Below are 42,565 nucleotides of genomic sequence, written 5' to 3' on the forward strand. Positions count from 1 at the left end.
GCCGCTCGTCAGTAAAAAACATTGCCCGGCGGCGCGTTGCTTGCCGGGCCTACAGGTAAGAGTAGGCCGGGTAAGCGTAGCGCCACCCGGCATTTTCAAAGGAAACACAGAATGCAGACCATCACGACTTCCTGGTTCGTCCAGGGCATGATCAAAGCCACCACTGATGCCTGGCTGAAAGGCTGGGACGAGCGCAACGGCGGCAACCTGACGCTGCGCCTGGACGACGCGGATATCGAACCGTTCGCCGCCGACTTCCACCCGAAGCCGCGCTATATCGCCCTGAGCCAGCCGATGCCGCTGCTCGCCAACACGCCGTTTATCGTCACCGGCTCCGGCAAGTTCTTCCGCAACGTGCAGCTCGACCCGCAGGCCAACCTCGGCGTGGTGAAGGTCGACAGCGACGGCGCGGGCTACCACATTCTTTGGGGGCTGACGGACGACGCGGTGCCAACCTCTGAACTGCCCGCGCACTTCCTCTCCCACTGCGAGCGCATCAAGGCGACCCAGGGTAAAGACCGCGTGATCATGCACTGCCACGCCACCAACCTGATCGCCCTGACCTACGTGCTGGAAAACAGCTCCGATTTCATCACCCGCAAGCTGTGGGAAGGCAGCACCGAGTGTCTGGTGGTGTTCCCGGACGGCGTGGGCATTCTGCCGTGGATGGTGCCGGGCACCGACGAGATCGGCCAGGCCACCGCTAAAGATATGCAAAAACATTCACTGGTGCTGTGGCCGTTCCACGGCGTGTTCGGCAGCGGCCCAACGCTGGATGAAGCCTTTGGCCTGATCGACACCGCAGAGAAATCAGCGGAGGTGCTGGTGAAGGTCTACTCCATGGGCGGCATGAAGCAGACCATCACCCGGGAAGAGCTGATTGCCCTCGGCCAGCGCTTTGGCGTGACCCCGATGCAGTCGGCGTTAGATCTGTACCCATAAAAACATCGCGCCCCGCAAAACGACGGGGCGAAAACCACCTGCAATCCCTACAACTAACTCAAGTCAGTGGAGTAAAAGCAATGAAAATAAAAGCAAGCTTGATCCTCACCGTTGCCGCTCTGGCGTTGTCCGGTTCCGCTTTAGCAGAAGTCAAAATCGCCCTGGTGGCGAAGTCCCTCGGAAATGGATTCTTCGAAGCAGCGAACGTCGGCGCGCAGGAGGCGGCCAAAGAGTTAGGCGATGTGAAAGTGATTTATACCGGCCCGACCACCACCACGGCGGAAGCGCAGATCGAAGTGCTGAACGGGCTGATCGCCCAGGGCGTGGATGCGATCGCCATCTCGGCGAACGATCCGGACGCCTTAGTCCCGGTGCTGAAAAAAGCGATGCAGCGCGGCATTAAGGTGGTCTCCTGGGATTCCGGCGTGGCGAAAGCCGGGCGTCAGATCCACCTGAACCCGTCCAACAACGCCCTGATCGGCGAAACCAACGTTAAGCTCGCCGCCGACGCGCTGAAGTCCCTGAACGTGGAGAAGGGTGACGTGGCGGTGCTGAGCGCCACGCCAACCTCCACCAACCAGAACACCTGGATTGCGGAGATGAAAAAGGTGCTGCCGAAGTACCCGTCGGTCAATCTGGTGACCGTGGCCTACGGGGACGATCTCTCTGACAAGAGCTACCGCGAAGCGGTGGGCCTGCTGAAAACCTACCCGGATTTAAAAGTGATTGTCTCGCCGTCGTCCGTGGGCATTGTCGCCGCCGCGCAGGCGGTGAAAGACCAGGGCAAGATCGGCAAAGTGTACGTCACCGGTTTAGGCCTGCCGTCTGAGATGGCGGGGGCGGTGAAGTCCGGCGCGAGTAAGAGCTTTGCCATCTGGAACCCGATCGACCTGGGCTACGCAGCGACCTACTTAGCGGATGACCTGGTGAAAGGCACCGCCACAAAAGACGAAGCGAGTATGGGCAAGCTGGGCAAAGTGAAGCTGGACGCCGACGGTAGCGGGGCGATGGCCGAACCGTTCGTCTACGATGCCAGCAATATTGATAAGTTCTCGAAAATTTTCTGATCCCTTTCTCCCTCTCCCTGTGGGAGAGGGTCGGGGTGAGGGCATCAGGCCGCATCTCCCCTCACCCTAACCCTCTCCCGAGGGGAGAGGGGATCAAACGGAGAACTATCATGACCCCATTGCTACAGCTTTCGGGCATCACCAAGGTCTTCCCCGGCGTGCGCGCCCTTGAGAACGTGCAGCTGGCGCTGTGGCCCGGCAAAGTCACGGCGCTCATCGGCGAAAACGGCGCGGGCAAGTCGACGCTGGTCAAAGTGATGACCGGCATTTACCAGCCTGACGAGGGCCAAATCCTCTATAAAGCCATTCCGGTTCAGCTTCCGACCCCGGAGTCGGCGCACAAAATCGGCATCACCGCCATTCATCAGGAAACCGTGCTCTTTGACGAGCTCTCGGTCACCGAAAATATTTTTGTTGGCCAGTACCTCTACAAAGGCTTTTTCAAAAAGCTCGACTGGCCGGAGATGCACCGCCGGGCGCAGGCGATCCTCACCCGTCTGGAGGTGCAAATCGACCCGCGCGCCACCCTCAAAACCCTGAGCATCGCCCAGCGCCATATGGTCGCCATCGCCCGCGCGCTGTCGTTTGAGGCGCAGGTGGTGATCCTCGATGAACCCACGGCGGCGCTGTCCCAGCACGAAATCCTCGAGTTTTATCAGATCGTCGAGCGCTTGAAGCAGGAGGGCAAAGCCATCCTGTTTATCTCCCACAAGTTCGACGAGATTTTCGAGCTGGCGGATCATTACACCATCCTGCGCGACGGCGCGTTCGTGGGCGCTGGCGCGATGAGTGACATCACCGAAGAGCGGATGGTGTCGATGATGGTCGGGCGCGCCATCACCCAGACCTTCCCGAAAGTGGCGTGCGAGAAGGGCGATACGGTGCTGGAGGTGAAAAACCTCTGCCATCCGACCGAGTTCGCGAACATCTCCTTCACCCTTCGCAAAGGGGAGATCCTCGGCTTCTATGGCCTGGTGGGCGCCGGGCGCACTGAGCTGATGCAGGCGCTGTCCGGCGTCACGCGCCCCTCCTCCGGGGAGATCATCCTCAACGGCCAGCCGCAGCGCTTTCGCCAGCCGGCGGACGCCATCAAAGCGGGCATCGTCTGCGTGCCGGAAGAGCGGCAGAAGCAGGGGGCGATTATCGAGCTCTCCATTGCCCAGAACATCAGCCTGCCCCAGCTTGGCAGGCTCAACCCGAACGGCGTGCTGCACGACGACCGCGAATGGCGGCTCGCCGACGAGTACGCCAGACGCCTCCAGGTCAAAGCCTTTAGCTGGAAGCAGGCGGTGGAAACCCTCTCCGGCGGCAACCAGCAAAAGGTGGTGATCGGCAAATGGCTGGCGACCCATCCTGACGTGATCATCCTCGATGAGCCGACAAAAGGCATCGATATCGGCTCCAAGGCCGCCGTTCATCAATTTATGTCTGAACTGGTCGGCCAGGGGCTGGCGGTGATCATGGTGTCGTCTGAGCTGCCGGAAGTGATGGGCATGGCTGACCGCATCATCGTCATGCACGAAGGGCTAATGGCGGCGGAATATCAGGCGGGCGACGCCACGGCGGAGACCATCGTCAGCGCCGCCAGCGGTGCAAAACAGGAGGCGGCGTGATGCTAAAGGCTCTGTTAAAACACCGCGAAGCCCTGCTGGGTGCGGTGATTGTGCTGATGGTGCTGGGGATCGGCAGCCGCGTGCCGTCGTTTATTGCCCCGGGCAACCTGGTGGAGATGTTTAACGACACCTCGATTCTCATCATTCTCGCCCTCGGGCAGATGATGGTGTTGCTCACCAAAGGCATCGACCTGTCGATGGCGGCAAACCTCGCCCTGACCGGGATGATTGTCGCGCTGATCAACTTTCATTACCCGCACGTCCCGGTCTGGGCGCTGCTTGTTCTTGCCACCGCGCTCGGCCTGGTGATGGGCGTCATCAACGGCCTGCTGGTGTGGAAGCTGGGCATCCCGGCGATTGTGGTGACGCTCGGCACCATGAGCATCTACCGCGGGATTATCTTTTTGCTCTCCGGCGGCGGCTGGGTGAACTCCAACCAGATGGGCGCCGATTTTCTCGGCCTGCCGCGCGCCTCGCTGCTGGGCCTGCCGGTGCTGAGCTGGTGCGCTATCGCCGCGCTGCTGCTGGTGGGCTATTTCCTGCGCTACAGCCGCACCGGACGGGCGCTGTACACCGCGGGCGGCAACGCCACGGCGGCGTATTACACCGGGATCAACGCGGGCAAGATGCAGTTCGTTAGCTTCTGCCTTTCCGGAACGCTGGCCGGGTTCTGCGGCTACCTGTGGATATCGCGCTTTGCGGTGGCCTACGTGGACGTCGCCAACGGCTTTGAGCTGCAGGTGGTAGCCGCCTGCGTGATAGGCGGGATCGGCACCATGGGCGGCACCGGGCGCGTGCTCGGCTGCCTGTTCGGCGCGCTGTTCCTCGGCGTAATCAACAATGCCCTGCCGGTGATTGGCGTGTCCCCGTTCTGGCAGATGGCGATCTCCGGCACGGTGATTGTGACGGCGGTGCTGCTGAACGAGCGCGGCAACACGCGCAAAGGGCGGCTGATCCTGCGCGACGCGGCCCTGGCGCGTCAGAAACTGGCGGTGAAATCATGAGCAAAATGATGGCTTCAGAAGAGATCAAACCGACCCCTGCTCGCTCGGGCATGTTCCAACGCCTGCTGTGCTGGGAAAGCTTTTTGCTGGCGGTGACGCTGCTGGTGTTCGTGGGCAACGCCCTCGCCTCGCCCTACTTCCTCAACGTCTGGAATCTGTCGGATGCGACGTTCAACTTCACCGAAAAGGCGATCGTCGTGCTGCCGATGGCGATGCTGATTATCGCCCGTGAAATTGACCTGTCCGTGGCCTCTACCATTGCGCTGAGTTCAACGGTGATGGGCTTTTGCGCGGCGGCGGGCGTGGATACGCCGTTGCTGCTCTGCGCGGGGCTGGGCGTGGGCCTGCTGTGCGGGCTGTTCAACGGCATTCTGGTGACGCGCTTTAACCTGTCGTCGATTGTGATCACCATCGGCACCATGAGCCTGTATCGCGGGATCACCTACATCCTGCTCGGGGATAAGGCGCTGAACAGCTATCCGGAGAGCTTCGCCTGGTTCGGGCAGGGCTACGTGTGGGGCGCGCTGTCGTTTGAGTTCGCGCTGTTTATCGTTCTCGCCGCCGCGTTTGCCTTTGTGCTGCACCGCACCAACTTTGGCCGCCGCACCTACGCCATCGGCAATAACCCGACCGGGGCGTGGTATTCCGGCATTAACGTCAAGCGCCACAACCTGCTGCTGTTCGCGCTGGTGGGGCTGATGTCCGGCCTGGCGTCGGTGCTGCTCACCTCGCGCCTGGGCAGCACCCGTCCGACGATTGCGATGGGCTGGGAGCTGGCGGTGGTGACGATGGCGGTGCTCGGCGGGGTCAACATTCTGGGCGGGTCCGGCAGCATGGTGGGCGTGATTATCGCCGCCTTCCTGATGGGGCTGGTGACCTTTGGCCTGAGCCTGCTCAACGTGCCCGGCATTGTGATGTCGGTGATTATCGGCGCGATGCTGATCGTGGTGATTTCACTGCCGATTATTACGCGCCGGGTGATGCAGCGAAGACGGATTTAAATTAGCCCCTAACCCTCTCCCCAGAGGGGAGAGGGAACGGTTCTGTGCGGACTTTCCCCCTCTCCCCTTTGGGGAGAGGGCCGGGGTGAGGGGACAAAACGGATTACCCAAATCATCATTAAGGAGAATTATCATGAGCTTTATGTTGGCACTGCCAAAAATCAGCCTGCACGGCGCGGGCGCTATCGGCGATATGGTCAACCTGGTGGCAAACAAGCAGTGGGGAAAAGCGCTGATTGTCACCGACGGTCAGCTGGTCAAACTGGGCCTGCTCGACGGCCTGTTTGCCGCGCTCGACGCACATAAGATGTCGTATCAGCTGTTTGACGAGGTGTTCCCGAACCCAACGGAAGCGCTGGTGCAGAACGGCTTTGCGGCGTACCAGGATGCGCAGTGCGACTACCTGATTGCCTTCGGCGGCGGCAGCCCGATTGATACCGCGAAAGCGATTAAAATTCTCACCGCCAACCCCGGCCCGTCCACCGCCTATTCCGGCGTCGGTAAGGTGAAAAAACCGGGCGTACCGCTGGTTGCCATTAACACCACCGCAGGCACGGCGGCGGAGATGACCAGCAACGCGGTGATTATCGACTCGGAACGTCAGGTGAAAGAGGTGATCATCGACCCGAACATCATCCCGGATATCGCCGTGGACGATGCCAGCGTAATGCTCGACATTCCCGCGTCCGTGACCGCCGCCACCGGCATGGACGCCCTCACCCACGCCATTGAGGCCTATGTCTCCGTCGGCGCCCATCCGCTGACCGACGCCAACGCGCTGGAAGCGATTCGCCTGATCAACCTCTGGCTGCCCGCGGCGGTCGACAACGGTCAGAACCTTGAGGCGCGCGAGCAGATGGCGTTTGGTCAGTATCTGGCGGGTATGGCGTTCAACAGCGCCGGTCTGGGGCTGGTTCACGCGCTGGCGCACCAGCCGGGGGCGACGCACAACCTGCCGCACGGGGTGTGCAACGCCATCCTGCTGCCGATCATCGAAAACTTTAACCGCCCGAACGCGGTGGCGCGTTTCGCCCGCGTCGCGCAGGCGATGGGCGTCGACACGCGCGGCATGAGCGACGAAGCCGCCAGCATGTCCGCGATTCAGGCCATCCGCGACCTGAGCGCCCGGGTCGGCATTCCGTCCGGCTTTAGCCAGCTCGGCGTGACCAAAGCCGATATCGAAGGCTGGCTGGATAAAGCCCTCGCCGACCCGTGCGCGCCGTGCAACCCGCGCACCGCCAGCCGGGATGAAGTCCGCGAGCTGTATCTGGAGGCATTATGATCCGCAAAGCGTTTGTCATGCAGGTAAACCCGGACGCCCACGACGAGTACGCGCGCCGCCACAATCCGATCTGGCCCGAGCTGGAAGCGGTGCTGAAAGCTCACGGGGCGCACCGCTACGCCATTTATCTCGATCGGGAGCGCAGCCTGCTGTTTGCGACGGTGGAGATTGAGTCGGAGGAGCGCTGGAACGCGGTGGCGAACACCGACGTGTGCCAGCGCTGGTGGAAGCACATGGGGGACGTGATGCCGTCTAACCCGGACAACAGCCCGGTCAGCGCCGGGCTGAAAGAGGTGTTTTACCTGGACTGATGCGTGAGCGCCGCTGCCCCCGAGGCAGCGGCAATCTCCTGCCTGCTGCTCAGCGTAAACGCCGACACCACCGTAATCGCCAGCACAAAACAGCCCAGCATCAGGTAGGTCTCCTGGAAGCCGATCCGGTCATACATATTCCCGGCAAACGCGGAGAGGAAAATCGCCGCCGACTGTTTGGCAAACTGGAAGCCGATCAGGTAGATAGTCGCCGACAGTCGCGTATCAAACACCCCGGTGATGTACTTGAACGCCCCCACCAGCAGGAACGGCACCTCCAGCGCGTGCAGCATTTTCAGGGCAATCACCTCCACGGCGGTCGTGGCAAACGACGAGCCGATAATGCGCGTTGCCATGATCACCCCGGCAATCAGCAGCGTGTTTTTCGCGCCGATGCGGTTAATGATCCACGGCGAGCAGAACATGATGATGGCGTTACAGATTTCCCCTGCGGTGGTGGCAAAACCAAAGGCACGCGTCCCTTCCTGCGGCGTCGCGAAGAAGGTTTTGAAGAAGGTGGCAAACTGCTGATCGAAGACGTCGTACACGCAGGCCACGCCAATCACGTAGAGAATAAACATCCACATTCTGCGCTGGCGGAACAGGTTGAACACGGTTTTGGTAGTGATCTGCGGCTGGTTTGCACCCAGGGCGTTCATTACCTGCGCCGTCTGGTTGGGCTTCGGCTTCGCAACGACCAGCAGCAGCATCAGCAGCAGCGCCGCCCCCGAGCCCATCCAGAAGACGTACGACGGATCGATGCCGAACAGGATGCCGCCCGTTGAGGCGCACAGCCCCCAGCCGAGACAGCCAAACATGCGCGCCTTGCCGTATTCGAAGAGGCTGTTACGGCTTACGCGTTCGATGTAGGCCTCAATCGCCCCCGACCCTGCCGAGAAAACAAAGCCGATATAAATCCCGCCGCTTAGCGCGCCCAGCCAGATATTGGCTTTCAGCAGCGGCGCGAAGACGTACAGGAAGAACGGCGCAAACAGAAACAGCAGCACCGCGATGATCCACAGCAGGTGCTTTTTGAGCCCCAGCTTGTCGGAAATGACCCCCAGCACCGGCTGGAAGGCGATCGCCGAAAGCGAAATGCAGGAGAACACGATCCCGGTATGGGTTTTGTTCAGGCCAATGATGTCCGACAGCCAGATCGGCAGGAACGGAAAGCAGGTGGCCATAATGAAGAAGTAGAGAAAGAAGAACAGCCCGAAGATCCAGAAATTAGGGTTGTCTTTGTGGGTACAGGTTGTTGTGTTCATTATTTTTATCCTCAACGGAGGGCCGGCTGCCCGGCCCGTCACCCTTACACGCGTTCAACGCCAATCAGAATGGCGGTTTCCGGATCCAGAATCGGCAGCGCAATGCCCGCCTGCATCAGCCACTCGCCGCTGGCCGCGAGCGGCGCGTCCATCCATGCGGGCAACTTACGCATGGTGTGCCCGCCCTCCCCCGTCAGGCGAATGTTCGGGTGATCGAGCAGCGTGATGCGATACCGCGCGCCGGGCTCCAGCCCCGCCATGCGCAGCGGCATCATCAGGCTGTAGTCGGGCATCCGGAGCTGGCTGACGATAAACAGCCCCTGCGTCTTGTCTTCGCTCACTATACCCTGCGCCAGCGTGCCGGCATCCGGCATATCCACGCGCCACTGGGTGCCGTGGTGAATCACCTCGCGCCACCGCTTGTGCAGCGCGGCGTAGTGGCGATAGCCCTCGCGCTCCTGCTCGTCGACGGTCAGCGGATCCAGCTCCAGCCCCATGTGGCCAAACAGCGCCGTCAGGCCGCGGAAGGCAATGTCGTGCTGGCGGAAGGTGGCGTGGCATTTATGATGACCGATATGCGCGCCCATCACTTCCGGCGGGAAGAAGTAGCTCATCCCGCGCTGGATGGTGTTGCGCTCCAGCGCGTCGTTATTGTCGGACGCCCAGAAGCGGTGGCTGCGGGTCAGCACTTCGTAATCAATACGTCCGCCGCCGGAGGAGCAGGATTCAAATTCAATGTGCGGGAAGCGCTCGCCCAGCACGTCCAGCAGGCGATAGAACTGGCGGGTCTGCGCATCGGCGGCGGCCTTACCGTTGTGGCCCGGCTGCACCAGCTCGCGGTTCATGTCCCACTTCACGTAGTCGACCGCGTGCTCGCCCAGCAGCCAGCTCATGCGCTCCACCAGGTAATCAAAGGCTTCCGGGACGTTGAGGTTGAGCACCAGCTGATGGCGTCCGGTCGCCTGCGCGTAGCCCGGCAGCGCCAGCACCCAGTCAGGGTGCGCGCGATACAAATCAGAATTCGGGTTAATCATCTCCGGCTCAACCCAGATGCCAAACTCCATGCCCAGCCGTTTGACGTGGTCGATCACCGGCGTCAGCCCGTTCGGGTACTTTTTCTCGTCCAGATACCAGTCGCCCAGCGCGGCGCGGTCGTCGTTGCGGCCTTTGAACCAGCCGTCGTCGATGATAAAGCGCTCCACGCCCAGCGCCGCCGCCTCGTCGGCCATGCGCATGATGTAGTCCGGATCGTGGTTGAAGTAGATCCCCTCCCAGGTATTGAGGTGCACCGGACGCGGTTTGTTTTCCGGGAAGCGGATCAGGTTATCGCGCAGGTAGCGGTGGAACTGCTGGCTCATGCCGTTCAGCCCCTGCGCGGAGTAGCTCGCATACAGGCGCGGCGTCCAGAGCGTTTCGCCCTCCTCAATCGGCATTTCGCCCGGGAGGTAGAGCGCTTCAGCCTGCACGTAGCGGCGGCCGTCGGTTTTGGCCTCCGCGCGCAGCCGGTGGTTGCCGCTCCAGCCAAGATGTACGCCCCACACGTCGCCGTGCATTTCGTTGAAAGACGGCGTGCCGGCGATCAGCGCCGGGAAGTGTTCATGGGAGGTTTTCCCCCGGCGGTTTTCAATCACAAAGCTATTGTGCTCCAGCTTTACGCGGTGCGGCTGGAACTCGTGGATCCAGCGTCCGTGAAAGGCCATCACCTCCTGGGCGCGCTCGGCTACCGGCAGCGTCACGGCAAAACGGTCAACCTGCCACGGCGAGGCTTTCAGGTTGGTTAGCCCGTGGCGCACCGCCAGCACGCCGCTGGCGTCCAGCGCCAGCTCGCTGGTTAAGCGCAGCCCGGCACGTTCATCTTCCGCCGTCAGCGTCAGGACGTTGCCCGTCTGCTGCACCTGCGCGGTGGTGAAGACCGGCGATCCGTCCAGCCCCTGACGATGGCCCTCAACGCCCGGCGAGCCAAAGAGACCGTGCCCCAGCTCCGCCATCAGCGTGACCGGAGAATCCACGTCCAGCCTGCCGTTGGCAACCGGGCGCGAAATGCTGAGGACGTCCTGCGGCGAAAAGTGCTGAAGGTGCGGCCCCCAGTAGAGAATTTCGGTGAACGGGTGCGTTTTGATCACCACGTCTACCGTTCGGCTTTCGAGTCGTAAAATGGAATCTTGCATCGGACATCTCCTGTCATCGGAATGCCCTGAGTGTTGATCCGAAACGTTTCGGATTAGAACCAAAACGTTTCGGATTTGTGATCGGGTTTGGAAATTTGGCGTTTTAGGCCGTCTGGCCCGGGGAGAATTCCGGCTGCCAGAGCACCTGAAGCTGCGCGATGTCGTCGCCGTTAATCAGCTGGCGCACCATATCGGCAATCTGCTTGCCCACGCCCTGACGGGTGGACTGGATCACCGACGCCACCTCAACATCGACAATGCTGTCCTGGGGTAAACCGTCGTAGACCACCAGCGAAACGGCATTTTCACCGGACAGGCGTCCCATCTGCGCCAGCGCCATTGCCGCGCCGTCGCCGTGGGTGTTGCAGTCGGTAATGATGGCGGTCGGCGGCTGCGGAAGGGACAGCAGCTCTTTCGTGGTCGCGTAACCCACGCGGCGCGAAGGCGGCATGGCGCGCAGCCATTCGCTGGACAGCCCCGCTTCCCGCAGCGCGTCCAGATACCCCTGACGCCGCTGGGTGATAAAGGCCTGGTTGTTGCTCTCCCCCAGCAGCGCGATGCGCTGATGCCCTTTTTCAATCAGCCAGCGGGTGGCCTGCCAGGTTCCCGCATAGTTATCAAAATCAAACCAGGCGTAGGGCTGCGGCAGATGGCTGCGCCCCAGCGCCAGGAAAGGAAAACCGGCGGCCTGAAGCTGCTCAAGGCGCGGGTCGCGATCGAGAGTGTGCGCCACAATCAGCGCGTCCACGCGGCGGCTTTGCACCATGCGCATGTAGCTGTGTTTATCCGCTAAATCGTCATCGGCAATCAGCAGCAGGTCGATCTCATGTCGCGCCAGTTCGTGGCTAATTTCGCCGACCATGTCCATAAATACGCTGTTGTTGAGCGGAACGGGATGCACCGGGAACACCAGCCCGACGGCGTCGATTTTGCCCATCTTGAGGCGACGGGCAAAGGTGTTAGGCCGATAGCCGCGGCGCTGGGCTTCGGCTTCCACGCGGGCGCGCGTTTCGGCGGACACGTCGTCATATCCGTTGAGGGCGCGGCTGACGGTGGTAACAGACAGCCCCAGTTCTTTGGCAATGGCTTTAAGCGACATGATTTTCCGTAGTGTTGTTAGTTTTGTTCCGCCACCAGCAGCGCGTGCGTGTCCGGCTCCAGCGCCTTAAAGATGTGCGGCAGATCGGCGGGATAGCAAATGTAATCCCCCGGCCCTAGCTCTTCGGGCGCGTCCGTCAGGCCCACCAGCGCCCGCCCCTGGGTCACAATAATATGCTCAACCGAACCCGGCGGATGCGGCTGGGAAATGCGGTCGGCGCCCGGCTGGGTGAGGAGGAGGTAAACATCGCGCCGCGCGCCCGGCGGGCACGCCGCCAGCAAAATGGCCTCGTAGTTGGCCTGTCCGGCCACCACCTTCGTTCCCTCTCCACGGCGGATCACCTGCGTGGTTGGCAGCTGCGGCTCCAGCAGGCGCGCAAAAGGAATATCCAGCGCCACGCACAGCGACCAGAGCGTTTCCAGGCTCGGGTTACCGTTGCCGGATTCCAGCTGCGAAAGCGTGGACTTGGCGATCCCCGCCCGGCGCGCAATTTCCGCCAGGGAAAGCCCGGTTCGCAGGCGTTCCCGCACCAGGCTTTTGGCAATCACGCTGATTGGCTGCGTCATATAACGGCCTCTTGTTCTATAAATCGAACGAATCGTTCATCTTGAAAAACGACATTGATGCGTTCATTATAATGGAAACTCGTTCGATATGGCTAAAATTGTATGAAGCATTATCTCTCCTGTCTTAAGGGCGACACCGTAAAAGCGATCGTCCTGGTCTGCCTGGCGGTGGGCGTTGTCGGGATGTCCTACGGCTCCCTGGCGATGGCCTACGGCTTCCCGATCTGGGTGCCGTTTGTGCTGTCCATTACCGTGCTGGCGGGCGCCTCGGAATTTATGTTTATCGGCATCGTCGCCAGCGGCGGAAACCCGCTGGCCGCGGCGGCGGCCGGGCTGTTGGTCAACGCCCGCCACGTGCCGTTTGGCGTGACGGTGCGCGAACTGGTGGGCAAGCGCGGCCTGAGCCTGCTGGGCTGCCACATCATGAACGACGAAAGCGTGGTGTTCGGCCTGTCGCAAAAAACGCCCGAGCAGCGGAAAGCCGCCTACTGGCTGTGCGGTTTGGGGGTGGCGCTCATCTGGCCGCTGGGCACGCTGCTGGGGGCGATGGTCGGGAAGCTGCTGCCCGACCCGGAAACCATCGGGCTGGACGCCGTGTTCCCGGCGATCCTGCTGGCGCTGGTGGTGCCCGCCTTTAAAAATCGCACCACGCTGATCCGCGCCTGCAGCGGTGCCGCGCTGTCGCTGGCCGCCGTGCCGTTTGCGCCGGTGGGGCTGCCGGTGCTGCTCTCTTTACTCGGTCTGGCCGCGAGGAAAAAATAATGGAAAACATGACGGTTGTTATTCTGGGGATCGCGATTTTGTCGGCGGGAACCTATCTGATGCGTCTGGGCGGAGCGAAGCTCGGCAGCCGGCTGGCGCTGTCCGAGCGCTCGCAGGCGCTGCTCTCCGACGCGGCAACGGTGCTGCTGTTTTCCGTGGCGCTGGCGACCACCTTTTATGAAGGGGAACATTTCGCGGGAATGGCGCGGGTGCTGGGCGTGGCGTTCGCGGTGTTTCTCGCCTGGCGCAAGATGCCGTTAATCGTGGTGATTGTGGCGGCGGCAGTGGTCACCGCCCTGCTGCGTCTGGCGGGCGTGCAATAAAAAAAGCGCCCCGGGGGCGCTCTTTCGACGATGGTGCGTGATTATTTGTTCAGTTCAGCGGTCATGTGTACGCGGTTACCGGCGAAGGCCTGGGTAATTTTGTAAGATGACGCGCCCGCTTCCTGAGCCTGTGCGGCGATTTTCGCTTCTGCACCGTCAAGAGTAGAAGAGGTTGCGGTCACGGTCTGGGCTGCGAAAGAACCAAATGAAGTAGCCAGAGCGATTACTGCGACAAAAGTTTTGATGCTTTTCATGATATAAACCCTTTCGTTAAGTTGTTTAGGTAATGCGCCGTGCCTTGATGAGATAAATACTAGACCTCATCCTGAACAACTAAAAGCGGAAGGATTTGCCCATATCATTCAAAATTACTGATCAACAATTAAGCGCTGCGGATGGGTGTAAATCGTCGCCCGTCCCGGCTTGCAGAACCCCACCAGCGTCAGGTTGCAGCGCTCTGCCACTTCCACCGCCAGCGTGGTGGCCGCCGATACCGCAAACAGAATTTCAATGCCGCACATCGCCGACTTTTGCACCATCTCGTAGCTGGCCCGGCTGGAGACCAGCGCCGCGCCCTGCTGCCAGATTTCGCTTTCCCGCGCACGACGCCCGAGCAGCTTGTCCAGCGCCACGTGCCGCCCGACATCCTCATGCCCCCCGGCAATCTCACCCGACCGCAGCACCCACGCCGCGGCGTGCGTACAGCCGCTCAGCTGGCCAATGGGTTGCACATCGTTGAGGTGCTCAAGCGCGGTATCAAGATTGGCGAGGTTGAAGGTCTGGGTAAACGGCAGCGGCGCAATCGGCTTGCCGATATCGTTGAGCTGCTCAACGCCGCACACGCCGCAGCCGGTGCGCCCGGCCAGCGCGCGGCGGCGCTCTTTCAGCCCCATAAAGCGGCGGCTGGAAAGTTCAATCTGGACTTCCAGGCCATTGCAGGCCTGAACCACGTCCATCCCGTAGATATCCTGCGGGTGCGCAATAATGCCTTCCGAGAGGGAGAAGCCAATGGCGAACAGCTCAAGATCTTTCGGCGACGCCATCATCACCACGTGCGAAATACCGTTGTAGACCAGGGCAACGGGCACTTCCTGCGCCAGAAAATCGGGCGTAGCGTGGGAGATATGGGGTGGTCTGTGTACCGACAGTTCCACAATGCCGGCTGGCAGTGGCAACGCGTGGGCGGCACGATTTTGTTTAGACACAACGGTATTCCTGAACAACCTCGGAGTCAGACCCGCTATTGCAGCATAAACCGCAGGCCCTGCGCATAGTATGGATCAACTTTTCAGCACCCAACCCCATCAAGTTTACCTACTCATTTGGGAGAGGTGCAACCGAGGCGATGATACACCCCTTTAACATGTGTGGTTATTAACGTGATCGATATCACACTTTATAATCAATGGCGTGATAATACGTTCACTTTGTATTAACGCCGTTGGAACAGGCATACCGACATTGTGGTATTCTGACCATATCCCTCGTGGGATTGAGGGTTTAACACAAATTTTCAGCTTTGTGGTGAAAAAACAACCGCAGAACTAAAACTACATATGTAAGCAATGTCGAAACAAGGAGTGACCCATGCAGGTCAGCAGAAGGCAGTTCTTTAAGATCTGCGCTGGCGGTATGGCAGGCACCACGGCGGCGGCGCTGGGCTTTGCACCCGGCGTAGCGCTGGCGGAAACGCGGCAGTACAAACTGTTGCGCACCCGCGAAACCCGTAATACCTGTACGTACTGCTCCGTCGGCTGTGGGCTGTTGATGTATAGCCTCGGCGACGGTGCGAAAAACGCCAAAGCGTCTATTTTCCACATCGAAGGCGACCCGGATCACCCGGTCAACCGCGGTGCATTGTGTCCGAAAGGGGCAGGCCTGGTGGACTTTATCCACTCGGAAAGCCGCCTGAAGTTCCCGGAATATCGCGCGCCCGGCTCCGACAAATGGCAGCAAATCAGCTGGGAAGAAGCGTTTGACCGCATCGCAAAACTGATTAAAGAAGATCGCGATGCCAACTTCATCGACAAGAATGCCGATGGCGTAACGGTTAACCGCTGGCTCTCCACCGGGATGTTGTGTGCCTCTGCATCCAGTAACGAAACCGGCTATTTAACCCAGAAATTTACGCGCGCACTCGGTATGCTCGCGGTCGACAACCAGGCGCGCGTCTGACACGGACCAACGGTAGCAAGTCTTGCTCCAACATTTGGTCGCGGTGCGATGACCAACCACTGGGTCGACATCAAAAACGCCAACCTCATCGTGGTGATGGGCGGTAACGCCGCTGAAGCGCACCCTGTCGGGTTCCTCTGGGCGATGGAAGCCAAAATCCACAACGGCGCGAAATTGATTGTTATCGATCCCCGCTTTACGCGTACTGCGTCAGTGGCGGATTTCTACACCCCTATTCGTTCAGGTACTGACATCACTTTCCTGTCAGGCGTCTTGCTGTACCTGATGACCAACGAAAAATATAACCGCGAGTACACCGAAGCCTATACCAACGCCAGCCTGATCGTGCGTGAGGATTACCACTTCGAAGATGGCCTGTTCAGCGGTTATGACGCCGAAAAACGCAAATACGACAAAACCAGCTGGAACTACGAGCTGGATGAGAAAGGCTTTGCGAAGCGCGATACCACTCTGCAACATCCGCGCTGCGTGTGGAACCTGCTGAAAGAGCACGTTTCCCGCTACACGCCGGAGGTTGTCGAAAACATCTGCGGCACGCCGAAGGCGGACTTCCTGAAAGTGTGCGAGCTGATTGCCGAAACCAGCGCGAAAGATAAGACCGCGTCGTTCCTGTACGCGCTCGGCTGGACGCAGCACTCCATCGGCGCGCAGAACATCCGTACCATGGCGATGGTGCAGCTGCTGCTCGGCAACATGGGGATGGCAGGCGGCGGCGTGAACGCCCTGCGCGGTCACTCCAACATTCAGGGTCTGACCGACCTCGGCCTGCTCTCTCAGAGCCTGCCGGGCTATATGAACCTGCCAAACGAGAAGCAGCCCGACCTGCAAACCTACCTGACGGCCAGCACGCCAAAACCGCTGCTCGAAGGCCAGGTGAACTACTGGGGCAACTATCCGAAGTTCTTCGTGTCGATGATGAAAGCCTTCTTCGGCGACAAAGCAACGGCGGAAAACAGCTGGGGCTACGACTGGCTGCCGAAGTGGGACAAAGGCTACGACGTTCTGCAGTACTTCGAAATGATGAACCAGGGCAAGGTTAACGGCTATCTGTGCCAGGGCTTTAACCCGGTGGCCTCGTTCCCGAACAAGAACAAGGTTGTCGCCTCCCTGTCGAAGCTGAAGTTCCTGGTCACGATTGACCCGCTCAACACCGAGACCTCGACCTTCTGGCAGAACCACGGTGAATCGAACGACGTTGATCCATCGAAAATTCAGACCGAAGTGTTCCGTCTGCCGTCAACCTGCTTCGCGGAAGAGAACGGCTCCATCGTTAACTCCGGCCGCTGGCTGCAGTGGCACTGGAAAGGCGCGGACGCCCCGGGCATCGCCATGAACGACGGCGAGATCCTGGCCGGTATCTTCTTACGCCTGCGTAAGATGTATGCGGCAGAAGGCGGCGCGAACCCGGAACCGGTTCTGAACATGACCTGGAACTACTCAACGCCGGAAAACCCAGCGCCGGAAGAAGTGGCGATGGAGAGCAACGGGAAAGCGCTGGCGGACGTGATCGACCCGGCGACCGGCACCGTGCTGGCGAAGAAAGGCGATCAGCTGAGTACCTTCGCGCACCTGCGTGACGACGGCACCACCGCCAGCGGCTGCTGGATCTTTGCCGGTAGCTGGACGCCGAAAGGCAACCAGATGGCCAACCGCGATAACGCCGACCCGTCGGGTCTGGGCAACACGCTGGGCTGGGCATGGGCATGGCCGCTTAACCGCCGCATTCTCTATAACCGCGCATCCGCAGACCCGCAGGGCAACCCGTGGGATCCGAAGCGTCAGCTGCTGAAATGGGACGGCGCGAAATGGGGCGGCGTGGATATTCCGGACTACAGCACTGCCGCACCGGGCAGCGACGTGGGGCCGTTTATCATGCAGCCTGAAGGGATGGGACGTCTGTTTGCTATCGATAAGATGGCGGAAGGGCCGTTCCCGGAACACTACGAGCCGTTTGAGACGCCGCTGGGCACCAACCCGCTGCACCCGAACGTGGTCTCTAACCCGGCAGCCCGTATCTTCAAGGGCGATTTTGAAGCGCTGGGTAAAAAGGACAAGTTCCCGTACGTGGGCACCACCTACCGTCTGACCGAACACTTCCACTACTGGACCAAGCACGCGCTGCTTAACGCTATCGCGCAGCCGGAACAGTTTGTGGAGATTGGCGAGAAGCTGGCGAACAAGCTCGGCATTGCCCACGGCGATACCGTGAAGGTTTCCTCTAACCGCGGCTACATTAAAGCCAAGGCAGTGGTGACCAAGCGTATTCGCACGCTGAACGTTCACGGACAGCAGGTGGATACTATCGGTATTCCAATTCACTGGGGTTATGAAGGCGTGGCGAAGAAAGGGTTCATTGCGAATACCCTGACGCCATTCGTCGGCGATGCGAACACGCAGACGCCGGAGTTTAAGGCCTTCCTCGTGAACGTGGAAAAGGTGTAACGGAGGCGACCTATGGCTTATCAATCGCAAGACATCATACGTCGTTCCGCGACTAACGGTTTCACCCCCGCGCCTCAGGCGCGGGACCACCAGCAGGAAGTGGCGAAGCTTATCGACGTGACCACCTGTATCGGCTGTAAAGCCTGTCAGGTGGCCTGTTCCGAGTGGAACGACATCCGTGACGAAGTGGGTCACAACGTCGGGGTTTACGATAACCCCGCCGACCTGACCGCCAAGTCCTGGACGGTAATGCGTTTCTCGGAAGTGGAGCAGAACGACAAACTGGAATGGCTTATCCGCAAAGACGGCTGTATGCACTGTGCGGATCCGGGCTGCCTCAAGGCGTGCCCGTCAGAAGGGGCTATCATTCAGTATGCTAACGGTATCGTCGACTTCCAGTCCGAACAGTGCATTGGCTGCGGCTACTGCATCGCGGGCTGTCCGTTCAACGTGCCGCGACTGAACCCGGAAGACAATCGCGTCTACAAATGTACGCTGTGCGTCGACCGCGTCAACGTCGGCCAGGAGCCAGCCTGCGTGAAGACCTGCCCAACGGGTGCTATCCACTTTGGTTCTAAAGAGGATATGAAAACCCTGGCGGCAGAGCGCGTAGGCGAGCTGAAAACCCGCGGTTACGACAACGCGGGCCTGTACGATCCGGCCGGGGTTGGCGGTACGCACGTGATGTACGTGCTGCACCACGCCGACAAGCCGAATCTGTATCACGGCCTGCCGGAGAACCCGGAAATCAGCGCCACCGTGAAGTTCTGGAAAGGCATCTGGAAGCCGCTGGCAGCGGTCGGTTTTGCTGCCACCTTCGCAGCGAGCATCTTCCACTACGTCGGCGTCGGTCCGAACCGCGCGGAAGAGGAAGAAGACAACCTGCATGAAGAGAAAGACGAGGTGCGCAAATGAAAAGACGTGACACCATCGTGCGCTATACCGCGCCGGAACGCATCAACCACTGGGTCACCGCCTTCTGCTTCATGCTGGCGGCGATAAGCGGGCTGGGATTCTTCTTCCCGTCCTTCAACTGGCTGATGCAAATCATGGGGACACCGCAGCTGGCGCGTATTCTGCACCCGTTTGTCGGCGTCATCATGTTTGCGTCGTTTATCATCATGTTTTTCCGTTACTGGCACCATAACCTAATCAATCGGGATGATATCTTTTGGGCGAAGAATATTCGTAAGATCGTCGTCAACGAGGAAGTGGGTGACACCGGGCGTTATAACTTCGGCCAGAAATGCGTATTCTGGGCGGCGATTATCTTCCTGGTCCTGTTGCTGGTGAGCGGCGTGATCATCTGGCGTCCGTACTTTGCGCCTGCTTTCTCAATCCCGGTGATCCGATTTGCGCTGATGCTGCATTCATTTGCCGCAGTGGCGTTAATTGTGGTTATCATGGTGCATATTTACGCCGCCCTCTGGGTGAAAGGCACCATTACCGCGATGGTGGAAGGCTGGGTTACCAAAACGTGGGCGAAGAAACATCATCCGCGCTGGTACCGAGAAGTCCGCCAGAAACAGGAAAAGTCATCTGAATGAGTATTCGCATAATCCCGCAAGATGAGCTGGGTTCGAGCGAGAAACGCACGGCGGATTACATTCCGCCGTTGTTATTCCCCAGACTCAAGAACCTCTACAACCGCCGCGCAGAGCGTCTGCGCGAGCTGGCAGAGAACAATCCGCTGGGCGATTTTTTGCGCTTTGCCGCGCTGGTTGCCCATGCGCAGGAAGTGGTGCTCTACGACCACCCGCTGCAAATGGATCTCACCGCGCGCATCAAAGAAGCCAACGCGCAGGGCAAGCCGCCGCTGGATATTCACGTTCTGCCGCGCGACAAGCACTGGCAGAAGCTGCTGCACTCCCTGATTGCCGAGCTGAAGCCGGAAATGAGCGGAACAGCGCTGGCCGTGATTGAGAACCTGGAAAAAGCCTCTGACCTGGAGCTGGAAGAGATGGCGAGCGCGCTGTTTGCTTCTGACTTTACGCTGGTCAGCAGCGATAAAGCCCCGTTTATCTGGGCTGCGCTGTCGCTCTACTGGGCGCAAATGGCAAGCCTGATCCCAGGCAAAGCGCGCGCCGAATACGGCGAAGCCCGCCAGTTCTGCCCGGTTTGCGGCTCAATGCCGGTCTCCAGCATGGTGCAGATCGGCACCACTCAGGGGCTGCGCTACCTGCACTGCAACCTGTGTGAAACCGAATGGCACGTGGTGCGCGTTAAATGCAGCAACTGCGAGCAGACCCGCGATCTGAACTACTGGTCGCTGGAAAACGAAGACGCGGCGGTGAAAGCCGAAAGCTGTGGCGATTGCGGCACTTACCTGAAGATTTTGTATCAGGAAAAAGACCCGAAAGTCGAAGCCGTAGCCGACGATCTCGCCTCGCTGATACTGGACGCCAGAATGGAGCAAGAGGGCTTTGCCCGCAGCTCGATTAACCCGTTCCTGTTTCCGGGTGAAGGGGAGTAATCTCCCGTGATAGTGCCGGGCGGCGCAAGCTTGCCCGGCCTACAGCTGATAGGGAGAACTCACCCCATCTATTCCTGAGAAGTCTTTCGTGTTCCGTGAAATCAACGGACAATTTCGGCTCTGGGCCGTTGCCAGAATGATGGCATCCGCAAGCTTCATCCCATGCTTTTCCCGCAGTAAAACGCTTCTTTCAGCAATCTCTCGCGTCACTTCGATAATTTCAAACATATCACTCCAGTAGATCATCAGCGGTTAATTTTCAGGCAAAATACTCCTCCTTGAATTGTGGTTAAAGCGCTTTAAAAAAGCGGCCTTCATTTTTGCGAGCCGCTTTCCAGTTCCCTGACCTCATAAAATTTGTTGTTTTCTTCCGCATAAAACCAGGCTATAACTGTATATTCATACAGCTAAAAAGAACGTTAATATGGCTCTGGAAAACGGGATTGCGCAGTTAGTTAAGGACTTTACTGATGCAGGAAAGCCTTCTTCGCGTGACCAGAATATTGATGACCGAAGAAAAGGCTATATTGCCAGTGCGGTACTTGCCGGGCAAAAAGAAGCTCGCGTCCAGGTTGAAACGCGCGTCATTGATGACCTCACCTTTCAAATTTATTCGCCTCTCAATGCCACCGAAACGTTACCCGGTGCCCTCTATTATCACGGCGGATGCTTTGTCAGCGGAGGGTTTGAAACCCATGATAACCAGCTCCGCCAGCTGGCGTTTTACGGTAACTGCCGGGTCATTGCAGTTCAGTACAGACTGGCACCCGAGCATACATTCCCTGCTGCACATGACGACGCAGAGCGAGCGGCAGCGCTTGTCTGGCAAAATGCAGCAGTATTTGGCGTAAACAAAAATCGCATCACCCTTTGCGGAGACAGCGCAGGGGGGCATCTGGCGCTGGTGACGGCTCTGAGGATCAAGGCCAAAGGTCTCTGGAACCCCGCTCAGCTCATTCTTATCTACCCCATGCTCGATGCTACGGCCAGTTTTGAAAGCTATACCCTTAATGGCCGGGATTACGTTATTACCCGCGATACCTTGCTCAGCGGATATGAAATGTATTTGGCAGACACCGACCGTCAGCATCCCGAAGCCAGCCCGCTGTGGCGGAATGATTTTAACGGTCTTCCGCCGGTGCACATTATTACCGCCGAGTACGATCCGCTATGCGATGAAGGAGAAATGTTGTACCAGTATCTGACAGAGCAGGGGGTGAGGTGTACCGCTCAACGGTGGCTGGGGGTAATACATGGTTTTTTCCAGCTTGGTGGCATTAGCCAGTCTGCGCGAAACGTTATGCGGGACATCGCCTGGCGGATAAGCTCCGCCCGGCGATAACGCTGAAGAGATTACTCCTCCTCGTTCCCACCCTCTTCAAACGCGCCGTAGGGCTTCGCGGGGAGAACGATGTAAGTCCCTTCAAACACCGCCCCTGACGTTTGATCGCCAAACAGCTCAACCTGCATCTGCACGCGTGCTTTGCGTCCGCGCGCCAGGCGGTCAAGGTCGCCGCCGAGTGAACCGAGATCGGCTACCGCGCTCGGTTTGCCGCTGATCGGCGCGCTGTAGCGAATGTGGGCATCTGCCAGAATGATGGTGCCGCCCAGGTGGCGCTCGCGCAGCATCAGCCAGATAAGCCCCCAGCCGGTGAGGGTCGCCAGCGAGAACAGGCTCCCGGCAAACAGGGTATGGTGCGGGTTCTGATTGCCGGTTTCCGGCATGGTGGTAATGAATTTTTGCCCGGTGTATTGCTGAATGCGCACGCCCATCTTTTCGCTCAGCGGGATGTGCTGATACCAGGCCTGCTGGAGCTGCCCGCACCAGTCGGCGCGGTGCAGGATGTCATCAAGGCTGGCGACGGGTTTGATCATCAGGAAATGGCGCACGGGCGTGGTTTGCGGGGCGGTGATCTCACCCTGATTCACAAACCCGAGCTTGGCGAAGAACTCCACGGCGTCCTCGCGGGCGCTGCAGGTGACGCGCTTAACGCCCTCCTGACGGGCGACGGACTCGAGGGTCATCGCCATCAGCGTGCCCAGCCCTTTGTCCTGCACGGAAGGGTGAACCGCCATAAAGCGGATTGAGGCTTCGTTGTCGGCGTTGATATACAAACGCCCGACGGCCACCAGGTTGCCCTCTTCGTCCACCACCATCTGGTGATGGGCCATCGCGTCCCAGGCGTCGCGCTCGGAGCCTTTGGGCTGATGCAGTGGCTTACGCAGCATCTCCCAGCGGAACTGGTAATAGACGTCTAACTCTTCTTCCGTTTGCGGTACTCGAAGGTGATACATAGCTGCACTCTCTCTTGTTACCCGCGGCCGCGCCGCAAGCTGGCTCATACCTGGAGCCAGAATGTGACGGGGCCATCGTTCACCAGCGATACCTGCATATCCGCAGCGAATCGTCCGGTTTGCGTGTTCATGTCCTGCTGGCGACAGCGCTCAACAAAATATTCGTATAACGCTTCTGCACGTTCCGGCGCGGCGCCTTTAGAGAAGCTCGGGCGCATACCGCGTTCGGTGTCGGCGGCCAGGGTAAACTGCGATACCACAAGCACGCTGCCGCCCGCCTGCTGAACGTTAAGGTTCATCTTCCCTTCCGCATCGCTAAAGATGCGGTAGCCCAGCACGCGCTCGCACAGGCGGTTGGCCTTTTGCTCGTCATCTTCCTTTTCGACACCTAACAACACCAAAAGTCCTGGGCCAATTTCACCCGTCACCTCTCCCTCCACGGTGACGCTGGCACGGGTTACGCGTTGAATCAATGCAATCATGGTTGGTCTGCTTCTTGTTGTTTTTCAGCTTCTGCTGCTTTTTTGAGTTCGCGGTATATCCCGAGAGTGACAGTTATTTCTGCACCAAGCAAGACGATACACCAGGTCCAGTACACCCAGACAAACAGAATGGGGATCACCGCCAGCACGCCGTAAATCAGTTGATAAGACGGGAACATGGTGATGTAAAGGGCAAAGCCTTTTTTCCCCAGCTCGAACAGCACCGCCGCCACCAGCGCGCCGACAACCGCATCGCGATTGGGCACGCGCGTGGTCGGCACCACGCTGTAAAGCAACCAGAAAGAGAGCCAGGATAAGATCAGCGGGAAGATGCGCAGCACGTTGTCGATAACGCTGTTCAGATCGCTCGCCCAGCGCAGGGAGAGCAGGTAGGAGCTGATCGCCAGACTCGCCCCCGCCAGCAGCGGCCCCAGGGTCAAAATCATCCAGTAGACGGCAAAGGAGTAAACCTTAGGCCGCGCTTTTTTGCTGCGCCAGATGGTGTTAAGCGCGCTATCGATGGCGTACATCAGCAGCAGCGCGGTGACGATAAGCCCGCACGCCCCCACCGCCGTCATCTTGTTGGAGTTGGCGACAAACTGCTCGATGTAGTTCTGTATCACATCCCCGGTCGCGGGAATGAAGTTGGCGAAAACGAAGTGTCGAAGCTGCAAACTCACGTCTGCAAACATCGGAAACGCCGAGAAAAGGGCAAACACCACGGCCACCAGCGGCACTAACGAGAGCAGCGACACATACGCGAGATTGCCCGCCAGCGTCGTCATGTTGTCCTCGTCAATGCGATGCCAGAGGAGTTTCAGCCACGCCCGGAGCGGGCGCGAATGGTGTGTGGCTTTTTGATGAACGGTTTTTAGCATAACTGCTTCGCAAAGTAGTTCGGTATGGTCTCTTTTCCGGTCACCAGAATTGAGGTAATACCCAACTGATTAGCTCCCTCTATATTATCGGCGTTATCGTCGAAAAAGACCGCATCCGCCGCGGAGAATCCTTCCTGCTGCAGTACCGCCTGGTAAATGCGCGCTTCCGGTTTACGCATCCCCATCTCCTGAGAGAGATAGATACGATCCGCTGCGGCTTTCACTTCAGGGTATTCATCCGGCCAGAAGGTGGTGTGCAGACGGTTAGTGTTCGACAGCACCACCACGCGATGCCCCTGCTCACGCAGTTTCTGCATGATATCGGTCACTTCCGGGCGGACCGCCACAAAGACCGCCTGCCAGCCGTGGGCAAACTGTTCGTAACTTAACGGCAGATCCATTTCGTGACAGAAGCGCTCGGCAAACTCTTCGTCGCTGATTTCGCCGCGCTCATGCTGGTGGAATGTTTCGCCCATCGCGAAGCTCTGTTTTAACGTCGCCAGCGGCACGCGGCTAAAATCGCTCCATGCGCCCAGCACTCGATTAAAATCGATATCGACGATTACATTTCCTAAGTCAAAGATATAAAGCATGTTTATCTCCTTTTCGCCGTGGAAAAGTAACTGTAGCGGGAAAGATAAGCTTTGGCTATGAACTGCGGCATACGGCAGAAAAAGAAAAACCCCGCCACAGGGACGGGGTTTTACAGGCTAAAAGAGGAGTGGATTACTCTTCTTTCGCGCCACGCATCGCACGTTTACGATCGTTTTCAGTCAGGTGACGTTTACGAATACGGATAGACTGTGGAGTCACTTCTACCAGTTCGTCGTCATCGATGAATTCCAGAGCCTGCTCCAGAGTCATCTTGATCGGTGGAACCAGAACCGTTGCTTCGTCAGTACCGGACGCACGCATGTTGGTCAGTTTCTTACCGGTCAGGCAGTTTACAGTCAGGTCGTTAGAACGGCTGTGAATACCGATGATCTGGCCTTCGTAAACTTCAGCACCGTGGCCGAGGAACAGCTTACCGCGGTCCTGCAGGCTGAACAGTGCGAACGCAACCGCTTTACCCTGACCGTTGGAGATCAGAACGCCGTTGTTACGCTGACCTACATCACCCGGACGAACATCGTCGTAGTGGCTGAAGGTGGAGTACAGCAGACCGGTACCAGAGGTCATGGTCATGAACTCTGAACGGAAGCCGATCAGACCACGGCTTGGGATCACGTAGTCAAGACGTACGCGGCCTTTGCCATCTGGATTCATGTTTTTCAGGTCGCCTTTACGCTCACCCAGAGCCTGCATCACAGAACCCTGGTGCTGCTCTTCAACGTCCAGCGTTACGTTCTCGAACGGCTCTTGTTTACGGCCATCGATTTCGCGGAAGATAACTTTCGGACGGGAAACCGCCATTTCGAAACCTTCACGACGCATGTTTTCGATCAGAACAGACAGGTGCAGCTCACCACGACCCGAAACGCGGAATGCGTCAGCGTCTGGAGTCTCTTCAACGCGCAGCGCAACGTTGTGCACCAGCTCTTTGTTCAGGCGGTCAAGGATCTGACGAGAGGTAACGAACTTACCTTCTTTACCGCAGAACGGAGAGGTGTTGACGTTGAAGAACATGGATACCGTTGGTTCATCAACAGACAGCGCTGGCAGCGCTTCAACCGCCTGCGTGTCGCAGATGGTGTCAGAGATGTTCAGCTCGCCCAGACCGGTGATAGCGATGATATCGCCCGCTTCAGCGATGTCGCTCTCGATACGCTCAAGACCCAGGTGAGTCAGAACTTTACCGACTTTACCGTTACGGGTTTTGCCTTCGCTATCGATGATAGTGACCTGCTGGTTTGGCTTAACTTTACCGCGCTTGATACGACCGATGCCGATTACACCAACGTAGTTGTTGTAGTCGAGCTGAGAGATCTGCATCTGCAGGGTGCCGTCGAGATCAACGTTTGGCGCAGGAACACGGTCAACAATCGCCTGGTACAGCGGGGTCATGTCTTCAGCCATGTTTTCGTGGTCCAGACCTGCAATACCGTTCAGCGCAGATGCGTAAACGATAGGGAAGTCCAGCTGCTCGTCGGTCGCGTCGAGGTTAACGAACAGGTCGAATACCTGGTCGACAACCCAGTCAGGACGCGCGCCAGGACGGTCAACTTTGTTGATAACAACAATTGGCTTCAAACCATGAGCAAATGCTTTCTTGGTTACGAAGCGCGTCTGCGGCATTGGGCCATCCATTGCGTCAACGACCAGCAGAACGGAGTCTACCATGGACATTACGCGCTCAACTTCACCACCGAAGTCGGCGTGCCCTGGGGTATCAACGATGTTGATACGGTAGTCATTCCATTTGATAGCGGTGTTTTTAGCGAGGATGGTAATCCCACGCTCTTTCTCCAAATCGTTGGAGTCCATCACGCGTTCTTGAGTTTCGGCACGAGAGTCGAACGTACCGGATTGCTGCAGCAGCTTATCAACCAGGGTAGTTTTACCATGGTCAACGTGCGCGATGATGGCGATGTTACGCAGATTTTCGATCACAACTTTGCCTCAGGCATTAGAAATAGCGCGTTATTGTACACGGATTAATCGCACTACAAAACAGGATCACAAACATCCCCCGCAAACAAGTATTGCAGAGATGCTTTGTGATCGCTTTCACGGAGCGTAAAAAGGGCACTTTAACGAAAATTGCACCAATATGGTGCTCAGTGTTCACACTGAAGCACTATACTGGTGCAACATTACCATCTTGGTGCAGCAGTTTTGCACTATGGTGCGCATGATAACGCCTTTTTGGGGTGTTTTAAAAGTTGGCACAGATTTCGCTTTATCAAAATACGGCAAAAAAATGGCACACAGCCAGGCCAAAGCAGAATTTGAAGACCTCGTTACCACGACGACAATGACCAATCTGGAGAGTTAAGTATGTCCGCTGAACACGTTTTGACGATGCTGAACGAACATGAAGTGAAGTTTGTTGATCTGCGCTTCACCGATACCAAAGGTAAAGAACAGCACGTCACGATTCCTGCTCATCAGGTAAACGCCGAATTCTTTGAAGAAGGCAAAATGTTTGACGGCTCCTCCATTGGTGGCTGGAAAGGCATTAACGAATCCGACATGGTTCTGATGCCGGACGCGACCACTGCGCTCATTGACCCGTTCTTCGAAGAGCCTACGCTTATCATCCGTTGCGATATCCTCGAGCCAGGCACGCTGCAGGGCTACGACCGCGACCCACGCTCCATCGCTAAACGCGCTGAAGAGTACCTGCGCTCTACCGGCATCGCAGACACCGTTCTGTTCGGGCCAGAGCCAGAGTTCTTCCTGTTCGACGACATCCGTTTTGGTGCTTCTATTTCTGGCTCCCACGTGGCTATTGATGACATCGAAGGCGCATGGAACTCCTCTACCAAATACGAAGGCGGCAACAAAGGTCACCGTCCTGGCGTGAAAGGCGGTTACTTCCCGGTTCCTCCGGTCGATTCTTCACAGGACATCCGTTCTACCATGTGTCTGATCATGGAAGAGATGGGCCTGGTTGTTGAAGCACATCACCACGAAGTTGCAACCGCTGGCCAGAACGAAATCGCTACCCGCTTCAACACCATGACCAAAAAAGCGGATGAGATTCAGATCTACAAATACGTTGTTCACAACGTTGCGCACCGCTTCGGTAAAACCGCGACCTTCATGCCAAAACCAATGTTTGGCGACAACGGTTCCGGTATGCACTGCCACATGTCTCTGTCCAAGAACGGCACTAACCTGTTCTCTGGCGACAAATATGCGGGTCTGTCCGAGCAGGCGCTGCACTACATCGGTGGTGTTATCAAACACGCTAAAGCGATCAACGCCCTGGCGAACCCAACCACTAACTCCTACAAGCGTCTGGTCCCAGGCTACGAAGCCCCAGTTATGCTGGCGTACTCTGCCCGTAACCGTTCTGCTTCTATCCGTATCCCGGTTGTTGCTTCTCCGAAAGCGCGTCGTATCGAAGTGCGCTTCCCGGACCCAGCGGCTAACCCATACCTGTGCTTCGCAGCGCTGCTGATGGCCGGTCTGGACGGTATCAAGAACAAGATCCACCCAGGCGAAGCCATGGACAAAAACCTGTACGACCTGCCGCCAGAAGAAGCGAAAGAGATCCCACAGGTTGCAGGTTCTCTGGAAGAAGCCCTGCAGGCGCTGGACGCAGACCGTGAGTTCCTGACCGCTGGCGGCGTGTTCACTGATGAAGCTATCGACGCTTACATCGCGCTGCGTACCGAAGAAAACGACCGTGTGCGTATGACTCCGCACCCGGTTGAGTTCGAACTGTACTACAGCGTCTAATCGATTTGTTTTACCCGGCGCGTCACGCGTCGGGGGTAGTTGCCGTGGAAACTTTAGCCCATCTCCGGATGGGCTTTTTTCTCCACCAACAACCTGATCTCACGCGCTTTTTACGACGAAAAAGCTATACTGCACTAAATTAGTGCAACCAACTCCAGGAGACTGCTGAATGGCAACTGGCACGCTGCCCGATGCTGGGCAGATCCTCAATTCTCTTATTAACAGCATCCTGCTGGTCGACGACGAGCTGGCGGTACATTACGCCAACCCGGCCGCGCAGCAGCTGCTCGCTCAAAGTGCGCGAAAACTCTTCGGCACGCCCCTTCCGGAACTGCTGAGCTATTTTTCGCTCAATATTGGCCTGATGCAGGAAAGTTTGCAGGCCGGTCAGGGATTTACGGATAACGAAGTGACGCTGGTGATTGACGGGCGCTCTCACATTCTCTCGCTCACCGCTCAGCGTCTTCCTGAAGGCCTGATCCTGCTGGAGATGGCGCCGATGGATAACCAGCGTCGACTGAGCCAGGAACAGCTCCAGCACGCCCAGCAGATTGCGGCACGGGATCTGGTGCGCGGCCTTGCCCATGAAATCAAGAACCCGCTCGGGGGCTTACGCGGCGCGGCGCAGCTGTTAACCAAAGCGCTTCCCGACCCGGCGCTGGCGGAATACACCAACGTCATCATTGAACAGGCGGACCGCCTGCGCAATCTGGTGGACAGGCTCCTGGGGCCGCAGCAGCCGGGGATGCACATTACGGAAAGCATTCATAAGGTCGCCGAACGGGTGGTCAAACTGGTGTCGATGGAGCTGCCGGAGAACGTGACGCTGGTTCGCGATTACGATCCAAGTTTGCCTGAACTGGCGCACGATCCGGACCAGATTGAGCAAGTTTTACTGAATATCGTGCGTAACGCGCTGCAGGCTTTAGGCCCGGACGGTGGCGAAATCATCCTGCGCACCCGCACGGCCTTCCAGCTCACGCTGCACGGCGTGCGCTACCGACTGGCGGCGCGAATCGACGTTGAAGATAACGGGCCGGGCATTCCGCCGCATCTTCAGGACACGCTGTTCTACCCGATGGTGAGTGGTCGCGAAGGCGGCACCGGGCTGGGGTTATCCATTGCCCGCAATTTGATCGATCAACACTCTGGAAAAATTGAATTTACCAGTTGGCCGGGCCATACCGAGTTTTCGGTTTTCCTGCCGATTAAAAAATAAAGGTGACGTTTATGCAACGAGGGATAGTCTGGGTAGTCGATGACGATAGCTCCATCCGTTGGGTGCTTGAACGCGCGCTCACAGGGGCGGGATTAAGCTGCACGACATTTGAGAGCGGCAGCGAAGTGCTCGATGCGCTCACCACCAAAACCCCGGACGTGCTGCTGTCGGATATCCGTATGCCGGGCATGGACGGGCTGGCGCTGTTAAAGCAGATCAAGCAACGCCACCCTATGCTTCCGGTCATCATAATGACCGCGCACTCCGATCTGGATGCCGCCGTCAGCGCTTACCAGCAGGGGGCGTTTGATTACCTGCCAAAGCCGTTTGATATCGACGAAGCGGTCGCGCTGGTTGAGCGCGCCATCAGCCACTATCAGGAGCAACAACAGCCGCGCAATACCCCGGATTTTGGCCCGACGACGGACATCATCGGCGAAGCGCCCGCGATGCAGGATGTGTTTCGCATCATCGGTCGCCTGTCGCGCTCGTCCATCAGCGTGTTGATTAACGGCGAATCGGGCACGGGTAAAGAGCTTGTCGCGCATGCCCTGCATCGCCACAGCCCGCGGGCAAAAGCGCCATTTATCGCGCTCAACATGGCGGCTATCCCGAAGGATCTCATTGAGTCTGAGCTGTTCGGTCACGAGAAAGGGGCATTCACTGGCGCAAACACCATTCGCCAGGGACGCTTCGAACAGGCCGACGGCGGGACGCTGTTCCTGGATGAAATCGGCGATATGCCGCTGGACGTTCAGACCCGCCTGCTGCGCGTGCTGGCCGACGGTCAGTTCTACCGCGTGGGCGGCTACGCGCCGGTGAAGGTGGACGTGCGCATTATTGCCGCCACCCACCAGAACCTGGAGCTGCGCGTTCAGGAGGGAAAATTCCGCGAGGACTTATTCCACCGCCTGAACGTGATCCGCGTTCATCTCCCGCCGCTGCGCGAGCGTCGGGAAGATATCCCGCGCCTGGCGCGCCACTTCCTGCAGGTTGCCGCGCGCGAGCTGGGCGTAGAGGCCAAACAGCTGCATCCGGAAACCGATGCCGCCCTCACCCGCCTCGCCTGGCCGGGTAACGTGCGCCAGCTGGAAAACACCTGCCGCTGGCTGACGGTGATGGCCGCCGGCCAGGAAGTGCTGATTCAGGATCTCCCAGGCGAACTTTTCGAAGCCACCGCGCCAGAAAGCAGCACCGGGCACGCGCTGCCGGACAGCTGGGCAACGCTGCTTGCGCAGTGGGCCGACCGCGCGCTGCGTTCCGGTCATCAAAACCTGCTTTCAGAGGCGCAGCCGGAGATGGAGCGCACGCTGCTGACCACCGCGCTTCGCCATACGCAGGGCCATAAACAGGAAGCCGCTCGCCTGCTGGGATGGGGTCGTAATACCCTGACGCGTAAGCTGAAAGAGCTGGGAATGGAGTGATGTTTACCGCTGTGTAAAGATTACAAATTGAGCGCAAAATGGCGTTATTTTGCGCTTTACTGTTCCGATGAGTTTAGTATGATCCTGCCCGAAAACGGGGGGAACCATCATGCTGGAATCATTAGTCAATTTGCTCTCTAGCGGAGCAGCCGAGAGCCACACGCCGCAGACGGCAGTTGCAGCCGTGCTGTGCGCGGCACTGGTTGGGTTGTTTAGCTAGGCGGGTTTACCCGGTCTACCAATGCGAGTAGGCCGGGTAAGCGTCACCCGGCAATACCACTCAAATCACGCGCGAGAACTGCTGCATCCGCGCCTTCTGGCGCAGATAGGCGTCAAAGCACATGCAGATATTGCGAATCAACAAGCGCCCTTTCGGCGTCACTTCAACCGCACGCTCGGTGACATCCACCAGCCCATCTTTCGCCAGCGGCGCGAGCAGCTTCAGGTCTTCTGCGAAGTAATCACTGAACTTCAGATCCCACTGCGACTCCACGTTGCTGAAATCGAGGCGGAAGTTACAGATAAGCGCCTTAATCACGTCGCGACGAATGCAGTCATCGCGCGTTAGCGCAATGCCGCGCCACAGGGCATTACCCTTCTCATCAACCTGCTGATAGTACTGTTTGAGCTCTTTTTGGTTCTGCGCGTAGCAGTCGCCAATCATGCTGATGGCGGAAACGCCCATGCCCAGCAGGTCGGTATCGCCCTGGGTGGTATAGCCCTGGAAGTTACGATGCAAAATCCCTTCACGCTGGGCAATCGCCAGCTCATCGTCCGGGCGGGCAAAGTGATCCATACCGATAAACTGATAGCCGGCTTCGGTCAGGGAGGTGATGGTTTCCTGCAAAATATCCAGCTTCTGCCGGGCAGAAGGCAGATCGGCATCTTTGATTTTGCGCTGCGCGGCGAACAGCGTCGGCAGGTGCGCATAGTTAAAAACGCTCAGGCGGTCGGGGTTAAGCTCGGCCACACGCTTCAGGGTGAAGGCGAAGCTTTCCGGCGTCTGCTTTGGCAGGCCGTAGATAAGGTCGATGTTGGTCGAGGTAAAGCCGATATCACGGGCGTGATTGAGCAGCGCAAAGATGAACTCCTCGTCCTGCTCGCGGTTCACCAGGCGCTGAACCTCTTTATTGAAGTCCTGTACGCCCATACTCAGGCGGTTAAAGCCCTCGGCGCGTAAGTGATCCAGGACATCCAGCTCGATTTCGCGCGGATCGACCTCGATCGAGATTTCAGCGTCGGGATTGAAACTGAAATTGCCGCGCAGCAGCGCCATTAACCGGCCGATCTGCGCTTTGTTCAGATAGGTTGGCGTACCGCCGCCCCAGTGAAGCTGGCTGACCTGACGTCCGGCGAAAAGCGGCGCGCGGTGCAGGATTTCCTGTTCAAGGGCGTCGAGATACTGGTCGGCTTTATGCTGCTGGCGGGTGACAATTTTATTGCAGCCGCAGAAGTAGCAGAGCTTATGGCAGAACGGAATGTGAACGTAGAGTGAGAGCGGACGCTCGGGATAGCGCGCAACGGCCTGTAAAAATTCAGCCTCGCCAAAGCTCTCGGCGAACTCCAGCGCGGTTGGGTATGACGTATAGCGCGGCCCGGAATAGTTATATTTCTGGATTAGGGCCAAATCCCAGTCGATCGATGGTACAGACATGCTCACTCCTTCCGTTGGTGTCGCGTTCGTATACGGCGGCCCGTTCTGGCCCCGCTTCGGGCCATCATTCGGGTGCGCAGCCACTTCTGTCGCCGCGACAACCGCCGTAGTTTAACGAATAACCACACCAGATAACATATAATCGGAAGGGTTATAAGCAGGACTACCGTACCCGCCAGGTGCAAATGTTAGTTTCCACCCTTCAGAAGACGCATCATATCTTCTTGCTTCTCGTCTTCTTCTTCATCTTCTTCGTCGTCGTAGGACAGACCCAGTTTTTGCATCAGCTCGTCGATGCGATCCAGCTTGGCATCAACCCATGACTGCTCTTCTGCGGTCAGGGATTGACCCTCTTCAAGACGTTCCAGCAGCGCGTCCAGGCGCTCATCGTTCTCCAGCAAATCCAGCTCAGCCTGCGGTGAAAGCATAGGTTTCTCGCTCTTTGGTTTGTGCTGCTTAGTGACCGGGGTGTCTGTCACGCCCAGTGGAATGGGAGTTTTACTGCCGATACGGGGATCTTTCTGCGCTTTACCTTTTGCGGACGCGCTCGCTGCACCGCTACCGCTTGCACGGCTACCCGCAGCATGGCCACGATGCTTTTTATCGCGTTTGCGATCGCGCGCTTCCTGGTTCAGTTCTTCGCGCGTTTTGCGGCGTGCTTTTGCCGGGCGTTTAGCGCCCGCTGCGGAGGTCGGTTTTTTCATGATGTTTATCTTTAATCTGTTTTATTCAGTATAGAATTGCGGCGAAATCTAGCAGAAAGCAAGCAAAGAAAAAAGGCGACAGAGCAATCTGTCGCCTTTTTTCCTGACTCACAACCCTTAACGGGTCAGACATTCCTTGTTTGCCAACAACGAACCCTGTTTATCCTTTGGCTTATACCGTCCGTGATACGGTTCCCTTTCCCTTTTAAAACGCCTCCAGGCGCATTGTCATCCTGACAATCCTTAGTCTTCGCCTCCTGGCGTTCCTGACCCTTGTCCCTAAGTCATTATCCTGTGGCATCCTCGCCTTGGCGCACACTTTACCTTGTTCCACTGAACTAACAAGCTGTGAAACGGTACAAAAATAGATTTTCAGAAAATTACTCAAATGCAACAATTTGATTTAAAACAAATTGTGTTTTTTTACACCTGCGATTTCTCTGAGATCTCCCATAGCTTTAATGGCAAATGTCTTACAAACCCTGTGGTTTTCACCTTCAGGCCGATCGCGATGGGAAAAGCCTTTTGCCCGCATTCAGGTATAATCCCCGTCAGATTACGATTTTTGGAGACGACCACGTGACTACCTGGAACTACCAACAGACGCATTTTGTCACCAGTGCGCCTGATATTCGCCACTTACCTTCCGATACCGGTATTGAAGTGGCATTTGCTGGACGCTCCAATGCGGGTAAGTCCAGCGCCCTGAATACGCTGACCAACCAGAAAAGCCTGGCGCGTACCTCAAAAACGCCTGGCCGTACTCAGCTGATCAACCTGTTTGAAGTCGCAGAGGGCAAGCGCCTGGTCGACTTACCGGGGTATGGTTACGCGCAAGTGCCTGAAGAGATGAAGATCAAATGGCAGCGTGCGCTGGGTGAATACCTCGAAAAACGCCTGTGCCTGAAAGGTCTGGTGGTGCTGATGGATATTCGTCACCCGTTAAAAGATCTCGATCAGCAGATGATCGACTGGGCCGTAGCGAGCGACATCGCCGTTCTGGTGCTGCTCACGAAGGCCGATAAGCTGGCAAGCGGCGCGCGTAAAGCGCAGGTGAACATGGTTCGCGAAGCGGTGCTGGCGTTTAACGGTGATGTGCAGGTTGAGCCTTTCTCATCCCTGAAAAAGCAAGGCGTGGACAAGCTGCGCCAGAAGCTCGATAGCTGGTTTAACGAGCTGGAACCCGCGACAGAAGCGGAAGAAGAGTGATAAAAGCGCGGTGATGTCCGCGCTTTTTTTTGCCCGAAATTTTCTTTGCCGCAATAAAAAACGCCCCAGTCATTACTGACTGGGGCGGCTAAAATATTCAGCCAAATCCGATTACGTGAAGTAAAAGGTCTGAAAGATAGAACATCTTACCTCTGTACCCTACGTCGATAACTCTACTCTTTTTTTATCGGAGGAAAAAGCACTTTTTGTAGTTTTTTTTCATTCTTTACATAGGGAATTCTAATGATCGTCACAAAACGCGCGTAGTTATGTTGCAAACTTACATAATAAGCGCGTTATGCATTTAACCCTTAGTGAGCCTGATCCCAGTTTTCCCCACTCCCCACTTCCACCAGCAATGGCACGTCGAGCGTCATGCTGCTTTCCATCAGTTCGTGGATCTTTTTCGATACCGCATCCAGATCGTCTTTGTGCACTTCAAACACCAGTTCATCGTGCACCTGCATGATCATTTTCACGCGCGGCTGCTCTTTCTCCAGCCAGGCGTCAACGGCAATCATCGCGCGTTTGATGATGTCCGCCGCCGTGCCTTGCATTGGGGCGTTGATCGCCGCACGCTCAGCGCCGGCGCGGCGCGCGGCGTTACTGGATTTGATGTCCGGGAGATAAAGACGACGGCCATCCAGCGTTTCGACGTACCCCTTCTCTTTCGCCTGAGCACGGGTACGCTCCATATATTCCAGTACGCCCGGGTAACGCTCAAAGTAGAGATCCATGTACTTTTGCGACTCTTTACGCGGAATGTTGAGCTGGCGTGAAAGGCCGAACGCGCTCATGCCGTAAATCAGACCGAAGTTGATCGCTTTCGCGCTACGACGCTGTTCGTTGGTCACGCTTTCCAGCGGCAGGCCAAAGACCTCAGCCGCGGTCGCGCGGTGAATGTCCTGCCCTTCGGCAAACGCGGTCAGCAGCCCTTTGTCGCGCGACAGATGCGCCATAATGCGCAGTTCGATTTGCGAGTAGTCCGCAGAGACAATCAAATAGTCTTCCGGCGCGATAAATGCCTGACGAATACGACGACCTTCTTCATTACGAACCGGGATGTTTTGCAGGTTCGGATCCGTTGAGGAAAGTCGCCCGGTTGCAGCAACCGCCTGATGGTAAGAGGTATGCACGCGGCCCGTTTTCGGATTGATCATCAGCGGCAGCTTGTCGGTGTAGGTCGATTTCAGCTTCGCCAGCCCGCGATACTCCAGAATCACTTTCGGCAGCGGATAATCCAGCGCCAGCTCCTCCAGCACCTCTTCCGACGTCGATGGTGCGCCGCCTGGGGTTTTCTTCAGCGGCTTAATGCCCTGTTTTTCAAACAGGATAGTCTGCAGCTGCTTAGGCGACGACAGGTTAAACGGCTCGCCCGCCAGCTCATGTGCCTTCTGCTCAAGCTCGGTCAAACGCTGCGCAAGCTCACCGGAGTGGTTATGCAGCACCGTTGGGTCGATTTTAACGCCGTTGCGCTCAATGCGGGACAGCACGGGCACTAGCGGCATTTCGACGTGCTGGAAGACGTTCAGCGGTCCTTCCTGCTTCTGCAGCTTAGGCCACATCTTCAGGTGCAGCTGCAGCGTGACGTCAGCGTCTTCAGCCGCATAGCGGCCCGCCTCTTCCAGCGCAATCTGGTTAAAGGTCAGCTGATTTTTGCCTTTGCCGGCAATTTCTTCGAAGGTAATGGTTTTGTGTTTCAGCCAGCGATCGGAGAGGGAATCCATATCGTGACGGCCTGCCACGCTGTCCAGAATGTAGGATTCCAGCATGGTATCGAAGGCGATACCGCGCAGTTCGATGCCGTAGTTTTGCAGGATCCCGCGGTCATATTTCAGGTTTTGCCCGACCTTGAGCAGCTTCTCGTCTTCAAGCAGCGGTTTCAGCAGCGCCAGCACGCGCTCGCGCGGGATTTGATCCGGTGCATCCAGATAATCATGGGCAACGGGCACATAGGCCGCCAGGCCCGGCTCTGTCGCAAACGACAGCCCTACCATGTTCGCGGAGATGTTATCGAGGCTGTCGGTTTCCGTATCGAAGGCGAAGACCGGCGCCTTCTTCAGTTTTTCGATCCAGGCGACAAGCTGGGACTCTTCCAGAATGGTTTCGTAGTTGTCAGAAGAGAGCGCAGTGGCCTCCTCTTCAGCCTGCTCTTCGGCATCCACCGTGATGGTCTCTTTCGGCTTCGCCGCGGGTTTGGCCCCTTTCGCCTGCAGCCATTTGCCCGCCTCGACGTCTGTCGTCCAGCGCTTAAATTCGTATTTTTTAAACAGACCCAGCAGCTCTTCTGCCGCCGGCTCCTGGACTTCGAGCTGTTCGCAGGTTAGCTCCAGCTCGACATCCGTTTTGATCGTCGCCAGCTTGTAGGAGAGGTAAGCCACCTCTTTGTTGTCTTCAAGTTTGCCGGCCATGGTTTTGGCGCCACGGAAGGTTAATCCGGCGATTTTGTCAGACTCGGCGTACAGCGTATCCAGCCCGCCAAGACCCTGCAGCAGCGCCTGCGCGGTTTTCTCGCCCACGCCCGGAACGCCCGGAATGTTATCTGAGGAATCGCCCATCAGGGCGAGGAAATCGATGATCAGCTCTGGCGGAACCCCGTATTTAGCCACCACCTCTTCCGGCCCCAGAATGGTGTTGGTCATGGTGTTAATCAGGGTGATCCCAGGGGTGACCAGCTGCGCCATGTCTTTATCACCGGTGCTGATCAGCACGGGACGGCCCATTTTTTCCGCCTCACGCGCCAGCGTACCGATGACGTCATCGGCCTCGACGCCGGACACGGCCAGCAGCGGCAGACCCATTGCTTTTACCATCGTGTGCAGCGGCTCGATTTGCGCGCGCAGATCGTCAGGCATTGGCGGACGGTGAGATTTGTAATGCTCAAACAGCTCGTCACGGAAGGTTTTGCCCTTCGCGTCAAACACAACCGCCGCGTGGGTCGGCTGGTACTGAAGGATCAGGCTGCGCAGCATATTGAGCACGCCGTACATCGCGCCGGTGGGCTCCCCTGCGCTATTGGTCAGAGGAGGAAACGCATGATACGCCCGATACAGGTAAGAAGAGCCGTCGACGAGAATAAGAGGGTTTTCTGGGATCTGAACCATGTTGTCCGTGCCTTTAATCAATTTATGCGTAAAGGATGCCACAGAAGGATGAAAACATCAGTTTTTAGCACCCATTACAGGAAAAGATTTTGGGATCGTGAAGATCGCTCGCAAATTTAAATCTGTGGATAAGTTTGTGTATATTTTCACTTCAGAGGGAAAATAACGATCTAAGCCGTTCGGATTTCAATAATTTTGTATTGAATATCAATCTATTAAATAGAGATCCTGACTGTATATTGCCAACTGATGACAATTTACTCCATGTGGATATAAGCCTCGCCCATTTCGCATTCATAGATAAATCATCTGCTAAAAGGTAAAAGCATCTAACTCACGGGATGAAAGCGCCATTATTTAGCCCGATTTCTGGTAAAATCAGCGCCCTGCGCCGGGCACCCGGTCGGCAAAATACATCTAACTATCTGAAAAAGCTCAAAATGTTGAGATTACTCGCTGCGATAACATTACTGTTAAGCATCATTTTAACTATTCTGGTGACTGTCGCCTGTTCTGTGCCGATCATCGTCGCCGGAATAATTAAGCTGCTGTTACCCGTCCCCGCCGTCTGGCGAGCAGTTTCTGCATTTTGTAACTTCATGATGTATTGCTGGTGCGAAGGGTTGGCCATCCTGTTGTACCTGAACCCGCACCTGAAGTGGGATGTTCAGGGCCTGGAAAGGCTGAACAAAAAGAACTGGTATTTGCTGATCTGCAACCACCACAGCTGGGCAGATATTGTGGTTCTGTGCGTGCTGTTCCGCAAACATATCCCAATGAACAAATACTTTCTTAAGCAGCAGCTGGCCTGGGTGCCTTTTATTGGCCTGGCGTGCTGGGCGCTGGATATGCCGTTTATGAAGCGCTATTCTCGCAGCTACCTTATTCGCCATCCGGAGCGTCGCGGTAAAGACGTCGAAACCACGCGCCGTTCATGCGAAAAGTTTCGCGCCCACCCAACAACGATCGTTAACTTCGTCGAAGGCTCTCGTTTCACGGAAGAGAAGCGGCTGCAAACGCGCTCGCCATATAAGAACTTACTGCCGCCTAAAGCCGCAGGCATCGCAATGGCGCTTAATGTACTCGGGGAGCAGTTTGATAAGCTCCTGAACGTCACGCTGTGTTATCCGGAAAACGATAGCACGCCGTTCTACGATATGCTGAGCGGCAAGCTGACACGCATTGTCGTGCGCGTTGACCTGCTTCCTGTCGATACAGAATTGCACGGTGATTACGTTAACGATAAGAACTTTAAGCGTCGTTTCCAGCTCTGGCTTAATACGCTCTGGAAAGAGAAAGACGAGCAGATAGATAACATTAAATCTTCATACAAAAACGCCGGTCAGTGACCGGCGTTTTCTTTTTTACTTCTTCTCAACCAGATACTTCACGGTATCCGCGTACTGCTGTACGAAGATGTCCATGCTGCTGGTATCCATGCCCTGCATGTTCAGCTGGTATTTACCGTTAACATACATCGCCGGAACGCCCTGCAGTTGCAGGTCGGCAGCGGCTTTCTCCTGCTGAGCAACCAGAGATTTCACCACGAAGCTGTTCCAGGCCGCGTCATAGTCTTCGGCCTTCACGCCCGCATCTACGAATACCTTACGGATGTCCGCAGTGGTTTGAACGGTCTGGGTTTTCTGCACGCCTTCAAACATAGGAGCGGTGATTTTATCTTCCACGCCCAGAGCAATCGCAACTGCCCACGCCTGAGTCAGGTCTTTACCCAGTGGGCCCAGGAACTCAACGTGGTACTTGGTCATTTTGGTGCCTTCCGGCAGCTTTTTCTTCACGTTGTCAGAAACATGAAGAACCTGCTCGAACTGATAGCAGTGCGGGCAATAGAAAGAGAAGAACTCCAGCACCTGTGGCTCACCAGCAACTGGCTTCTCGAGCGTGGTGTACTGTTTACCGTCAGTAAACTGTGCAGCAGAGGCGCTAAATGCCAGAATCATACCTGCCAGCGCTAGCCATACTTTTTTCATGATCAACTTTCTCCTGGGTGTGTTCGATTAATACATTGGCGTTAATTGCAGAGGAGGCTCCCGAAGAACCTTAACCTGCTCAATAAAAGTGGATATCTGGTTGCGCCAGTAATCTTCTCCGGTTAACCACGGGAAGTTTCTGGGGAACGCGGGATCGTCCCAACGCCTGATTAACCATGCGAGATAATAAACAAAACGCATCGCACGTAAAGGCTCAATCAGGGCAATTTCATCTGAATTAAAGGCGCTAAATTCTTCATAGGCTTCAATGATGGTTTCAAGCTGCATACGCTGCTCGGCTTTGTCACCGTTAAGCAGCATCCACAGATCCTGAATGGCAGGCCCCATGCGCGCATCGTCGAGATCGACAAATAGCGGGCCATCTCGCCAGAGGATATTTCCGGCATGACAATCCCCGTGTAGACGAAGCACGGGAATATCATCGCGCCAGTGTGTTTTTACCGCGTCGATGAGTTTATCCGTCGCGTCGAGGAAATTGTCCTTCAGCGCCGCAGGGATTAGCGTAGAGGTTTCGAATACCTGTCGTGGCTCAAGAAGATATTCCTGAATCCCCATTGTCGGACGGGCAATAAAGGATTTTTTACGTCCGGTTTGATGAATTCGCCCAAGATAGCGGGCAACCCATTCCATCTGATCGATATTATCAGCTTCAAACTGACGGCCGCCCAGGCTTGGAAATACGGCGAAGAAAAACCCCTGGTGCGTAAGCAGCGTTTGATTATTGAATGGTATCGGGGCAGCCACCGGGACATCGTCTGCCAGTAAATCGTGGGCAAACTGATGTTCTTCCTGAATTTGTTCCGCAGACCAGCGTTCGGGACGATAGAATTTAACGACAAAGCGCTGACGCTCCTCGTCCTGGAATTGATAGACGCGGTTTTCGTAGCTATTTAAAGGCGTTAACCCGGAATCCACGCGAATACCCTGATCGAAGAGGGCATCCATAATGGTATCCGGGTGCAATGTCTGGAAAGTAAAAGCCTGGTCGTTCATCCGATCATCCGGAAAATATACGAATGATTGAGGATATCATTTTGTGGCGATTTCGGTGCCGCCGCTTACAAGCTTTTACTCTTTAATTACGCCACGCGCCCGAAGCAGCGCGGTTTTAAAATCTTCCTCGTAGTCCTTCTGAATTCCCGGAATAACAGCATCTTTGGCGGAGTCGCGCATTTTGAGGTGATAGATCAGGATGTCGTCAGAAAGGTCCGTCAATTCACCGTCATAACCTGACTCTTTCGCCAGTTTCTGTAAAAATTGCATCAGATTCAGCTCGGGTTCTTTTTGCCAGGCTGGCTGGAGGAGTTCAATAACTTCGTTCAGACGTTTACATTTCATGGTGGTGCTCCTTTCATTTAGAAAGACACGTTAGCAGGGTCAATCCCACAATAAAAGAGGCGATATAGGTGAAACAGCATCTGGAAATTACTGGCGTTGTTCTGGCTGGCGGAAGGGCAACGCGCATGGGAGGAAAAGACAAGGGCCTTCAGGTGCTAAACGGTATACCGTTATGGAAACACGTCGCAGATACCCTTTCACGCCAGGTGGCGTCGATTGCCATTAGCGCTAATCGGCATATCGAGCTCTATCAAGAGAGCGGATTTCCCGTTTATCAGGACATCCAGGCCGACTATCCCGGCCCTCTCGCCGGTATGCTTTCGGTGATGCAACAATCCGACGGCGAGTGGTTTCTCTTTTGCTCGTGCGATACGCCGCTTATCCCGGCCTGTCTTGCCGATCGCCTGGTAGAGCATCGTGACCAGTCCCCCGTTGTCTGGATACATGACGGAGAGCGCGACCATCCCACTATTGCGTTGATTAACAAGAAGTTAATACCGAATTTGCAATCCTATCTGGAAGCAGGAGAGCGGCGCGTGATGGTGTTTATGCGTCAGTCGGGTGGTCACTCTGTCGATTTTAGCGATCTGAAATCTGCTTTCATCAACGTGAACACAACCGAAGATCTCAAGAAGATGCAGGAGAAAGCATGATCCCCGTTTTAGCCATTTCAGCCTGGAGCGGTACGGGTAAAACGACGCTTCTGAAAAAGCTGATCCCCGCACTGTGTGAAAGAGGGATCTGCCCGGGTTTAATTAAGCATACCCATCACAATATGGATATCGATAAACCCGGAAAAGACAGCTACGAACTGCGTAAAGCAGGAGCCGCGCAAACGATGGTGGCCAGCAGCCAGCGGTGGGCGCTGATGACGGAAACACCGGACGAAAAGCCGCTGGATCTGGCTTATCTGGTAAGTCGAATGGACCATTCAACGCTTGATTTGGTTCTGGTTGAAGGGTTCAAGCACGAGTCTGTCGCTAAGATCCTGCTTTTCAGAAGCGATGCAGGGCACGCCCTAAACGAATTAACGCTGGATGAGCATGTTATCGCCGTTGCCAGCGATATTGAGCCGGAGCTGTCTGTGCCAGTTTTAGATTTGAATGATGTAGATGGGATAGCGAGCTTTATCCAGCTGTGGATGGCAGGCAGGTAAGCCTGTCTTCTTGCTGTTTTCTAAATGGCAGAACGCAAAAAGGCCATCCTTTCGGATGGCCTCTTCACTTATTTGATGCCTGGCAGTTCCCTACTCTCACATGGGGAGACCCCACACTACCATCGGCGCTACGGCGTTTCACTTCTGAGTTCGGCATGGGGTCAGGTGGGACCACCGCGCTAAAGCCGCCAGGCAAATTCTGTAATCTGTATCAGCTGAAAATCATCTCTCA

At 56.9% G+C, this 42,565-nt stretch carries 41 protein-coding genes, 1 rRNA gene and 1 pseudogene (1 of these 43 running past the window's edge); 23 read left to right on the forward strand and 20 right to left on the reverse strand.

Annotated elements, in window-relative coordinates; genetic code table 11:
* The 8 genes from rhaA to rhaM all read left to right on the forward strand — a co-directional run.
* Positions 1-15, forward strand: the end of a protein-coding gene (gene rhaA, locus AB6V08_RS17435; RefSeq protein WP_368544074.1) for an L-rhamnose isomerase. It extends 1,245 nt beyond the left edge of the window; only the last 15 of its 1,260 coding nucleotides appear in the window; the start codon falls outside the window, past its left edge; the stop codon is at positions 13-15.
* Positions 16-111: 96 nt separating this feature from the next.
* Entirely contained in the window at positions 112-942 is an 831-nt protein-coding gene (gene rhaD / locus AB6V08_RS17440) for a rhamnulose-1-phosphate aldolase (RefSeq protein ID WP_368544075.1), read from the forward strand.
* Positions 943-1,022: 80 nt separating this feature from the next.
* Positions 1,023-2,009 (forward strand): rhamnose ABC transporter substrate-binding protein, encoded by a 987-nt coding sequence (gene rhaS / locus AB6V08_RS17445; RefSeq protein ID WP_368544076.1) that lies wholly within the window; start codon positions 1,023-1,025, stop codon positions 2,007-2,009.
* A gap of 110 nt (positions 2,010-2,119) precedes the next feature.
* Entirely contained in the window at positions 2,120-3,622 is a 1,503-nt protein-coding gene (locus tag AB6V08_RS17450; protein ID WP_368544077.1) for a sugar ABC transporter ATP-binding protein, read from the forward strand.
* A complete protein-coding gene (locus AB6V08_RS17455; protein WP_368544079.1) occupies positions 3,622-4,626 on the forward strand; it encodes an ABC transporter permease in 1,005 nt (334 codons plus the stop codon). The genes AB6V08_RS17450 and AB6V08_RS17455 overlap by 1 nt, the downstream gene beginning before the upstream one ends.
* Complete coding sequence (locus AB6V08_RS17460) at positions 4,623-5,627, forward strand: ABC transporter permease (protein ID WP_368544081.1); 1,005 nt, start codon at positions 4,623-4,625, stop codon at positions 5,625-5,627. Before AB6V08_RS17455 ends, AB6V08_RS17460 begins: the two co-directional genes overlap by 4 nt.
* Before the next feature lie 133 nt (positions 5,628-5,760).
* A complete protein-coding gene (gene fucO, locus AB6V08_RS17465) occupies positions 5,761-6,909 on the forward strand; it encodes a lactaldehyde reductase (RefSeq protein ID WP_368544082.1) in 1,149 nt (382 codons plus the stop codon).
* Positions 6,906-7,220 (forward strand): L-rhamnose mutarotase, encoded by a 315-nt coding sequence (gene rhaM / locus AB6V08_RS17470; protein WP_368544083.1) that lies wholly within the window; start codon positions 6,906-6,908, stop codon positions 7,218-7,220. The genes fucO and rhaM overlap by 4 nt, the downstream gene beginning before the upstream one ends.
* Here the strand turns inward: rhaM and AB6V08_RS17475 are convergent.
* The 4 genes from AB6V08_RS17475 to AB6V08_RS17490 all read right to left on the reverse strand — a co-directional run bounded on the left by AB6V08_RS17475 (position 7,208) and on the right by AB6V08_RS17490 (position 12,318).
* A complete protein-coding gene (locus tag AB6V08_RS17475; RefSeq protein ID WP_368544084.1) occupies positions 7,208-8,485 on the reverse strand; it encodes an MFS transporter in 1,278 nt (425 codons plus the stop codon). The genes rhaM and AB6V08_RS17475 overlap by 13 nt on opposite strands.
* A gap of 44 nt (positions 8,486-8,529) precedes the next feature.
* Positions 8,530-10,653, reverse strand: a complete 2,124-nt coding sequence (locus AB6V08_RS17480; protein WP_368544085.1) for an alpha-galactosidase — start codon at positions 10,651-10,653, stop codon at positions 8,530-8,532.
* 103 nt (positions 10,654-10,756) lie between these two features.
* A complete protein-coding gene (locus AB6V08_RS17485; RefSeq protein WP_368544087.1) occupies positions 10,757-11,752 on the reverse strand; it encodes a LacI family DNA-binding transcriptional regulator in 996 nt (331 codons plus the stop codon).
* A gap of 17 nt (positions 11,753-11,769) precedes the next feature.
* Positions 11,770-12,318 (reverse strand): helix-turn-helix domain-containing protein, encoded by a 549-nt coding sequence (locus tag AB6V08_RS17490; protein ID WP_368544088.1) that lies wholly within the window; start codon positions 12,316-12,318, stop codon positions 11,770-11,772.
* A 102-nt stretch (positions 12,319-12,420) separates the two neighbouring features.
* Here AB6V08_RS17490 and AB6V08_RS17495 point away from each other — a divergent pair, with 102 nt between their 5' ends.
* A complete protein-coding gene (locus AB6V08_RS17495; protein WP_368544089.1) occupies positions 12,421-13,080 on the forward strand; it encodes an AzlC family ABC transporter permease in 660 nt (219 codons plus the stop codon).
* Positions 13,080-13,403 (forward strand): AzlD domain-containing protein, encoded by a 324-nt coding sequence (locus AB6V08_RS17500; RefSeq protein ID WP_368544090.1) that lies wholly within the window; start codon positions 13,080-13,082, stop codon positions 13,401-13,403. Before AB6V08_RS17495 ends, AB6V08_RS17500 begins: the two co-directional genes overlap by 1 nt.
* Positions 13,404-13,444: 41 nt before the next feature.
* Here AB6V08_RS17500 and AB6V08_RS17505 read toward each other — a convergent pair whose 3' ends face one another.
* Together AB6V08_RS17505 and fdhD are read right to left on the reverse strand one after the other, a co-directional pair.
* Positions 13,445-13,657: a DUF1471 domain-containing protein gene (locus AB6V08_RS17505; protein WP_368544091.1), complete on the reverse strand. Its 213-nt coding sequence runs from the start codon at positions 13,655-13,657 to the stop codon at positions 13,445-13,447.
* Between the two features lie 114 nt (positions 13,658-13,771).
* A complete protein-coding gene (gene fdhD / locus AB6V08_RS17510) occupies positions 13,772-14,608 on the reverse strand; it encodes a formate dehydrogenase accessory sulfurtransferase FdhD (protein WP_368544092.1) in 837 nt (278 codons plus the stop codon).
* A gap of 382 nt (positions 14,609-14,990) precedes the next feature.
* Between fdhD and fdnG the strand changes: the two genes are divergently transcribed.
* Genes fdnG through fdhE form a run of 4 tightly spaced genes read left to right on the forward strand, consistent with a single transcriptional unit; the run spans position 14,991 to position 20,514 of the window.
* Complete coding sequence (fdnG, locus tag AB6V08_RS17515; RefSeq protein WP_368544093.1) at positions 14,991-18,041, forward strand: formate dehydrogenase-N subunit alpha; 3,051 nt, start codon at positions 14,991-14,993, stop codon at positions 18,039-18,041.
* Positions 18,042-18,053: 12 nt separating this feature from the next.
* A complete protein-coding gene (fdxH, locus tag AB6V08_RS17520; RefSeq protein WP_368544094.1) occupies positions 18,054-18,956 on the forward strand; it encodes a formate dehydrogenase subunit beta in 903 nt (300 codons plus the stop codon).
* Positions 18,953-19,588, forward strand: a complete 636-nt coding sequence (gene fdoI, locus AB6V08_RS17525) for a formate dehydrogenase cytochrome b556 subunit (RefSeq protein WP_006179126.1) — start codon at positions 18,953-18,955, stop codon at positions 19,586-19,588. The genes fdxH and fdoI overlap by 4 nt, the downstream gene beginning before the upstream one ends.
* On the forward strand, positions 19,585-20,514 hold the full coding sequence (gene fdhE / locus AB6V08_RS17530; protein WP_368544095.1) for a formate dehydrogenase accessory protein FdhE: 930 nt from the start codon (positions 19,585-19,587) through the stop codon (positions 20,512-20,514). The genes fdoI and fdhE overlap by 4 nt, the downstream gene beginning before the upstream one ends.
* Before the next feature lie 39 nt (positions 20,515-20,553).
* Here fdhE and AB6V08_RS17535 read toward each other — a convergent pair.
* Positions 20,554-20,739, reverse strand: a pseudogene (locus tag AB6V08_RS17535) (PIN domain-containing protein); the annotation flags it as partial.
* Between the two features lie 199 nt (positions 20,740-20,938).
* Here AB6V08_RS17535 and AB6V08_RS17540 point away from each other — a divergent pair.
* Entirely contained in the window at positions 20,939-21,856 is a 918-nt protein-coding gene (locus tag AB6V08_RS17540) for an alpha/beta hydrolase (protein ID WP_368544096.1), read from the forward strand.
* Positions 21,857-21,867: 11 nt separating this feature from the next.
* Here the strand turns inward: AB6V08_RS17540 and fabY are convergent, their stop codons facing one another.
* The 5 genes from fabY to typA form a co-directional block, all read right to left on the reverse strand.
* Positions 21,868-22,809 (reverse strand): fatty acid biosynthesis protein FabY, encoded by a 942-nt coding sequence (fabY, locus tag AB6V08_RS17545; protein ID WP_368544097.1) that lies wholly within the window; start codon positions 22,807-22,809, stop codon positions 21,868-21,870.
* Between the two features lie 44 nt (positions 22,810-22,853).
* On the reverse strand, positions 22,854-23,291 hold the full coding sequence (gene dtd / locus AB6V08_RS17550; RefSeq protein ID WP_368544098.1) for a D-aminoacyl-tRNA deacylase: 438 nt from the start codon (positions 23,289-23,291) through the stop codon (positions 22,854-22,856).
* The gene (locus AB6V08_RS17555; protein ID WP_368544099.1) at positions 23,288-24,169 is read right to left on the reverse strand and encodes a virulence factor BrkB family protein; all 882 of its coding nucleotides are present in this window, start codon (positions 24,167-24,169) and stop codon (positions 23,288-23,290) included. Before AB6V08_RS17555 ends, dtd begins: the two co-directional genes overlap by 4 nt.
* Entirely contained in the window at positions 24,163-24,762 is a 600-nt protein-coding gene (gene yihX, locus AB6V08_RS17560; protein ID WP_368544100.1) for a glucose-1-phosphatase, read from the reverse strand. The genes AB6V08_RS17555 and yihX overlap by 7 nt, the downstream gene beginning before the upstream one ends.
* A gap of 133 nt (positions 24,763-24,895) precedes the next feature.
* Positions 24,896-26,719, reverse strand: a complete 1,824-nt coding sequence (gene typA / locus AB6V08_RS17565) for a ribosome-dependent GTPase TypA (protein ID WP_368544101.1) — start codon at positions 26,717-26,719, stop codon at positions 24,896-24,898.
* 387 nt (positions 26,720-27,106) lie between these two features.
* Here typA and glnA point away from each other — a divergent pair, with 387 nt between their 5' ends.
* The 4 genes from glnA (at position 27,107) to AB6V08_RS17585 (ending at position 31,379) form a co-directional block, all read left to right on the forward strand.
* Positions 27,107-28,516, forward strand: coding sequence for a glutamate--ammonia ligase (gene glnA, locus AB6V08_RS17570; RefSeq protein ID WP_023333896.1), 1,410 nt, complete (start codon positions 27,107-27,109; stop codon positions 28,514-28,516).
* A 169-nt stretch (positions 28,517-28,685) separates the two neighbouring features.
* Positions 28,686-29,735 carry a nitrogen regulation protein NR(II) gene (glnL, locus tag AB6V08_RS17575; protein WP_368544102.1) on the forward strand — a complete coding sequence of 350 codons (1,050 nt, stop codon included), beginning with the start codon at positions 28,686-28,688 and terminating at the stop codon, positions 29,733-29,735.
* 11 nt (positions 29,736-29,746) lie between these two features.
* The gene (gene glnG / locus AB6V08_RS17580) at positions 29,747-31,159 is read left to right on the forward strand and encodes a nitrogen regulation protein NR(I) (RefSeq protein ID WP_368544103.1); all 1,413 of its coding nucleotides are present in this window, start codon (positions 29,747-29,749) and stop codon (positions 31,157-31,159) included.
* Between the two features lie 109 nt (positions 31,160-31,268).
* Complete coding sequence (locus AB6V08_RS17585) at positions 31,269-31,379, forward strand: YshB family small membrane protein (RefSeq protein ID WP_125358805.1); 111 nt, start codon at positions 31,269-31,271, stop codon at positions 31,377-31,379.
* Positions 31,380-31,439: 60 nt separating this feature from the next.
* On the opposite strand, the gene hemN is transcribed toward AB6V08_RS17585, so the two are convergent.
* Complete coding sequence (hemN, locus tag AB6V08_RS17590; protein ID WP_368544104.1) at positions 31,440-32,813, reverse strand: oxygen-independent coproporphyrinogen III oxidase; 1,374 nt, start codon at positions 32,811-32,813, stop codon at positions 31,440-31,442.
* A gap of 188 nt (positions 32,814-33,001) precedes the next feature.
* On the reverse strand, positions 33,002-33,517 hold the full coding sequence (gene yihI / locus AB6V08_RS17595; protein ID WP_368544105.1) for a Der GTPase-activating protein YihI: 516 nt from the start codon (positions 33,515-33,517) through the stop codon (positions 33,002-33,004).
* Positions 33,518-34,096: 579 nt separating this feature from the next.
* Between yihI and yihA the strand changes: the two genes are divergently transcribed.
* A complete protein-coding gene (gene yihA, locus AB6V08_RS17600; RefSeq protein WP_234672817.1) occupies positions 34,097-34,726 on the forward strand; it encodes a ribosome biogenesis GTP-binding protein YihA/YsxC in 630 nt (209 codons plus the stop codon).
* A gap of 97 nt (positions 34,727-34,823) precedes the next feature.
* Here the strand turns inward: yihA and AB6V08_RS23260 are convergent, their stop codons facing one another.
* Together AB6V08_RS23260 and polA are read right to left on the reverse strand one after the other, a co-directional pair.
* Complete coding sequence (locus tag AB6V08_RS23260; protein ID WP_071892919.1) at positions 34,824-34,871, reverse strand: spot 42 RNA, inhibition of DNA synthesis; 48 nt, start codon at positions 34,869-34,871, stop codon at positions 34,824-34,826.
* A 166-nt stretch (positions 34,872-35,037) separates the two neighbouring features.
* Positions 35,038-37,830 carry a DNA polymerase I gene (gene polA, locus AB6V08_RS17605; RefSeq protein ID WP_368544106.1) on the reverse strand — a complete coding sequence of 931 codons (2,793 nt, stop codon included), beginning with the start codon at positions 37,828-37,830 and terminating at the stop codon, positions 35,038-35,040.
* Between the two features lie 440 nt (positions 37,831-38,270).
* Between polA and AB6V08_RS17610 the strand changes: the two genes are divergently transcribed.
* The gene (locus AB6V08_RS17610) at positions 38,271-39,179 is read left to right on the forward strand and encodes an acyltransferase (protein WP_368544107.1); all 909 of its coding nucleotides are present in this window, start codon (positions 38,271-38,273) and stop codon (positions 39,177-39,179) included.
* A gap of 15 nt (positions 39,180-39,194) precedes the next feature.
* On the opposite strand, the gene dsbA is transcribed toward AB6V08_RS17610, so the two are convergent.
* The 3 genes from dsbA to AB6V08_RS17625 all read right to left on the reverse strand — a co-directional run bounded on the left by dsbA (position 39,195) and on the right by AB6V08_RS17625 (position 41,177).
* A complete protein-coding gene (dsbA, locus tag AB6V08_RS17615; protein ID WP_368544108.1) occupies positions 39,195-39,818 on the reverse strand; it encodes a thiol:disulfide interchange protein DsbA in 624 nt (207 codons plus the stop codon).
* 27 nt (positions 39,819-39,845) lie between these two features.
* Positions 39,846-40,832, reverse strand: a complete 987-nt coding sequence (locus tag AB6V08_RS17620) for a serine/threonine protein kinase (protein ID WP_368544109.1) — start codon at positions 40,830-40,832, stop codon at positions 39,846-39,848.
* 75 nt (positions 40,833-40,907) lie between these two features.
* Positions 40,908-41,177, reverse strand: coding sequence for a YihD family protein (locus AB6V08_RS17625; RefSeq protein WP_014072418.1), 270 nt, complete (start codon positions 41,175-41,177; stop codon positions 40,908-40,910).
* Between the two features lie 68 nt (positions 41,178-41,245).
* Between AB6V08_RS17625 and mobA the strand changes: the two genes are divergently transcribed.
* Together mobA and mobB are read left to right on the forward strand one after the other, a co-directional pair.
* A complete protein-coding gene (gene mobA / locus AB6V08_RS17630; protein WP_368544110.1) occupies positions 41,246-41,830 on the forward strand; it encodes a molybdenum cofactor guanylyltransferase MobA in 585 nt (194 codons plus the stop codon).
* On the forward strand, positions 41,827-42,333 hold the full coding sequence (gene mobB, locus AB6V08_RS17635; protein ID WP_368544111.1) for a molybdopterin-guanine dinucleotide biosynthesis protein MobB: 507 nt from the start codon (positions 41,827-41,829) through the stop codon (positions 42,331-42,333). Before mobA ends, mobB begins: the two co-directional genes overlap by 4 nt.
* Positions 42,334-42,410: 77 nt before the next feature.
* Here the strand turns inward: mobB and rrf are convergent.
* Positions 42,411-42,526, reverse strand: a 5S ribosomal RNA gene (rrf, locus tag AB6V08_RS17640).
* Positions 42,527-42,565 lie beyond the last annotated feature (39 nt).

This window comes from Enterobacter soli, from assembly GCF_964208575.1.
Classification (GTDB): Bacteria; Pseudomonadota; Gammaproteobacteria; order Enterobacterales; family Enterobacteriaceae; genus Enterobacter; species Enterobacter soli_A.

What these genes read in the sequence shown, in the direction of transcription:
- AB6V08_RS17555 (WP_368544099.1), bottom strand. Translation starts at nt 24,169, where the DNA reads ATGCTAAAAACCGTTCATCAAAAAGCCACACACCATTCGCGCCCGCTC.
- AB6V08_RS17585 (WP_125358805.1), top strand. Translation starts at nt 31,269, where the DNA reads ATGCTGGAATCATTAGTCAATTTGCTCTCTAGCGGAGCAGCCGAGAGC.
- mobB (WP_368544111.1), top strand. Translation starts at nt 41,827, where the DNA reads ATGATCCCCGTTTTAGCCATTTCAGCCTGGAGCGGTACGGGTAAAACG.
- hemN (WP_368544104.1), bottom strand. Translation starts at nt 32,813, where the DNA reads ATGTCTGTACCATCGATCGACTGGGATTTGGCCCTAATCCAGAAATAT.
- AB6V08_RS17450 (WP_368544077.1), top strand. Translation starts at nt 2,120, where the DNA reads ATGACCCCATTGCTACAGCTTTCGGGCATCACCAAGGTCTTCCCCGGC.
- AB6V08_RS17455 (WP_368544079.1), top strand. Translation starts at nt 3,622, where the DNA reads ATGCTAAAGGCTCTGTTAAAACACCGCGAAGCCCTGCTGGGTGCGGTG.
- glnA (WP_023333896.1), top strand. Translation starts at nt 27,107, where the DNA reads ATGTCCGCTGAACACGTTTTGACGATGCTGAACGAACATGAAGTGAAG.
- AB6V08_RS17480 (WP_368544085.1), bottom strand. Translation starts at nt 10,653, where the DNA reads ATGCAAGATTCCATTTTACGACTCGAAAGCCGAACGGTAGACGTGGTG.
- AB6V08_RS17490 (WP_368544088.1), bottom strand. Translation starts at nt 12,318, where the DNA reads ATGACGCAGCCAATCAGCGTGATTGCCAAAAGCCTGGTGCGGGAACGC.
- rhaD (WP_368544075.1), top strand. Translation starts at nt 112, where the DNA reads ATGCAGACCATCACGACTTCCTGGTTCGTCCAGGGCATGATCAAAGCC.
- AB6V08_RS17460 (WP_368544081.1), top strand. Translation starts at nt 4,623, where the DNA reads ATGAGCAAAATGATGGCTTCAGAAGAGATCAAACCGACCCCTGCTCGC.
- AB6V08_RS17495 (WP_368544089.1), top strand. Translation starts at nt 12,421, where the DNA reads ATGAAGCATTATCTCTCCTGTCTTAAGGGCGACACCGTAAAAGCGATC.
- AB6V08_RS17610 (WP_368544107.1), top strand. Translation starts at nt 38,271, where the DNA reads ATGTTGAGATTACTCGCTGCGATAACATTACTGTTAAGCATCATTTTA.
- AB6V08_RS17620 (WP_368544109.1), bottom strand. Translation starts at nt 40,832, where the DNA reads ATGAACGACCAGGCTTTTACTTTCCAGACATTGCACCCGGATACCATT.
- fdxH (WP_368544094.1), top strand. Translation starts at nt 18,054, where the DNA reads ATGGCTTATCAATCGCAAGACATCATACGTCGTTCCGCGACTAACGGT.
- polA (WP_368544106.1), bottom strand. Translation starts at nt 37,830, where the DNA reads ATGGTTCAGATCCCAGAAAACCCTCTTATTCTCGTCGACGGCTCTTCT.
- AB6V08_RS17475 (WP_368544084.1), bottom strand. Translation starts at nt 8,485, where the DNA reads ATGAACACAACAACCTGTACCCACAAAGACAACCCTAATTTCTGGATC.
- AB6V08_RS17500 (WP_368544090.1), top strand. Translation starts at nt 13,080, where the DNA reads ATGGAAAACATGACGGTTGTTATTCTGGGGATCGCGATTTTGTCGGCG.
- rhaM (WP_368544083.1), top strand. Translation starts at nt 6,906, where the DNA reads ATGATCCGCAAAGCGTTTGTCATGCAGGTAAACCCGGACGCCCACGAC.
- yihX (WP_368544100.1), bottom strand. Translation starts at nt 24,762, where the DNA reads ATGCTTTATATCTTTGACTTAGGAAATGTAATCGTCGATATCGATTTT.
- glnG (WP_368544103.1), top strand. Translation starts at nt 29,747, where the DNA reads ATGCAACGAGGGATAGTCTGGGTAGTCGATGACGATAGCTCCATCCGT.
- fucO (WP_368544082.1), top strand. Translation starts at nt 5,761, where the DNA reads ATGAGCTTTATGTTGGCACTGCCAAAAATCAGCCTGCACGGCGCGGGC.
- yihI (WP_368544105.1), bottom strand. Translation starts at nt 33,517, where the DNA reads ATGAAAAAACCGACCTCCGCAGCGGGCGCTAAACGCCCGGCAAAAGCA.
- glnL (WP_368544102.1), top strand. Translation starts at nt 28,686, where the DNA reads ATGGCAACTGGCACGCTGCCCGATGCTGGGCAGATCCTCAATTCTCTT.
- dtd (WP_368544098.1), bottom strand. Translation starts at nt 23,291, where the DNA reads ATGATTGCATTGATTCAACGCGTAACCCGTGCCAGCGTCACCGTGGAG.
- AB6V08_RS17505 (WP_368544091.1), bottom strand. Translation starts at nt 13,657, where the DNA reads ATGAAAAGCATCAAAACTTTTGTCGCAGTAATCGCTCTGGCTACTTCA.
- dsbA (WP_368544108.1), bottom strand. Translation starts at nt 39,818, where the DNA reads ATGAAAAAAGTATGGCTAGCGCTGGCAGGTATGATTCTGGCATTTAGC.
- fabY (WP_368544097.1), bottom strand. Translation starts at nt 22,809, where the DNA reads ATGTATCACCTTCGAGTACCGCAAACGGAAGAAGAGTTAGACGTCTAT.
- rhaS (WP_368544076.1), top strand. Translation starts at nt 1,023, where the DNA reads ATGAAAATAAAAGCAAGCTTGATCCTCACCGTTGCCGCTCTGGCGTTG.
- AB6V08_RS17485 (WP_368544087.1), bottom strand. Translation starts at nt 11,752, where the DNA reads ATGTCGCTTAAAGCCATTGCCAAAGAACTGGGGCTGTCTGTTACCACC.
- fdoI (WP_006179126.1), top strand. Translation starts at nt 18,953, where the DNA reads ATGAAAAGACGTGACACCATCGTGCGCTATACCGCGCCGGAACGCATC.
- AB6V08_RS17625 (WP_014072418.1), bottom strand. Translation starts at nt 41,177, where the DNA reads ATGAAATGTAAACGTCTGAACGAAGTTATTGAACTCCTCCAGCCAGCC.
- fdhE (WP_368544095.1), top strand. Translation starts at nt 19,585, where the DNA reads ATGAGTATTCGCATAATCCCGCAAGATGAGCTGGGTTCGAGCGAGAAA.
- AB6V08_RS17540 (WP_368544096.1), top strand. Translation starts at nt 20,939, where the DNA reads ATGGCTCTGGAAAACGGGATTGCGCAGTTAGTTAAGGACTTTACTGAT.